Origin of the sequence: [Flexibacter] sp. ATCC 35103 (assembly GCF_001975985.1) — a bacterium.
In the GTDB taxonomy this organism is placed as follows: Bacteria; Bacteroidota; Bacteroidia; order Flavobacteriales; family Flavobacteriaceae; genus Flavobacterium.
This window is the reverse complement of the sequence record NZ_MTQF01000014.1, coordinates 30,103-80,652: the sequence shown is the minus strand read 5'-3', so window position 1 is coordinate 80,652 and position 50,550 is coordinate 30,103. Positions and strand designations below refer to the sequence as shown.

The following is a 50,550-nucleotide window of genomic DNA, read 5'->3' as shown; positions in this document are numbered from 1 at the left end:
TTTTACCGTTGTGACTTTAATAGTGGTTTCATGCGAAACTGCTATGCTATGAGGTATTAATCCAAATTTCTCTGGGCTATCCCTCTGTAAAAGGTAGATTGCATACGCGTTACGCACCCGTGCGCCGGTCTCAGGTTCCGAAGAACCCTACCCCTCGACTTGCATGTGTTAAGCCTGCCGCTAGCGTTCATCCTGAGCCAGGATCAAACTCTTCATCGTATATTGTTGATCTTAATCACTCAAGATCGTATTGTTATTCGAATCAGTCTCTATCGGTTCTTTTAAATCTCTCGATTATCTTACTCTTTATTCTTTTGTTTTAACATCTCTGCTAAAACGGCTGTCAATTCAATATGTCTACGAACGTGTTTCAATTTTGTTTCGCTTGTGTTGCAAAGCGGGTGCAAAAGTACAACCTTTATTGAGATCTGCAAGGATTTTCAAAGAGTTTATTCCATCTTTTTCGAAACTTTTTCTTAACTTTCTGATAACAGCAATTTTAGACTTCAATATAAAAATACAAAATATAATATTTTTCTTATTTTACTGTATTTTCAACAAAATAAGCATTCCAAAAAAACTGCTTTTTATGAAATTCATAAATATAATTACCCTGTTGTCAAGAAAAATAGTGCTTTTAGAAAAAGTAAAAAGTCAACAATCATAAGATATCCCAAGATTAGGTTCTAATGTATTAAACAAAACACCTTTCCATTAATTTATTGCACAAATCCGTTATCGTATTCTTTATTATATATATGTTTAAAAATTAGTACACATTACTTCCTGAAATTGTAAGCATATGCTCTGTCTGTATTGAAGGACAACAATGACCGTCATTTTCTGCGTACTCTAATTTTTCAACATAAATCTTACCGTTACTGATTTTGTCAAATTGAAACAAATTATCAGGTTCATATCCAGCAATGACCTTCACATCATATCCATTATTTTGATAGAGTGTTAAACCCTGCCCAACAAGCGCATTTCCTCCACCGCTTGGAGAAAGAGAAAAGTATATTACAACATCTTCAATGCCATCACCCGTAAAGTCTCCTGTATATGATTCCTGAATATCAAGTGTTGCATCGTGCGATTTTAAAATTTTAGGTAAATAATTTTCGAATTGCTTTTCTGCAAGTCTTACTGCATCATTGGTTGATATTTTATGTCTACTAATTTGCATTTCTTTTATAGACAATTCCTTCTCTTTAAGTTCTAATTCTTTCTCTTTAAGTTCTAGTTCTTTTTCGCTTTTTGAATTATTGCAACTTATTAAATTAAAAGATATAAGTATTACAACTACTATTTTGATATTTATGTTCATTTTTGATTTGTTGTTTGTTTTTAAAATAATGTTTCTTCTTTCTAGTACCTTCTGGCTTGATAACGATATTTTTTACTAAAAAAGTTAAATTAAGTCATTTTCACTACCTTATTTTTAAAATTTAAAAACTGAAAAGTAACTATTTATTAGCAAAGTATCCCAGTATAAATACCTGTTTTTATTTAGAAAAAAGAAAATCTCATTTTATAATTTAATAGGTTGAATAAAACAAATTAAAGAAACATTAAACATTCACTTCAATAAAAAAAAATATCATAAAAGCTCCAAGAAAAAATAATAGCAATTCGTTAGCAATAAATACATTTTGTTAATAATACGTTAACATTGCAGCTTTTAATTGTTATAATTTTGCCAAAAACTAAACTGTAACAAAAGACAAAAAATGAAAAAAATTATTTTTATTTTGATTATTTTTCTATCAGCCCTAGGTCATGCTCAGGTAACGAGCTCAGCTATGTCAGGGAATGTTAGATCAAACAAGGGAGAAGCTCTTCCTGGGGCAACTGTTGAAATTGTTCACAAGCCAACCGGAACAAAGTATTTTTCTACAACTGATTTTGATGGTGGATATGCTGCACAAGGATTAAGACCTGGAGGTCCTTACACTATTAAAGTAACCTATATTGGCTACAAAACAACAGAAATAACTGATATTAATATTGGTTTAGGTAATAACGTTACTGTAAATGTTAAAATAGACGAAGAACAAAATGCTCTTCAAGAAGTTGTAGTTTCAACTAAATCAAAAGGAAATTTTAATAAAGGAAGAACTGGTGCTTCGCAACAGTTTTCAAATAGAGAAATTGTTGCAGTTCCAGTATTAGGGGCTCGTTCCATTAACTCTGTTACAAAATATAATGCCAATGCCGGAGCAAACGGAACTTTTGGTGGTCAGGATTCAAGATTAAACAACTTTACAATTGATGGTTCTGTATTCAACAACGGATTTGGTCTGGGATCAGATTCACAAGCTGGAGGTAGAACTGGGTCTACTGCAATTTCATTAGATGCAATCGAACAATTACAGGTAAATATTGCTCCTTATGATATTCGTCAATCCGGATTTTTAGGTTCAGGTATCAACGCTGTAACAAGAAGTGGAACAAATGAATTTGAAGGATCTGTTTATACTTCTACAAGAAGCAATAAAAAAGATTTTATTGGTACACATGCCGGTGATGTAACAATCAAACCAGGTAAATTTGAAGAAAAGATATTAGGAGCCCGATTTGGAGCACCAATTATCAAGGATAAATTATTCTTCTTTGGAAACTTTGAAACTATTGACAATACAAGCCCTGCTACGAACTTTACTTCTACAGGTTCTCCAAATCCAAGTGGTCAGAATTCTCTTCCGACATACACAGAAATGCAGACTCTTTCTAACTTCATGCAGGAGAAATTTGGTTACACTACAGGTCCATGGGAAAACTATGATTCATCAAAAGAATCAAAAAAATTCTTGACCAGAATTGACTGGAATATCAACGACAACCATAAGCTTACAGCTCGTTATGTATATCACGATTCCTCTTCTGATCAGTTAACTTCTAACTCTAACTCATTAGGTTTTGGTAACAGAACAAATAGCGGATTAGCAATGTCTTTTCAAAATAGTGGATATACTATTTTAGATAACACAAGATCTATCGTATTAGAATTGAACAGTAAATTAAGCAATTCATGGTACAATAACTTTATTGGAGGTTATGACAAACAAATTGAAGACAGAGGTTTAATTGGTGGCGGTTTATTCCCTACAATTGATATCAAACAAGGTGCTGCTACTTATATTTCTGTTGGTTTAGATCCTTTTACTCAAGGAAACAAACTTTCTTACTCAACACTTCACTTTACAGATAATTTAACGAAAACTATCGGAAAACACTCTTTAGTATTTGGTGCAAACTTTGAATATTTCAAATCTAGCAACTTATTCTTCTCAGGTTCAAACGGGGTTTACGTTTTTAACTCTTTAGCTGATTTTTATACTGCTGCAAATCAATCTTTAGCAAATGGTGGTGCTCCATCAAGTGTAACTCTTACTTCTCCTGCTCGTTTCCAGTACAAATATTCGGCTTTACCGGGAGGTGCTGAACCAATGCAAATACTAAAATCTAACAAATTAGATTTGTATGCTCAGGATGAAATGAAATTAAGCGACAAATTTAAATTAACTGTTGGTTTAAGAGCTTCAAGAGTTTGGTATGCTGATACAGCATTAGAAAACCCTACAGTTACAGCTATGACTTTTGCTAATGGCGAAAAATTCAACACTGGTACAATGCCGGATGCAGCAATCTTATTCGAACCAAGAGTTGGTTTCAACCTTGACTTAAACGGAGATGCATCAACAATTGTTCGTGGAGGTTCAGGAATATTTACTGGTAGATCTCCAGGTGTATATTTATCAAATCAAATTGGAAACAACGGTGTTCTTACAGGTGTTGTAGATGTTAGTGGTGCTGCTTTAGTGGCAGGAGGATATGGTTTTACAGCAAATCCGTCAAAATACTTTACTCCGGCTACACCAACAGCTCCGTCAACTTTTGACTTGTCATTTAATGAGAAAAAATTCAAATCTCCTCAGGTTTGGAAAACTACAATGGCAGTAGATCAAAAACTTCCTTTTGGATTTACATTTACAGCTGAAGGAATACTTCAGAAGAATATCAATGCTATCAATTATTACAATGCTAACTTTGATGGTCCTGTTGGAACATTTAGTGGTACTGACAGCAGACCAAGATATTCACGTAATGATAACGGAACACGTGTAAATGATAACGTTTCAAATGGTATCGTTTTAGCAAATACTGATGACGGATATTTTTATTCTACAACTTTTAAATTAGAATATCCTTACCAAAAAGGTCTTTGGGGATCATTCGCCTATACACACTCTAACGCTACAGACTTAATGTCTCCAGGATCAGTTGCTTCAGGTTCATGGACAAGTGCAAGATCTGTAAACGGAAATAACAACCTTGAAGTTTCTAATTCAAATAACAATACACCAAATCGTTTGGTTGGAGTTATCGGGTACAGAATTGAATATGGTAAAACTCTTGGAGGTGCAACTTCTATCAACTTAGGTTATATTGGTGAACAAGCCAGCCCATTTACTTACGCATATAGTGGAGATATGAATGGAGACAGAGTTAATGGTAATGATTTACTATATGTACCAAACAGCGCTTCAGAACTTCGTTTTGCTCCTCTTTCAGTAACAAGTTCTCCTATAGGTGGTCCTGTTACTACAAAAATTTATACAGAAGATGAACAAAGAGCCGCATTTGATGCTTATATTAATCAGGACAAATACCTTCGTACAAGAAGAGGACAATACGTTCAGAGAAATGAGTCTACTTTACCAATGTTACACAGATTAGATTTATCTGTTACTCAGGATATATACATCAAAATTAAAGGTAAAAAGAACAGCTTCCAATTTAGAGCTGATATTCTTAACTTTACAAACATGATCAATAAAGATTGGGGAATTTCACAAAGAGCTACAAATCCAAACGTTTTAGCTTTCTCTTCTGCAACAACGGGTAACGTGCCAATTTATACAATTGCTACACAAACAGATCCGGATGGAACAAGATATTTAATTAAAAATACTTACCAAAAAAATTCATCAACATCTGATGTTTGGCAAGCGCAATTTACACTTAGATACACATTTGGTAATTAATATTTAGGTTATAAGTAATACAAAAGATAAATATAAAAACGGCATTGACTTTTAGTTTAATGCCGTTTTTTTGTAATATATATTCTTCTGGTACTTCGATTAGTCTAAACTAAATCACGTTCAATAATAAACTAAACATCATAAAAAAAGCGACCCCTTGAGGCCGCTTTGAATGTTTTCACAACGGAATAATCCTTATTGTGAATTGCTTCAAAATTGTAATGCAATAATACAATAAAATCGACTAATTAACCATGATATTACGTAAATCAATAATCATCTTTTACTTATTGAGAAGTTAATTTTTAATGATGAAAAAAATATTAGGATTAGACTTAGGAACAACTTCTATCGGCTGGGCATATATACATGAAGCAGAAAATAATGATGAGATATCATCAATAATAAATTCAGGTGTTCGTATTATACCGCTTACTAGTGATGAAGAAGCTGACTTTAAAAAAGGAAATACTATTTCTATAAATGCTGATAGAACAGTAAAACGCGCAGCAAGACGAAGCCTGCAGCGTTTTAAACAAAGAAGAGATGCATTATTAGAGACTTTCAATAAAATAAATTTTATTTATAATGATTTTGTTTATGCTGAGACAGGAAAATCAAATACTTTCTCCTCATATCAATTAAGGGCAAAAGCAGCAGTCGAACAAGTCTCTAAAGATGAACTAGTTCAGGTTTTGTTGATGCTTAATAAAAAAAGAGGTTATAAAAGTAGTCGAAAAGCTAAGACTACAGAAGAAGGAGATTCAATAGATGGAATGAAAATAGCGAAAGAAATTTTTGAAAATAACCTTACTCCTGGTCAATGGATTTTTAATTCATTATCAAAAGGAAGTAAATTTATTCCTGATTTTTATCGCTCAGATTTACAAAAGGAATTAGAAAAAATCATTCATTTTCAGCATCAATTTCATTCGGAACATATAAATAAAAAACTTCTGGAAGATATTAGGGGAAAATCAAAAATGCAGACTTCTCAACATCTTTCAAAAACATTAAAAATTGAACTTTCAGAAAATAAAGGCAATAGAGAGGAAACCAAATTACAAAATTACAAATGGAGAAATGAGGCTTTGACCAAGGCACTCGATTTAAAAATTCTGGCAATTATCATTACTGAAATCAATAATCAAATTAATCAGTCCAGCAGCTATCTTGGCGCTATTAGTGACAGAAGCAAAGAATTGTATTTCAATCAGCAAACTGTTGGGCAATTTCAATATAAGCAACTTGAAAAAAATTCACATTCCAAACTTAAAAATCAAGTGTTCTATCGTCAGGATTATTTAGATGAATTTGAAAAAATTTGGGAAACACAAACTCAATTTCATCCAGAATTAAATAACAAATTAAAAATAGAAGTTCGGGACATCACAATTTTCTATCAACGAAAATTAAGATCTCAAAAACATTTAGTAAGTTTTTGCGAATTTGAAAAAGGACATAAAGCGATTCCAAAATCATCTCCTTTATTTCAGGAATTTAGAATTTGGCAGAACTTAAATAATATTGTTGTTAAAAATGAAACTACAAAGGAAGCTTTTCTTTTAGATGAAGACTTAAAAAAAATCATTGCTCAGCAACTATTATTCAAAGAGAGCATGACTGAATCACAAATATTATCTTTTTGTGAGCTAAAAAAGGAAAAACATACTGTTAATTTAAAAAAAATTGAAGGAAACAGAACTCATATAGCGATTTATAAAGCGTTTGAAAAAATTCTAATTCTCGAAGGTTATGATGAATTAGACTTTTCGAGATTAGAAGTATCTGAAATAAATAAAATCATTAAAACTGCATTTTCTAATTTAGAAATAAATACTGATATTCTTGATTTTGACACAACTATTCAAGGGAATGATTTCGACAAACAGCCCTACTACCAGTTTTGGCATTTACTATATGCTGCAGAAGATGATTATTTTTTAAAAAAAAGCCTGATGAATAAGTTTGGCTTTAAAGAAAATCACACTCCATTTCTCTTAAATATAAAGCTACAAGCAGATTATGGTAATTTGAGCGCTAAAGCTGTTAAAAAAATCTTACCTCATTTAATTGACGGACATATTTATGACAAAGCATGCATGTTATCCGGATATAATCATTCAACATCTTTAACAAAAGAACAGAATAATGATAGAATTCTAAAAGACACATTGGAATTGCTTAAAAAAAATAGTCTAAGAAACCCTGTAGTAGAAAAGATACTTAACCAAATGATTAACCTCATTAATGCTATTTTAAAGGATCATACATTAGGAAAACCTGATGAAATTCGTATAGAAATAGCTCGTGAGTTGAAAAACAATAATGAACAACGAAGCGAAATAACAAAAGCTATCAATAAGGATACTTTAGAACATGAGCAAGTCAGGAAGTTATTATATAACGATTTTGGAATTCATCGGGTAACCAGAAATGACATTACACGTTATAAGCTTTGGAAAGAGTGTGATGGAATTTCATTATATACAGGGAAAACAATAGAACCATCAAAATTATTTACAAAAGATTATGATATCGAACATATCATTCCAAAATCACGTTTATTTGACAATAGTTTTTCGAACAAAACTATTTGCGAACGTCAATTAAATATTGATAAAAGCAATAAAACAGCCTACTCTTTTTTAAAGGAAAAATTATCTGATGAAGAATTTGATCAATTCGAAAAAAGAGTACAGAATTTATTTGGAAAAATCACCAAAACAAAACAGAGCAAACTCTTAATTGCAGATAATGAAATTCCTGAGGGTTTTATAGAGCGCCAATTAAGAGAGACACAATATATAGCCAAAAAAGTCAAGGAAATCTTATTGGAAATTGCCAGAAATGTAACCTTAACTACTGAAAGTGTAACTGATAAACTTCGCAAAGACTGGGAATTGATTGATGTTATGAAAGAACTCAATTGGAAAAAATACAATCAATTGGGTTTGACTAATATTGAAAAAGGTAATAGCGGAGAACGCTTGTACAGGATTAAAGATTGGACAAAACGAAATGACCATCGTCATCACGCTATGGATGCTATAATAGTTGCTTTTTCTAATCCCGCATATATTAAATACTTAAACAATTTAAATGCAAAAACGCAAGGTGATAAAAAAGCAGATTCTATTTTTAAAATTGAAACAAAATATTTAAGAAGGGATAAAAATAATAAACTTCGATTTATAGAACCAATACCTAATTTTAGGGAAGAAACAAAAAAACAACTCGAAAGCATATTGATTTCCTACAAATCAAAAAATAAAGTAGTAACCAAAAATAAAAATATCACTAAAAAAAGTGGTGGAACAAATAAGAAAATTCAACTCACCCCACGCGGACAATTGCACAAAGAAACCGTTTATGGTAAGGTGCAGCAATATGTTACAAAAGAGGAAAAAGTAGGTATTAATTTTACAGTTGAATTAATTAATAGGGTTACGAAAAAACAATATAGAGAAGCTTTATTAGATCGTTTGGCAGAAAATGAAAATGATCCTAAAAAAGCTTTTTCAAGAGAAAATTCAATCTCCAAAAATCCAATATATACAGACTCCCAAAAAACTATTGAATTACCTGAAAAGCTAAAATTAGTCTGGCTCGAACCAGATTATACTATCCGAAAAGATGTTAATCCGGATTTAAAAATTGATAAAGTCATAGATATTGGTTTAAGATCAATACTTCAAAGTCGTTTGAAAGAATTTGGTGGAGATTCTAAAAAAGCTTTTATCAATTTAGATGAAAGTCCAATTTGGCAAAATAAAGAAAAAAGAATTCCAATAAAAAAAGTGACTATTAGAGGCATAAGCAATGCTCAGGCTTTACATACAAAGAAAGATAATTTGGGTACTGAAATTTTAGATGATAAAGGGAACCCGATTCCGGTCGATTTTGTAAGTACAGGAAATAATCATCATGTTGCTATTTACAGAGATACACAAGGAAATTTACAAGAAAAAACTGTTTCTTTTTATGAAGCTGTTATCCAAAATAATTTAGGATTGTCAACTATTGATAAAGAATTTAAAAAAACGGAAGGCTGGGAATTTGTATTCTCATTGAAACATAATGAATATTTTATATTTCCTTCTGATGGATTTAATCCACAGGAAATTGATCTTTTAAATAAAAGGAATTATTCTTTGATTAGTCCACATCTATTCAGAGTACAAAAATTGGGTACAAAAGATTATAATTTCAGGCATCATCTGGAAACTCAATTATTAGACAATAGTGAATTAAATAACATCTCTTACAAAAGGATTAGAAGTCCAAAAGAATTATCAAACATTGTCAAAGTCAGAATTAATCATTTAGGTCAAATTGTGCAAATAGGAGAATATTAATTAGGATAAAAAGAATACTCTTCTTCGGTAATCCATATTATTTAGTACTAAAAATGAGCCTGGAAATCACAGAGGAACAATTTGGAATGATGGAACTATTTTATGAAAAAAAACTGTTTAAACAAAAACATTAAATAGCTGTATTGCAATCCTTATACAGATTTCTTTTAAAACATATAATTACCACGACATCAAATATTGACTCGATACGTGGAATTATAAGTAAAAAATACAATTTTGAAAGCAATTCACAACTTGTTCATGATTTTACTTCCTTTAATCTCATTGAGAATTTGATTGAACAAATATTACAATTTGATAAAAACTAAACATCATCAAATTATTAATATATAATTATCTTTTATTAGAAAAAAATCTTCAAGACACAATAAATCAAGACTTTAAAAACACAAGGCAATAAATATTCTTATTTTTGGAGCTTCAGGCAGCTGCGTAACCACAACTGGAAAAATCTTAGAAAAACGAGATAATAACCACTATTGCTTTTGAAAATAAAGATAATCAGTACTACCGCTTACATCGCGTAATCGAATTTGAGAATTATTAAACTCAAATAATTTCCAGTTGCGATTTAATTTACTCAACGGTTCTGCAGTAAATTCTATTTTTACTTCTCTAACACCATTAATTACTGTACTTCCCCATTGACCTGTTTGTGAAGTTGCGCCTTTTGTTGCTACTAATGATTTATCACTTTTAAATACAAATGAATATCCACTATACGAAGATGTTTTCTCTGAATCATCAAAAAAATAAGGAATCTCCCAAGAACCATTTATTATTGCTTGAGTAAAATCGAGTGTTGCAATGTTATTTTCAGGACAATAATCGATAGCATATTTAATTGCATTTTCAAACTCCAGATTATTAGTAATCAATTTTGTCTGGTTATTATAATCTGATATCGAAATAGGATATTTTAACGAAATATATTCACTCGCATTTAAATTTTTTATAAAATTAAAAAATGCCTGATCGCTTATTATCGATTGAGAAATTGCCATTTGATTGGCGCTGTTATAACTATTAATCGTTATTGGATAATTAATTTTCAGACCATTTATTTTGGATAAAAGATCCGGATAAAGATTCCAATAAGCAATTAAAGAATCAAAATCTGCCTGGTCCGGAATCACTTTTTGAATGTAATTATAATATACCATCGTAACCGGAAAATCGATATTTACAATATCATCATCATAAGTATTTGCATTGATATTATCTAATACTTTTTGATAGTCGGCGCTGCTGTTAATTGCAATTTTTTTGCTGTTTACAGTAACTGTATAAGGTGGTTTTATAGTACAATAACTAGAGCCGTCGATTATATTATCCTGCACGGTCTGAACCATAGCAACCCTTTGCAAGTAAGTAGTAAGAGGCGAAACATTAGTAATTGTTCCTTGTGCATTATTACTTTGCTCATCCATTTCACTTTGACAAGACAGTAAGAGCAGAAGAACTGCCAGTGATAAATATTTTTTCAAAGGGAACATATTTATATTTTTACAAAGGTAATAATTTTAAAGAAACTGTTTTTTAATAAATTCGATATCAAAGGTTTTCTATCTCTTGATCTGTGCTAAATTATCAAAAGCAAGTACCATTTTATTCTTATATAAAACAATCAGCTTTCCTTTTACCCTACTTAAATTAAAATAAATACTTTTACATCGTACAAATTGAAAACCAAATGCCACTTAAAAACCAATCCAATACTTGTGATGAAATAATTTTTTCGTCTTTCTTCAAAAGTCATGTAAAAGCGCTTCGGAATTTTCTTTTTTACAAATTTGGCAATATCGACCAGGCAGAAGATGTTGCGCAGGAAGCTTTTGTAAAACTTTGGCAAAACTGCGCGGCTGTACCAATAGAAAAAGCAAAATCATATATTTATACTGTGGCCAATAACAGCAGTCTTAACGAAATTGCACACCAAAAGGTGGTTTTGAGATATGAAAAAAACTTTACAGGTTTAGATAAAACAAATGAAAATCCTGAATATCTCCTGGAAGAAAAACAATTTCAGGTTAAACTTTTGAAAGCCATTGAAAACCTTAACGAAAAACAGCGTGTTGCTTTTTTAATGCACAGAATTGACGGAAAAAAATACAGCGAAATTGCCCTGGAGCTAAACATTAGTGTAAAAGCAGTCGAAAAACGCATTCATATCGCTTTGTTATGCTTACGCAAAGAAATTGATTTATAAAAGTAGGGTAAAATAAGTTCCAATTGTTTTAATATATAATACTAGTATAATGAAAAAAAATCGATTATTAGCAAAATGGCTCAACGACGATTTATCTCCGGATGAATTGGCTGAATTTGAGGCAAGCGCCGATTTTGAAAAATACCAAAAGATAAAAAATTACACCAATCATTTAGAAATAGATGACCTGGATGAAAATGCTATGCTATCTACTATTTTGAGTCAGAAAAAAACACCTGTAAAAGTGGTTCCTTTATACAAAAAATGGATGTTTAGGGCAGCCGCAGTATTTTTGTTAGCTTTTGGAATCACCTTTACAATGAAACTTTTTGTAGCAGAAACGCAGTCGGCAGATTTTGGAGAAAAAACTACTTTTTCGCTGCCTGATAATTCTGAAGTAGTATTAAACTCCGGTTCTGAAATCAATTACAAAAAATGGAATTGGGAAAATAACAGGAATCTTGAACTCGAAGGTGAAGCTTATTTTAGAGTTGCAAAAGGACGACGATTTGAGGTCCGCACCAATCTTGGAAAAGTTACGGTTTTAGGAACTCAATTTAACGTTAAAGCCCGAAAAAAGAGGTTTGATGTAGTATGTTATGAAGGTCGTGTTAAGGTAAATTATGCCAATACTCAAATTTTATTAACGCACGGACAAAGCGTTAGTTTTGAAAACGGAAAACAAGTTAACAGAAACGTAAATTCATTAAAACCAGAATGGATCGAGAATCAAATATGTTTTAACAAAGAAAATATCAGAACCATTTTAGACGAGGTAGAAAGACAGTATAATGTTGAGATAGAATTGAATACAAAAGATACAATCTCATTGTTTACAGGAAAATTACCTGCTAAAGATTTAGATACAGCTTTGCAAATCATTAGTACAACGTATCATTTAGAGGCTAAAAAAGTCTCGAAAAATAAAATAATTTTTGACGAAAAATAAATGCTCCTCCCCAGACAATTTCATTTTTTGTTTTTTCTCTTTTTTCTTATCCTGAAGCTAAATGCTCAGGACAAGGAAAAAGTTATGCCTTTTAAAAAAATTATAATTGCTATTGAAGAGCAGCATAACGTTAGTTTTAATTATACTGAAGACAATGTTGCCGGTCTGAAAATAAATCCACCCGCAAAATCACTTTCGCTAGACGAAAAACTTGAATATCTGGAAAAAAAAACCAATTTATCTTTTGAAAATATCGGAAACAAATTCATCAATATTTATAAAAAAGAAAATCCCCTTCCTGCAATATGTGGATATGTTTTTTCCAGCACAGATAAAAAACCCATTGAAAATGCCAATATTACTTTAAGCAATCAAAATCAGCTTACAACTGATTCAAACGGTTATTTTGAGTTTAAAAAAGAAAATACAACTACTTTTTTAATCAGCCACGTTGGATACACATCCAAAAAAATTACGCCGGCTAATATCGATTCTAAAAATTGTCTCCAGATAGTATTAGAACCTAAAATTACAGAACTTCAGGAAATTAAAGCGAGTGCTATTTTGGCTTCGGGAATTTCAAAAAACACAGATGGATCTCTTGAAATTAAACCCAAAAAATTTGGTATTCTTCCGGGACTTATTGAGCCTGATGCTTTACAGACCATGCAGCAAATTCCGGGTGTAAACAGTTTAGATGAAAGTGTTTCGAGCATCAATGTTCGCGGTGGCACGCACGATCAGAATTTGTTTTTATGGAATGGGATACGAATGTTTCAAACAGGGCACTTTTTTGGTTTAATATCGGTCTTTAATCCAAATTTAGCACACACCATTTCTATTTATAAAAACGGAAGTTCAGCATTTTATGGAGAAAGCGTATCGAGTGTAGTAGCCATTTCGTCTACACCGGAAACTTCAGAAAAAAACTCTTATAGTGCAGGAATAAATATGATTAATGCTGATGTTTATGGAAAATATAATCTTTCGAAGAAAAGTTATATAGAAATTTCGGCACGAAAATCTATTACTGATTTTTTAGAAACCCCCACATACAAAGAATATTTCGACAAAGTATTTCAAAATACTACTATCACTGACTTTTCGCAAACCCAAAATGTAGATTATAGAAGTGATAAAAAATTTGGTTTTTATGATGCAACGTTAAAATACGCTCAAAAAATAGGAAACAAGGATCAAATAGTACTTGATTTAATAACTATTAAAGATAATCTTGAAGTTTTTCAAAGCGCAACGGCGTATACCATAATAAGATCTGAAAATAATGTTTTACGTCAGCAAAACTATGGAGGAAATTTGTCCTGGAAGAGAAACTGGAATCCTTATAATACTACTAAAGTTAATATCTATAACTCGTCTTATGAGCTTCTGGCCAATCAAAAAAACACCTATGAAAACCAATTGGTCATTCAGGAAAATACGGTCGATAACAATGGTTTTAATTTAGAAAACAATCACGTGATTAACTCTAAGTTTAGCTTTAATGATGGATATCAATATAATGAAATGGGTATTACTAATTTAGAGCTAGTACAAAATCCTGATTTCTATCGTAAGGCTAAAGACGTATTAAGAACCCATGCTTTAATTCTGGAAGGAAAATACAACGATACACTTTCCATAACATACTTTAAAGTTGGAACCCGAATTAATTATATAGAAAAGTTTAAAAAATTTATTGTAGAACCCCGAATTCAATTCAATCATGGAATCAGCAAAAGCTTAAGTTTAGAATTACTTGGCGAGCTAAAAAGTCAAAATTCACAACAAATCATTGATTTACAAAAGGATTATTTTGGTATTGAAAAAAGACGCTGGATTATTTCAGATAACAGTACAATTCCTATACAAAGAAGCAAACAATTATCTTTAAACCTATTCTATAAAAAAAATGACTGGCTTCTCGATATTGAAAATTTCTATAAAAAAGTAACCGGAATTACCACTTCGAGTCAGGGTTTTCAAAATCAGTTAGAGTTTGTTAAAACAACTGGCGATTATGAAATTTGGGGCGCTGAAATGCTTGTTCAAAAAAAAATGAATCACTTTCTAACCTGGTTAAGTTATACTTATAACCATAATAATTATCATTTTCCTAATTACGAATTTCCGGTTTTCCCCAACAACTTTGAGTTGATGCATAGTGTTTCATGGGCAGGAATTTATGAGAAAAATAATTTTAAAATCGCTTTGGGAACAAAATGGACTTCCGGTCGTCCAAAAACTTCTCCAGACATCTCTCAAATTGACCTTAATAATCCTGTATTGGTTTACAATAAACCGAACAGTAATAATTTACATGTTTTTTCGCAGGTCAATATTTCCTCAACTTATAAATGGGAAACCGAAAATGGAATTCAGTACAAATTAGGAATCTCCATTTTAAATATCCTAAACAGAAAAAATGAGATCAGTGAACATTATAGAGTAAGTACTATAACCAATTCTATTGAAGAAGTAGAAACATTTGCTCTGCAAAGAACTCCAAATATGAGCTTTAGAGTTTCATTCTAAGGCTATTTTACAAGGATTCTCAAAATCCTTTATTCCTTCTTTTTATTTCTTTAACAAAAATATCAATTCTTTGGTAGGGTAATCTGCTACAAGGCTGTTTTATTATTGAATCCATCAAAACAATAAAAATGGCTCTCTTCAAAAAATTGATACTTTATTCTTATGATAGTTCGTAACCTGACAGGAAATGAAATCTTCATTAAAAACAGATACAGCTTCTTGATATCGAATCAAACAATAAAATACTTTACGTTTTCTGTAAAGTATATTTTTTCCCTTTCTATAAAATTAATCTAATCAAAAAGACAATGAAATTAAAACAAATTAAATTCGTTTTGGCTGCTCTTACAGCAACTACATTTTTCGCTGGTTGCAGTAGTGATAACAGCAATGATAATGGTACTCCTACTACACCAGAATTAAAAACAGAAGTTAATCTTTCTACTAGTGCAACATTAGGCTCTTATCTAACAGATAAAAGTGGAAGATCTTTATATGTTTTCGCAACAGATGCAAACGGACAAGTTTCATGTACAGGCGGATGTGAAGCTTTATGGCCTGCTTTTGTAGTAGATAATTTAACTGCTGATAAATTAGGTTCAGGATTAACACTCACAGATTTTGGTACAGTAACCACTGCGTCCGGCAAGAAACAAGTAACCTATAAAGGCTGGCCATTGTATTATTATGCACCGGTTTCCGGAGACGACGGATATGGTAATGGCGGCAAAAATGTACCTGAAGCTGCCGGTAAAACAACAGGAGACGGAGTTGGAGGCACTTGGTTTATTGCCAAGCCAGATTATTCGGTTATGCTTGTTAGAAGCCAACTTTTAGGACATGACGGTAAAAATTACAAATCAGATTATACCGTTGGTGATGGTTTAACCACTTATTTCACTGACGCTAAAGGGCTGACATTGTATACTTTTAAGAATGATAATTTCAATAAAAACAATTTCACAAAAGCAGATTTTTCAAACAATGCCGTTTGGCCAATATATGAAACAGACAAAATTGTGGTTCCTTCTATTCTTGATAAATCTAAGTTTGCTGTAATTACCGTATTTGGTAAATCTCAATTAACTTACAATGGCTGGCCTTTGTATTATTTTGGACAAGATGCAAGCGTAAGAGGTTCAAATAAAGGAATTAGTTTTCCTGCTCCGGCTGTTTGGCCAGTACCTGTAAAAGACTCCCCAATTGCAATCTAAAAGGAAACTATTCAAATCAAATTGATTTATGTGTTTGCATAACACACTCTTTTTCAAATTAGTCCAATATGCTGTTGGGCTAATTTGATTTTTTTTTACAAAATAACATTTTTTGGTAGGGTAATTTTCATTAAAGCTGTTTTACTATTGAACCTTACCAAAAGAATAAATATGAAAAGAAAAAAAATAGCAATTGCAATTGCAGCCTTATTGATAGTGGCTTTGGGGGGCATTTATTTTTATTACGGCTTTCTCTTTAAAGAAGCGCGTAATATAGAATCAGAAATGCCGGATTTCAATATCTCAGCAACAAAACTACTTGAAGATTATAACGCTGATCCCAAAAAAGCCGACGCATTATACCTCAACAAAACTATTGAAATAACAGGTACAGTCACAAAAGAAACTGATTCTGTAGTTATTCTTGAAAACACTGTTTTTTGTCTGTTTACTCAAAAAGTCAAATCAAAACTCATCCATAATAAAATAAAAGTTAAAGGCAAATGCATTGGTTACGACGAACTGTTTCAAGAAGTTAAAATAGACCAATGCACCATTAATAAATAAAAACTCCAATAATCGATTTATGAAAAAATTTCTAGTTACAATTTGCCTTTTTTTAATTACGATGGCATATTCGCAAGATGATTTACTACAAAGTCTTGATTCTACTCAGGTACAAGACAGTTATTCGACAGCAACTTTTAAAGCTTTACAGCTGGTAACCTTACAGACCACAAAAATGCCTGCAAAAAAAGAATTCTATTTTGTGGTTTCGCACCGTTTTGGTACTGTAAAAGATGGTTTTGACAGTTTTTTTGGTCTTGATAACGCCACTACAAAACTAGGCGGAATTTACGGAGTTACAGATTGGTTATCAGTTAGTTTGTCCAGACATACGCTCAATAAAATGTATGAAACCGGATTAAAATACCGATTGGCAAGACAAAACGATCATTTTCCTGTTGACATTGTTGGTTACAGCGTTGCGGATATTAATACGTTTTTAGAAAAAGACCAATATCCGGGATTAGAATTCAAACATCGCATGACTTATGTACAACAGTTACTGATATCCAGAAAAGTTGGTCAAAAATTATCTTTAGAACTTGTTCCCTCATTTATTCACAAAAACCTTTACAATCCTGATATAGAAAGAGATAATCAGTTTTCTTTTGGAGGTGGCGGACGTTATAAAATCACCAAACGATTGTCTGTGAATTTAGAATACATGCACAATTTTGATAAACCGGAGTTTTACAAAAATCCATTATCTGTTGGTCTTGATGTAGAAACCGGCGGACATGTATTTCAGCTAATCTTTACCAATTCACAATCCATGAGTGAGAGCGGATATCTTACCAATGCTTCCGGAGATTGGGGCAAAGGAGATTTCTTTTTCGGATTTAACCTATACCGAGTATTTTAATAATTACAAATAACCAAATTATGAAAAAAGCAATAGCATTTACAATTTTACTGGCTGTACTTACGAGCTGTAGTGATTCTGATACTTATCAGGATATCGAAACACCGCCAGAAACAGGAAATCCTCCAACAGATCCCACAACTCCCACTGCCATTACTTACAGTAAAAATGTGAAATCAATTATTGATGCCAATTGTATAAGTTGTCATCAAAGTGGAAGATCTGCAGCTTTTAGACCCTTAACAACTTTTGCCGAAGTTAAAGTAGCTGTCGAAAATGCTGGTTTATTAAACCGAATTCAGTTGCAAAACGGACAGCAGGGTATTATGCCTCAAGGTGGAAGAATGTCTCAGGCAAATATTGATTTAATTGTAAAATGGAATACTGACGGACTTAAAGAAAATTAATTATTATGAAAAAACCATTCATTAATTTATTCGTTCTACTATTTATTATGGTTGTGAATACAGATGGATTTGCACAAAAACTGATCACAAAAACAGGTACTATAAAATTTCAGGCTTCAATGCCAAATTATGAAGAAGTTGCAGCAGAAAATAAGAGTGTATCTGCCGTTTTAGAACAGTCAACCGGAGATTTTGCGGCATTAGTTCTTATAAAGGGTTTTCGGTTTAAGGTTGCTTTAATGGAAGAACATTTTAATGAAAATTATATGGAATCCGAAAAGTTCTCTAAAGCAACTTTAAAAGGTAAAATAGACGATTTTGATATTTCTAAAATTACAAACACCGCTAAAAATTTTACTTTAAAAGGAGATCTTACTATTCACGGACAAACAAAACCTGTTAACGTAATTATCAAAATTTCTAAAGCTGCTAACGGAGTAAATGCTGTTGGTTCATTTGAAGTAAAACCGGAAGATTTTGATATCGAGATACCAAGCCTTGTCAGAAAAAAAATTGCTGACAAGATTAAAATTAATTACAATTTTTTATTGACTAAATGATCTTTCTAATAAGATCAAATATTTAGATAATTATTTTATTCCTGCCCAAATAGTATCTAATTATTGCTCTTTTTATTTAGAAGATTATTAAACATACCAAATGTTATGAGGTCAGTTTTGTGTAAACTGGCCTCTTTTTTTAACTCTAAACTAAATTTAAAATGATTTGCAAAAATTATGTTGTTTCCGGCGAAGATGTTAATGACGGTATGGTTATGCAAGATAGCGCATACATATCCTATACACTTCGATTATTATATCATTTCTTATTTCATAACGGATTTTCAAGAGAAAAACTTAATAATCTGCATCTGGAATTACAAGAGGGAAATCATGCATTAGTTTACTTCAAAAATCTCATGTTTACCGAATCTTTTTTTGTTGAGATGAAACATTGTTTAATCAATGACAAAATCAATATAAAAAGTTGTTTTTTCAACTCAAAAAATGAATGTTGCGCAGAAGTTACCAAAGAACTAGAATGGTTTGATTCTATTCGCAAAGAAGTTATCATAACTCCTAAACAAATTGCAAAGCATTTTAATATTGGTACCAGGCAGAAATTCCAGTTTCCTGTTACTTTCAACTCATTAAACAGAACATAAATCCTTAACAATAAAGCAATTAAATAGATCCTGTTTTATTTTTAAAAAAAGTCACTTTTGAGGTAACAAATACTATAGCAATGCATCAAAAGGTAAACTTTAAAAAATTAATTCTCGTTGATGCTTTACCGGCAAGTGCCTCTTTAATGATTTCTAACTATAAAGGAGATATTATTGCTTATGATAATCCTCAAAGCAAAATGATGCTATCTGTGGATCAAAAAACTTTTAATCCAATGAATTTCAACTATTTCAATTCGAAATTGGAATGGCTACTTTTTTTCAGGCCTTTTCAGATATAATTATCTTTTGCAGGGATTTAAAAAGCTTTCTAAAGTCTGCACGCTTCTTTAAAAACTGTACTTTCTTGAAATTGGTCATCGCTTCCTGCAGCATAAGTCCTGAATTTCGACAGTAAAGTACAACGGGAATTTCTTTTAGGCCTTTAATATCCCGAAGTAATTTAAGAAACATAGTTCCATCAAGATGTAGCATGTTATAATCCAGGAAAATTATATCAGGTGATAATTTTGAATCCTGAAGCTTTTTTAGGGCTTTAAGGGGACTACCTTCTACTGATGATATGATTTGATTATTAATCGCATTCAGGACTAATACAAATGTCTCTGCATCATCATTTATATCGTTGACTAGTAATATATTTTTGTATTTCATTCTCAACTAAATTTTTAGCGAAAAGCCTTAATTTAAGGCCGTTATTGTCTCTAAATTCAGTACAATCTTATAACAAAATAAAACTATATCAAATAGCCATAACTCTAATTTGTAATAACTCTGAAAAACTTTGTAATAACTTAGTGTGACAAGAAGCGCTCTGGCTATAAATACTTTATAAAGTTTACCACAAAAATTAACTTCAAAAAAACGGATAATCAGTATAACCTCTTGCTTCTCCGCCACCAAATAAAGTATGATTATCTGAAATCTTGTTTAAGCTAAAATTTTGCTTTACTCTGGCTGGATAATCAGGATTGGTTAAAAAATTTCTTCCAAAGCCTATTAAATCAACTAGATTATCTTCAAGTAAATTTTCACCTTCATCAGGAGTTTTGTTACCTGTCGCAATAATGGTATTTTTAAATATATCCCTAAGTTTAATTCTAAAATCAATCGGAATTTGAGGTGCGTCATCCCAATCTGCCTCACAAAGATGTATATAAGCCACATCGATTTTGCTTAGCTCAGCTGCAGCAAGCATTATAGTTTCTAAAATTTCAGGATCATTCATATCCTTAAAGCTTATAAAAGGCGAAAGTCTTACTCCTGTTTTTTCTTTTCCTATTGCGTTGGCAACTGCAGCTGAGATTTCAATCAGCAGGCGAATTCTATTTTCTATTGTGCCTCCGTACTCATCTGTTCTTTTATTACTGTTGCTTCTTAAAAACTGATCGATTAGATAACCGTTTGCACCATGAATTTCGACACCATCAAAACCAGCTTCAAGAGCATTTTTTGCACCTTGAATAAACTGTTGAATTACAGTATCAATGTCAGTTTTGGTCATTTCTCTGGGTTCGTCTACCGGAACAAAAGTTGCGTCTCCGTTTGGGGCACCGTCAAAAATATATACACTTGTATTTTGTGCCGTTAATGCCGAAGGGGCCAAAGGCTGCAAGCCGTTTACTTTTGAACTGCTTACTCTGCCCACATGCCACAATTGAAGAAATATCCTGCTTCCGTTTTTATGAACAGCATCTGTAGTTAATTTCCAGCCTTCAATTTGTTCTGCACTGTAAATTCCAGGTGTTCTGGCATACCCTTTCCCTTGTTGAGAAATCTGGGCTGCTTCAGTAATTATAATACCAGCCGAACTTCTTTGTGCATAATATTCTGCCATTAAAGCGTTTGGTATATCGCCGGGCTGCGAAGCTCTTGAACGGGTCATTGGAGCCATTAAAAAACGGTTTTCTAATTCAATTCCGTTTAATTTATATTGTTGAAATAATTTCTGATACTTCATTTTAATTACGATTTTAATATAGTAATACTTTAATTTGTTTTAAAATCAATAGTTGACCGTTTTGGATCATTCTCGTATAATGCTTTTATCCTCATAAGCCATTTGGGCAATCTCGTCTTTTCGTCTAAAACTAACTCCTTTATGACGTTGTATGTAAGTGAGTATTTCTGTTGTTGCTGCAACCATTTGCGGTGTGCCTCCTATTCGATCGTGAAAACTTATTGACATTTGTCTGCGCTTTTTTTCTGATTCTTTATAAAGCTGGTCGAACTCCATTATAACCTGACGGACAAATTGGTCTGCACTAAAATTCTTTCCCTCAATCAATACAATATCGTTACAGCGAATCGTGTATGGAACCACAGCAAAATCATTTCCTTTTACTTTTATTAAAAACGGTTCATCGCGGCTTAAGTCATCAATATGATATTTAAAACCCAGTTCCTGCAAAATTTCCAGTGTATTAGTGCCACGTCTGAGCCAATTGGCATTATACCCAACAGGTTCAAACCCGGTTACTTTTTTAATAGCATCGGCACCATCTTTTATAAACTTTTTTTCTGTTTCATATGGCATCGAATATTCCGTTGCCCAATCCATTCCGTGAGCGGCAGCTTCATGTCCTCTTGCTACAATCTCTTTGGCAAGTTCCGGATTTTTTAATACTGCAGAACCCACCATATGTGAGGTCACTTTGATCCCAAATTTATCCCAGTTGTCCAGCATTCTGGGAATTCCTTCCTTATATCCATACTGATACCACGATTCACCGGGAAGATCAATAAATCCTTTCTGCATGTTTTGCGGAAACGGGCTCTCAGCATTTACAGGCTGCCCTCCTGCCTCAAACTGCATCGAAACTGATACAACCAAACGAGATCCGTCAGCCCAATTTGTAGCCGAAGATTCTTTGGTAATTGATTTTTCTGTTTTGAGATCGCTTGCAGATAATGTGTTTACAGGCAATAAGCCAGCAAGGCCTGCCAGACCTGCCTGCTTGATAAATGTTCTTCTGTCGTTCATCTTATTACTATTTTACTTCAACGCTTTTTCAATAATCAATGTTTCTTCGTACAATGAAAATTTCGAAACCAGATTATTTTCTACTGTAATATGAATTGCCAGAGGCATCTTAAAATGTTTACCTGTTTTCTTTACTGTTCTTTCTATAGTACCAAATACAGCTACTTCATTTCCTTGCAGTAAAAAGGACTGAGCCTCCAGTTTTTCGCTTCCATCAATGAAATAACTAAAAAGCGTTTTGAATAACTCTGCAATTTCTGCACGCTTAGAACGATGTCCTGTCCAGGGCATGTATTTAGATTCAAAAATATACCAGTCAACATTTTCTGCAACCATTGAGGCGATCTTGTCCGGATTTTTTGCTCCAACATATTCAAAGAATTTATCGACAGTTTGTTTTGTCTGGAGTTCTTTTTCAGAATATTCTTGTGCCTGTATTGAAAAACCAAGTAACAGCATTACTGTTATTAATTTTATTTTTGATAACGTTATAAGTCTTTTCATAATAATCAATTTTAATTGTGATTAGCGCCTAAAAATGGAGCTGCATGGTAACTCCGGTAAAGAATATATTTTTACCAGTACCGGATGCTTTGATATAATCTTCTGCTTTAAACCAGGTTGCTTCAAGTCTGAAATAAAGATATTGATTGGGTTCCCAAACGATTTCGCTTTCGAGCTGATTTCCTATTTTCTTTTCTGTTGTAGTATCTCCGGGATAAATTAATGTTGTGTTGGGAGCATAAATTCCGTCGTAGCCGCTGTATCTCCAAAACATATCATAATCAATAATCCAATCTACATTTTTGGCAATTTCAAAATTCAGGGAAGGATGAAAATCAATCAAATTGGAAGGGCCAATTACCGATGCCAGTCCAAAATAGGCTCCTCTGGGGAAAAGCGGATTGAAAGTCTGCAGACTTGAATCGCCTTCTTTTTTATCTCCGCTGATTACTTCTGTTTTAAAACCAATTTCCGGACGAAACTTTACCTCATTAAAACGATATCCTGCATTAATAGAAGCCGTCCAGGCATTAATACTTTTTTCTGCTACATCACCAAATTGAAAAATAGCTTCACCGTCATAACGCCAATTCTTCGTTTTTCCCCAAATACGGGTTCCTATTGAATGTCGTTTTTCTTTTCCTGCTGCATCATTAAAAGCAGCATTTGCTCTTTGATAGCCCAAATAATAAACATCGATATTTTTGACGATTGGTATTTTATTAAAGACAAAATAACTTCCCCACAGTTGTCTGTCTTTATTCGAATCATCGTCAAAAATACCATCGTGTGCCACTACATAATGAGTGTAAAATAAATCTGCCGTGAAATTTTCTCTGCCTATGATCGCTTTTACCCCATCAAAAGACTGTCTGTTATTAGGTCCTTCCCTAACGGCAACCAAACGTTGTGATCCGTAAGTGAGTTCCTGCCTTCCTGCTCTTAAAATAAGTCTCTTATTTGCTTCGTTTATAATATTAAAATCGGCGAAAGCCTGATGCACTTCAAGCGGATTTTGCTCTACGGGATTCGGATCAATTCTTCCGTCTGCCGTACTGCTTTGCACCTGAACAAAAGTCCTGAAGTATTTTCCGGCATGAAAATCGGCGTGAAACAAATATCTGCCTAAAACATACCCATCGTTATCCTGTGGCCCATCGCCCCAATTTTCATTTTTAGCATAGAAGTACTGAAACCGTATATCGCCCCCAAAACTGATATAGGTCTTTTTAGAAGAAGAAACAGGCAGGAATTTCACTGTTTTATACCAATCATTACTTACTGTATCATCCGCAAGAAAACTATAATTTTCATCAAACCGAAGTGATTTAAAATCAGGATAGCGCTGTGCAAATCCTGATATTGAAATCAATAAAACCAGTAATAATATCTTGTTTTTCATAAATAAAATTTTAAACATTACCAGCTTGTTTACTGTTATTTAGCTGCGTTTTGTTTGATATCCTTGTAGGCATTCGGAATATTGAAATTAAAATGCAGCCAGTTAAAAAGTTCATACCCTTTATCGAATTCCTTCATCGTTACCGTTGCTTTGGTTTCGTCTAAAGTGAGTCCTTTTTTTACGGCATTTTCAACATTAGTCTGTAAAGCGCTTACATAATCGATTGTATATTTGATTCCCGCTTTATTGGTAATACGTCCGTGTCCGGGAACCACAATATCCTTATCAGAAATCATATTATAAATTTTGTTCAGGTTTTGAACCGGTTCTAAAAAATACCCGTCAAAAAGCCACGGAATAGCCGGACTTTCGGCAATAAAAGGATTTCCTGCCCATAATACATTACCCGAAGCTGATTTGAGATATACAAAAAGATCTGCCGGAGACTGTGCCGTTCCCACATTGATGATTTCTACAATTTTGCCGCCGCCTAAATCTAGTTTCAAACTTTGATTTACAGCAATCGTAAGATCAGCGGGACGATACACACTTTGTTCTATCCCGCGGTCTTTTCCAAAAAGCATGATCATAAATTGTTTGATTCCCTCGTAATTCTTCGCAAGGTTTTCTTTGCAGAATTCATTTTGTATTAAAATAGTTTCTTTTGGAAGCAGATAATTTCCAAAACAGTGATCTCCGTGATCACTTGTATTTACAGCATAAACAATAGGTTTTTGAGTAACAGAACGAATTAATTTATACAATTGGTCATACAACCTTTTGCTTAACATAGTTTCGATTAACAAAACTCCTTTCTCGCCCACAATAAATCCCGCAGAAGTAGCCTGCGGAATTCCTTTTGTAGTTTCAGTTTCGGTTGTTGATGGTGATACGGCATACACATTTTCAGCTATTTTATGAAGCTGTAATGTTACTTTATTGGCATCCCAAATAGGTACTTCGGGCGGCATTGGCATTTGTGCATACGTATTTTGTGTCGAAAAAAAAGCGACTGCAAAAAGTATAGCTACTAAAATGGATTTATAATTTTTCATCGTTTAATATTTATAATGTTTTAAAAATTTGCCCACGGATTGAACGGATGAAACAGATTTTTGCAGATGAACTATAAAAAAATCAGTATCAATCTGCTTAAATCCGCATCATCTGCGTGCAATTCTCATTTCATTTATCGTGTTATTATCGCTGATAACCTCCAAAGTATTTTACAGGAGACCAATCCGGAATTACGGCAGGAATCTGCGGATTTAATTCTTTATATTCTGCAGAAGCGTAAACAATTTTGCCATTAACAACTGTGAGTACCGATTCGATTTTACGAACATCATCCGGTTTAACCGAAAAATAATCATCTGATAAAATCGCCATATCCGCATACATGCCTTTTGTTAATTTTCCTTTGTCTTTTTCTTCACCAGAAAACCATGCACTTCCTGAAGTGTATAATTGTAAAGCAGTGAATTTATCCAAAGTCTGATCTTTAGGCCAGAACTGCATACCGCCAATTGTTTTTCCTGTAAGGAGCCAATGCAGTGACATCCAAGGATTGAATGTTGAAATTCTGGTTGCATCTGTTCCTGCTCCAACCGGAATGCCTAATTCCAGCATTTTTTTAATTGGAGGAAGCTGTGTTTTTGGAGCTCCGTACAATTTATTATACAATTCTCCCTGATAATACATTCTAAACTGCACTGCAATACCGCCGCCTAATTTTTTGACACGATCCAGTTCTGATGGTGTAATGGTTTCTGCATGATCAAAGAACCAGCGTAATCCGTTGAACGGAATTTCCTTATTTACTTTTTCAAAAACATTCAGCATTCTGTCGATAGATTCTCCGTAAGTTGCATGAAGTCTGAAAGGCCATTTGTTTTTAGCTAATAATCGAATAATGGGTTCCAGATCTTTTTCCATTTCATCAGATAATACGATTCTGGGTTCGAGAAAATTTTCGAAATCAGCTGCCGAAGCCACAATGTTTTCTCCGGCACCTTCTTCGACATAACCATTTGCCACAATCAGATTGTCATTTTTATTGATTTGAGTTTCTGCAACCCATTTCTCATAATCCTGCAGCTCTCTGCCTTTTTGCTGTGCAAATAAATAATAGGAAATTCTAAGACTCAGTTTATTTTCTTTTGCCAGTTCAAGTGAAGTAACGTAGTCAGCCGGAAAGTTTTGACTTCCGCCGGCAGCATCAATTATACTTGTAAGTCCAAAGCGGTTGAGTTCGTGATTATACTGGATCGAACTATTCAAACGCTCTTCAGGTGATAGTTTTGTTGTAAGTCCCAAAGTCATATAAATCGCTTTTGGCGTTTCCTTCGCATACATTAAACCTGTTAAATTTCCTTTAGCATCCTGTTCCAGAACACTTCCTTCATATTTAGTATCTTTTGTATATCCCAGAACTTCGATTCCTTTTTTGTTTAGGAAAGCTTTTCCGTACAAATAGGTAATAAATACTGGTTTATCAGGAACAGCAGCATTTATTTCATCAATTGTTGGCTGTCTTTTTTCTTCAAACTGAAATTCGTTCCAGCCGCCAATTACTTTGATCCAAACACCATCCGGAGTTCTTGCTGCTTGTTCTTTCAGCATTTCCATAGCTCGTTTTAAGGTTTTTACACCATCCCAGCGCAACTCAGAGTTGTAGTTTAGACCTTCCCGAATAACGTGCATATGACTGTCGTTAAGTCCCGGAATTACTGTTTTTCCTTTGGCATCGATTACTTTTGTTTCTGCCGATTTATAGGCTGAGAGTATCGCTTTCTCTGTTCCGGTATCCAGAATAATTCCGTTTTTCATTGCAATTGCCTGAACAAATTCTCCTTGTTTCTGCATTGTTGCAATTTTTCCGTTGTAAATAATCAGATCTGCTTTTTGCTGGGCCTGAGATAGAAGCCCAACAAAAAGTGATACTGATAACAATAGTTTTTTCATGATTTTAGTTATTTAGCCAGAAAAAAGGCAAGTAAATCTTTTTGTACCTGCGCTGTATTTTCCTGAACAAGCCAGTGACCGGAACCGGCAATTTTAGATTCAGAAACATTTTCGGCCACTAATTTGGAGTGATCTTTAAGGAAAGCTGCTGCAAAATATTCTCCACCCATCGCCAATAATGGCATTTTAAGTTTTGTTTTTGCAAAAACCAAATTGTCTTTTCCGTCTTGTGGAAAAGCTCCAAACCATTTAAAACTTGATTTTGCAACATCTTTAACAGAATAGGCTCTGATAAATTCAGCCGTTTCCTCAGCTGTAAAAGGGTCTTTTACATGTCCTACAACTGGCCAAAAACTCGTTAAAAACTCTTTTTCTTTCCCGCTCACAATATCTCCGGAAGCTGGCCATGCAAAAAATCCAAACCACCATGCAGAAGCCGAAACTTGCGACCAAACAGGTTCTATACCAGGTAGCAAGGCATCCATTAAGGCTACTTTTTTAACTTCGCTTCCGTATTGTGCCGCATAAGCATAAGCCACCATAAGACCTATATCGTGTCCTGCCAGATTGATATTATTATAACCTAGTTTTTTTACCAGTTCGTGAATATCTGATGCCATTGTTTTTTTGTCGTAACCCCCTTCTGGTTTATCCGATTCGCCAACACCTCTTAAATCCGGAGCGATTACAGTAAAATGTTTAGATAGTTCCGGCAATAAACGATTCCACATATACCAGTTTTGACCAAATCCGTGTACTAAAACAAGCGGATCTCCTTTACCGCCTATAACATAGTGAATTTTGATTCCGTTTACCTCAGCAGTAGCATGTTTAAAATTGGCAGGCGGATTTGCAGGTTCAGCCTGAGCCGTTTCAGTCGATGCTGCAGATTTTGATTCTGTTACAGAAGTTTCTTCTGTTTTTTTATTACAGGAAATTAAAGTTAACAGCAAAATTACAAAGGTTAATAAATGGGCTGTGCAATTTTTAAAGTTTAAAATTGCGGCTTTTAATACATTCTTTTTCATGATTTTTAATTTAATTGGTTAATAAATAATTGGTTATTATAAATATTATACAGGCAGTTTTGCGATCCATTCTTGTATGTAGACCGCGATTTCCTGCCAGCCGGGCTGATTTAAAACAAAATGATTTCTTTCAGGAAAAACCTTAAAATCCGTAATCGAATTTTTATGAGTATATTTTTTGTAGTTGGAATAATTGAGTGATTCCGGAATCGTATGATCTGCCGAGCCCGCAATGATAAGCAATGGTTCATGCGGTGCCTGAAAATCTACTTTTGCAGCTGCTGTTATGGTATCGCGAACGATTAATTTAGATTCGGGAATAACAGAGTCGCAATAGGCTTTATCCTGCCACTCTTCGGGCATTCCGTTTGTAAACGCATACTGCCACTGACTAAAACTCATTAAGAAAGTTTTTTTTGCCGAGGTAAAAAAACCTAGCGGTCCCCATCCGGCTTTTAAAAATGAAAATTTAAAAGTCATGATTCCCTGAGGAGGAACCGAATGAATGGCAATTGCAGCCGAAGCCAAATTACGCTGCAGGAGAATCTGTGCCGTAAGTCCTCCAATAGAATGACCAATAATAATGGGCTTCTGGGGAAGATTTTTAGCAATGTCCTCAAAATATTCGATTAATTGAGTTAAACGCAGACTCGCAATTTGGGGATCCGGATGACGATCGCGTAAAACATTTGCCGGAGCATCTTTATACGGCCAGGCTGGAGCGAGGGTTTTAAAGCCTTTACTTTCAAAAAAGACTTTCCATTCATCCCAGCATCTATGGCTTACAAATGCACCTGTAATAAAAAGTATTGTAGTAGGGTGTTCAGTCTGCATAATACATGTTTTAATGTTTATGCCAAAGTCTAAACTAAAACCGAACCTTTTTTATAACTAACTGATTAATAATTAATTAACATCTAAAGTAAAATTTAGAAACAACTATATTTCGTTGTACAACGAAAACAAAGCAACTAAATATCGTTTGGTTTAATTAATAAAAGTCTTAAATCACTTTTCATAACAGGAAATAATAATTAACAATTAAAAATGACTTCTTTTTATGCCTAATTTCTGCATTCTTGAGGCTAATGTTGTGGGCGGCAAACCTAATATTTCTGATGCTCCGCCTGTTCCTCTAATTCTTCCGTTGCATTTCTCAAGAACATTTATAATATGTTCCCTTTCATTTTCCTGAATCGTTTTAAAATACCATTCATTTGACTTGTTGTTTATTTTGACTTCATCAAAAGCCGGAAGCGGAATATGTTCAATTGTGTCTGTTTTTGCTAAAAGAATACTTCTTTCAATAAGATTTTCAAGTTCCCTAATATTTCCGGGCCATTGGTATGCTAAAAGGCTTTTTAGGGCGTTTTCTGAAATTTCGGTCACATTTTTTCCCGTTTTAGAACTATATACAGCAATAAAATGACGGGCAAGCAGCCCTATATCTTCTTTACGTTCCCGCAATGGCGGCAGCTGAATAGGAAATACATTTAACCTGTAATACAAATCTAGCCTGAAACGGCCATCGGCAACTTCTTTTTCAAGGTTGCAATTGGTAGCTGCAATAATACGCACGTTTATTTTTATAGAAACATTTCCTCCAACACGTTCAATTTCTTTTTCCTGAATGGCACGCAATAGTTTGGCCTGCATTTCTAAAGGCATATCGCCAATTTCGTCCAGAAATAATGTCCCGTTGTCTGCTTGTTCAAACTTGCCTATTCGCCTTTCTGCGGCACCAGTAAAAGATCCTTTTTCATGTCCGAATAATTCAGATTCTATAAGGCTTGGCGGCAATGCAGAACAGTTAATTTTTACAAAAGGCTCGTTTTTTCTATTTGAAAGCTCACGGATACTATGCGCAATACTTTCTTTTCCGGTGCCGCTTTCTCCCGTAATTAAAACGGTTGTGTCTGCAGGAGCGACTTGCAAAATATAATCAAATATTTTTAACAGAGCCGGACTTTTTCCTACGATAGATTCAAAACCTGCAATTTTTATATTTTTCTTTGTATTGTGATTTACAGCTGAAGAATCTTTTTGGTTTGTTTTTTTATCATGACCAATTAAATTTTCAATTGCATAAATTAAAGGTTCCTGAAGTCTGTCACATAATCTTAAATGATTTTTATTGTAATTATTAGGCTGCCTGCTGAAAAATGACAAGTAGAGTCCGCCGTTTTCAGTAAGCGATAAAGGTGCCGGCAGCATAAGATTGGATTTCATATTCATTGAATTTGCAAACATCTTTTTTATGGGTGTTTTATCGCAAATTTTTATAAAGTCCTGATCATTATAGAAAGTTGCTTCTTTTTCGACTTTGCTTTTACTTCTTAATTCATTTATTTCAGATTCTTTTAAGGCGGTGATATTCTGCAATTCTTCAATTCCTATTCTTTGATATTCGTGTAGACCGGTTCTGGCATATCCTAAAACTTTGTTGGATAATTTATTGTCCATATAAAAAACAGCCATTACCAGATCAAAAGAAATAAGAGATTGTAAAGCGGTAATAATATTAAGCACCCTGTCATCCCATGTATCGCTTTTGGCTACGATTGTTTTTAATTCTTTTTGAAACAAAAGCTCTTTTCGAATAGAAGATTCAATTCCATGTTCCTGATGGTATTCCGCAATTTCTATTGTTATTAATAAATCTTTTTCTCTGAAAGGTTTTACCAGAAATCCATAAGGATGTGTCAATTTAGCTTTACTTAAAACTTCCTGATTCGAATTAGCAGAAAGATAAATAAAAGGAATATTGTCTTCTTTCAATATTTCGGCAAGATCAATACCGGTTTCTTTTCCTGAAAGAAAAATATCTAAAAGAACCAATTCCGGTTTTTCCTGAGCAATATAATATCTGGCATCTGATACAGATCGTGCCATTCCAACAATAGTATGTCCGGCTTTTTTCAGCATTAATCGCAAATGATTCGCCTCAACGAACTGATCTTCAACAATGAGAATTTTTAGTGGTTTAGCCATTTTAAAATCAAATTAATTAGAATTATTTTCATTAAAAATGAATTCCAAGGTTATTTTGGTTCCGTTTGAACTTGTAATTAAAAACTTTCCATCGATGTCCGCAGAAAGTCCATGCATTAACTTTATTCCTAATGAAGGATTGTTATAAGGGTCAAAATCAGGCGGAAGCCCAATACCATTATCCTGAATTATTAATGTATACTTGTTATTTTCTTCAGCTTTAAGTGCAATAGTAATAACTCCGTTTTTATGATCCGGGAAAGCATATTTTATGGCATTTGTAACTGCTTCGTTAAAAATAAGCCCAATTGGAATTGAATGTGACAAAGGAAGATTAAAACTGTCTATGTGTAAAATAATTCGGATTGTATTCCTGATTTCAAATGAATCTTTTAAATATTCCGTTAATTCGAAAATGTAAGATGGCATATCAATTATAGATAAACTCTCTGACTGATACAATTTTTGATGAATTAAAGACATGGCCTGAATCCTGTTCTGACTGTCATTAATGGCCTGAACAGCTTCTTCATTTGTTAAAAACTCTGTTTGACTTGCCAATAGCCCAACAACCATATGGAGGTTGTTTTTTATTCTATGATGAATTTCTCTAAGCAGCCATTCTTTTTCAACGACCATTTTTTGTAGTGCACTATTCTTTTTATTGATTTCATTTTGTTGTGTTTTAAGGATCTTGTTCGTTTTCTTCTTAAACATAAAACTTTTATAAAGTAATCCAAGTATGATAAGCAAAAGGAAAACAAAAATTATCATGGAATTGCGTAAAAACACCTCGTTTTTAAGTCTGCTTTGCTGCAATAAGGTTTTATTTTTAAGCTTGATAATATCCATGCTTTTCTTTTCTGTTTCATAAATAATATTCAGTCTGGAAGAAATAGGATAAATATCAGTTTCCTTAAGATTAGCAGCTTTATAGAAAAATATAGCTTTTTTTAGCGCATTTAAAGCGTTGTGAAAATCTGAGATTGAAAAATACAATTCGCTGATTTCTCTGTAGCAGTCACCGCTTCTTTGATTATTTTTAGACTTTTCAAATAGAGATGCGGCTTTAAAAATTGGAACCAATCTTTCTTCTATTGGTGCATCGGTACGCATTTTGGCTGACCAGAGCATTACCCATGCTTCTCCCAAATCATCTGTTTGATTTGTTTTACTTAATACTTCTATCGCTTTTCTGGCATTGGTTTCTATCATTGGGTTGTTGTTTCTCAACTCCTGAACCATAGAAAGTTGTAGATAACATTTACCGGAATAAATATTAGAATGAATGTTCTGGCTTATCCAAAGGGCTTGCTCAGCGTATTGAAATGCCTTTTCTAATGTTTTAGGATTGTTATAAGAAGCTTCATACCAATCACTTATTTTTAGTAAAATTTTGATTTTATTGATATTCCCTTGTAATCCGTTTAGCAGTCTTTCTGCTTTTCTTACCTGTTGTTCCGTATAAGGAGGTTCATTATCAAAATTATTTTCGAGATCCGGCAAATTTTTATCTGCCGTTTCAACTTGATTTTTGTTTTCAAAAAAAGGCAATGCGTTTATTTCTCCAAATGTAAACCATACAAGGAGAAGCAGAATTATTCTGTGTTTATTAGAGAGCATTTTCTTAAGGATTAAACTGGCTCTACGAAGGTATTGATAATTATGTATTGAAATTTAAAACATGCAAAAATTGACAGCCAACGAAATATCGTTGGCTGTCAATTTTTGAAATGTAATGTGCTTTTTGATCGTTATGTTTAATCTACTTATTGTGAGATAATTATTACTGAACCCGCAGCATTTTTTTGCCACAAAAAGCTAATATTATCAAGTTTCTTAGTTTTATGGCAAATCAGGACAGATCATATTTAAAAAGATAAAACATCAGTAAAATCAAGGGATTACAGAGGTTGTATTCGAATAGTATTAACTTTATAATTTTTTAATTAAACTTTGCCCTAAATTTTAAAGGTGTCTCGTTTGTCTTGTTTCTAAACAATTTACTAAAACTTTGAAGATGCTCAAAGCCTAATTCATAAGCAATTTCGGAAACGGATAAATCAGTATTGGAAAGCTTTTCTTTAGCTTTTTCGATCAATTTGTCGTGAATATGCTGTTGCGCATTTTGTCCTGTCAAAGTTCGCAGCATATCACTGAGATAACCCGAGGTTATAGCCAGACTATCAGCCAGATTTTGCACGGTTGGAATTCCCTGATGAGATTTCTCTTCCTCATCAAAATGATCATTCAATAACTGTTCAAATTTTTGCAGCAAAGTATTGTTTATTGTTTTACGAGTAATAAATTGACGTTTATAAAAACGCTGTGCGTAATTCAATAATAACTCAATTTGAGCTAAAACTACATCCTGACTCACCTCATCTATTCTATTTGTTAATTCCTCTTCGATGTTTCTTAAAAGACCTAAAATAATTTCTTTTTCCTTTTCAGACAAATGCAGGGCTTCATTAACCGAATACGAAAAGAATTCATATTTCTTGATTTTTGCAGCCAAAGGAGAATTCAACAAAAAGTCAGGATGTATTAAAATTGCTGCTTCTCTCCCACTGCATCCGGGTTCTCTGGATTCATTTTCATTTTGAGCCAAAATCTGATTAGGCGCCGCAAAAAAAAGACCTCCTTCATTATAGTCAAAATGGGTTTGTCCATAACGAAGTAAACCTCCTATATTAGGACGGAACGCTATTTTGTAATAACTTAAAACATGGCTTTCTGATGGAGGAACAAAAGCCAGCGTCGAATCTATACCATTGAGTACTGTAATCAAAGGATGTTGCGGCGGCGGTCCACCAAAAGCTTTTAAACCTTCTGCAAGGGATGCGAATTTACGTGGAGTGCTATTTTTTTTCGCCATGACATTTTATTTAATGTTACAAATTAAGAAAATAAAAAAGCAACAGAATCTATCTGTTGCCTAATTTTCATTTTATTTAACCTTGGGCAGCTACTGCGACATCTTGCCATTCTTCCCAGACTTTGATACGATCTGAATACGTCTGGCGAATCTCGTTCAGGTTATTACTGCCTAAAAACATTCTTAATGGTGGCTGTTCAGTATCTACTAACTGTAAAATAGCTTTGGCAGTGGCCTCTGGATTACCTCTTTCTAACTTGCCCATGTTTTCGAAAACCATATTTCTTAATGATTCGTATTGAGGAAAATTTTCTGAAAACCTGAGTGAATTTTCGCTTCCAAATTCTGTTGCGTAAGCTCCCGGCTCAATAATGGTAACGTTGATACCGAAAGATTTAACTTCAACAGCCAAACTTTCGTAAATGGCTTCAAATGCCCATTTAGAAGAGCAATAATATCCAATTAAAGGCACTACATAATGTCCTAAACTGCTTGAAGTTCCTAAAATATGTCCAAAACCCTGTTTACGCAAAATTGGCAAAACTGCCTGGATAACAGCAACCGGACCCAACACATTAGTTTCATACATAGCACGAATTTCATCTGCTTTGGCTTCTTCAATTGTTCCTACTAATGAATAACCTGCATTGTTGATTACAATATCCAGTCTCCCAAAATAGTCATATGCCGTTTTTACGGCGTTCTGAACCTGCTCATTTTTAGTAACATCTAAAGGTAAAATTAAAACATTGTCGCCATATTTATCTTTAAAATCTGAAATGCTGTCAACGTTTCTTGCAGTCGCGGCTACTTTATCACCTCGTTCCAGCGCCGCTTCTGTCCATAGTCTTCCAAAACCTCTGGAACTACCCGTTATAAACCATATCTTAGGTTTGTTTGTGCTTACATTTGTCATAATAATTATTTATTTGAATTAATATGACAAAATTGGTAAATACCTGTTTTAAAATTTTAGTCGTAATGTGGAATTTTGTAACCTAAACGAGGATTGAAGTTGGTGTTTCTTTTTGAACCTCCATTAAGTTAAAACTATTTAGTTATCTAATTTTATTAGGTTCGATTACAAACGCTGCTTGCCTCATTGCTTTTGAGCCTTTTTTCTCGCATATTCTTTCTCACTTATAACAGGAAATTCCTTCTTCATAGCACTAAATTGTCTATTGAAGCATCTTTTTTTATTTCTATTATAATCATACTGTAGATTTACCCCGAATCATAAGAAAATAGCTATCAAAGTTTATAATCAAATAAGCTAAATGATAAGCATAAGAGGTCCATAATTATAGATAATAAAAGTAAAAAACAGAATAAATTACCTATTGCATTTTTTATCAATAATATGGAAGTGGAATCCTGAAGCTATTAAATTCGGTATTTCATCTTCTGATTACCTGATATTCAAGATATATGAAATTCGAGTACCCTCTTTTTACTTTCTTCTTTTTTAAATTAACAATAGATACTATATAAAAAATGCTGGAATTAATACTTAAAAAAAAAAAGATCAGATAAGTAGTGGCAATAACGATTTTATAAATCATGTTACTGTCATTATTGAGAAAAAAAAACGGATTCTTCATTTGGAGTACCGCAATTAGCAGAGGAACTGCAAATAAGTAAATTGAAACTTAACCGTAGATTATGCCAAATAGGTTATTCACCGGCGAAGCTCATTTTACATCATAGAATGGAATTGGCGAAACAAATGTTGAATTCAGATTTGTGCTCTATAGAAGAAATAGCATATCGATCCGGATTCAACGGAATCACTGGATTCAGTCGTAAATTTAAGCAAGAGTTTAGTAGTAGCCCATCTGAATATCGTAAAAAAGCATTAAGCGAAAAATTTGAAGCAAGGAGTTGGAAAATTCCCATGAATGAAAATTATTTTAATGATCTCATTGAACTTAAAAAAAAAATAAATGGTTGGCAAAAATGTTTGTTGTCATTGTTGACAATCTCGATAACGATTTGTTTTCTGTAGAAGAATTATCTCTGAAGTTATTTATGAGCTCATCAAATCTTAATCGAAAAGTACAGAAATTGTTTGGATTCTCTACTTTGAAACTAGTACGCGATTTAAGACTGCAACAAGCATCAGAATTGCTTAACATAAAAGACAAATCAGTAAATGAAGCAGCTGAAGGAGCAGGTTTTTATGATGCAGCTCATCTTTCGCGCTATTTCAAAGAAACTTTTGGATGTTCGCCCAATGATTACAGAGAGATAAATGTGGCATTTTCTTTTATAGAGAAATTAAAAGAAGAAGCAATGAAGCAAATTGATAAATAGTTGCACGTTTCATACAAAACGAATAGGAAATATCACTGTAATTTTGACTTATTAGAATTAATCAGGTGCACAGTGAGATTCTAAAAAAACAAATTCATGAACTGATTCTGCAGATTAGGAAATGAAAAAACCAAGAGTCATCTGAAAGTAAAATCTTAATCAAAAGTGTACATGAGATTTTTATCTCGAATAGCAAAAGAACAGTTTTATTGTTTAAGAAGGTAAAGACAGATTTCTCAGGTAAAACAAAACATATGTATATCAGTGGAGCAGAACCCACTTAAAAAAACGAAAGAGTAACCCTCATATCAACTAACAAATTTGAACAACCAACCAAATCATGCAAAATTTGCCCTTGTTTTTTTGACCATATGAATCTTCAGTATTCAAAAATCAAATATGCGTTTGATATAAAAAACAGCAACCAACAATATGCATAATTATGGAATGTTCAAAACTAAAAACATTAAATCATGGATAAAATTAAATTAAATTTCATTAACAGATCTGGAGATACAAATAACAGTAGTGTAGTAATTTTTCAGCAAAATGTGGCTGAGAGTTTTGGAGAAATTGCAGTGGCATGGAAAGTAATTGCAAATTGTGGAAGACTGGATAACCACCCTTTTGTTTACCCATTAAATTTTAAAGTTTCAGCGAGTGATTCTTACGGAAATTACACCCCACAAATTGATGCATTTGATGGTCAGGCTTTTGATATGATAAAAAGCACTTCCGGAGATATTCTCCAACTATCTACAACTCCTTCAACAAGTCCTACTGAAGTTGAAATAAGAAATAATCTTGGTACGGGTGCCATCAATGCTAATTGCTATAAAGATGGTAATTTACTCGCTACAAAAACAGGTTTAGCCCCTAGCCAAAAAGCCGTTTTTGAGTTTCATCCTCGTATTTATATCGGAGTTATTTCTCAGGTTGAGGAAGGAACAGTAATGAATTCTGCCATTATTTCTCAATTTAATTCAGAAATTAATTTGTTTGGTATTTCCAGTGCTGATATTGTAATGACAGGAGGCGGACCAGGTAAAGGTTCTACTGCATTCAATTTTACCTTAGAAAATATCAATAAATAATACCTTTTTGAAAAAAAGAAACGCAGTAAGAATTTATTACTGTGTTTCTTCTTATTCAAAATCTCAAATTTAGAAATCTGCTATTAGATCTATATAAAAAATGAAACGTTATGAATGAATTAGACAAAAAATCCTGGTATTCTGGAGACTGGACGCCAATAAATAATCTACAGGTTCCTTATAATGGATTGATAATTTCTGCCACGCCCAATTATGGTCCCTCTACAAGCCCGCCAGCTCCTCAAAAACTGGCAGCTATTTTGATCGATGTGGTCGATTATACTTATGACCCAAATGGTGTTTCCAGCCAATTGACACTTACAAAAGGAGGCTGGAACGATATCCCCATTCCTGAAGATACCAGTGTATCACCTCCGCAGCCCAATTTCAAATTCACAGTTTCGGGTACCGGCAATTCAGACTATGGACAAATACAGCTAACGACTACCTCTCAGGGAATTTATTTAAATATTCAGTTTTGTTATGGTCCAGTAAATAAAAAGAGAGAAGAATTGGGATTTATCATGAAATTTTCAGAGACTTATACACCAGGTGATGATACTGTGACTATTGAAGTAGAGTGTTAATTTAATAAATATGGTCATGTTTACAGATATTTATTTTACAAATTTAGGCCCCCCTTTATCAGATACCGGTATTTGCTTTTTACAAAATACCTCGAAAGCAATTTCATCAGAAACTCCGTTTAAGATCATTAATGGCTGTCAGTATGGTTGGAACCATAAGTTCTCTATACCGTGGGATCTTCATTTTCGTTTAATAAAATCATCAGGAAACAGCTCAGAATCACATTCGTTATGGAGTATATCTACTCAGCAGAAGAAAAAAAACCTGATTAGTAAAGAGGGGATTGTAACGGTAATGCAGGAGTATCAAAACGGTAAACAAGTCTTTGATTTTGAACAAACCAAAGGCAATGCATATTCCGGAGTACAGCTCTATCGGGGATCCCTGCTGGTAGCCACAAAGTCCTTTATACAAAATCATGCCCAAATTGATCTGGATACGACTATTTTTTTTGTCGAAAACAGACTTTCGGATCAACAAAATAATGCTCAGGAAAACAATGCTAATTCGGTACTAAGTTTTGACTTTACCGGACTTAAGGCCGTACATCTGTTTTTGGTTCATACCAAAGAAAAAAGAGAACTGACCATTCGTAAAACAGAGCATTGGTAAGCCTTTGCAGATCATACATTCAACATTTAATTGTTGTAATAAGCACAAATTATTAATAAAACTAAAAAAAATATTATGCAATGTTATATCATTTTATATTCAAGAGAAGGGTACTTTTTGATTTTTGAAAAAAGAGAAGAAGCTTTCTTTTTTCATGGTTCTAACGGAAGAACATCTAAAATTTTTCCACCAAATGGAGTCCCAATTACAAATGGTGCAGGTCTGTTTGCTTTTCCTGGAGGCGCGCTTGACCCTGGCGAAGAACCATTCAAAGGTTGTTTGAGAGAATTTAGGGAAGAGTGCGGTAATGCCATTAGTTTTGGTTATGTACCTGCCAACCAGCCTCAGTCTTTATTATATCTAGACAATTTAACAATCGATACTGCCAGGTATAATATTCTATACAACCAGCTTAATACTGTTGGGAGTAATTATACGACTTTGTATTTGGAATTTTCTAATGATGATCTGAGACAAATTCAGGATCTTATTTCAACAACCAATTTTGAAGCAGCAAAAATGGCTCGTTTAGGTATTCATAATAACCAAATACGAGACTATGATTCTATTTTTCGAGACTATCCTTTTTGTCCGTTAGATGATGAACTGGGTCAAGTGCAGCTTTGGCAGGTAAAAAGAGAAATTAATGAAATTAGAGATCTTAGAACTAACAGGGCAACAGATTGGTATTACAACATGATTGTGTTTTTAGCCAATCAAATACTGCAGCTCAATATTAATTATTAATCCTAAATATAGTTTGCAATTATTTTTTAGACAATCTGAAACTAAAAATCAGAAGATAAAATTATCATTTTTACGCAAACATGAAAAAATAAAATAACCGGGAAGCCAAAAACGGGAAAGAGTCGGCAAAAAATAAAAAATTAATAATATGGCAATTTTATCAATTACTCAAAAAGTTACTTTACAAAATTTAGGTCCGCTTACCCGTGACGGATACCCAACAGGTCCAGGTTATATAAGTGGCGATAATGATGGTTTGTATAATGCAGCCTGCTGGAGTTGGGCACTTACAGGCAGATTTCTTTCAGTTGCTAATCACAATTCGGCACCTTATATCTACGAAAATCTTTTTAAATGGGGTAACGGAATAGCTAAACCACCTACTAGTGTAAACAGAGACACTAACAGTTTGGCCAATCAATTATCAGTTAGTAATCCAATTACGATCCCGATACTTTTGAATGTATTAGATGAGAATTTAGCCAATGCGACCAAAGGTGATAAGATGAGCCAAAATGCAGTTCGTATTGCACTTTTAAGAATTAGTGCCATTGCCAATGGTTTTACACTGGGCAATCTTAGTGTGACTAATCTTGTTGTAAATGGTAGTGATGTGTCAGATCCTATTTTAGGTGATTATGCGCTACACCTGCGCAGTACTAGCTGGTATGGCTGGGATCATTGGGGCATTAGTATACTATTACCTAATGGCACTCGTAGTTTCGTGCAAAAAGTAAACGGAAGTAATCCTAGTAAAGTTCCATACAAAGATGGTCACGTTTTTAGAAACGGCATTGCAATGTGGGATGAGGGTATGCCACTAACCTCTATTGCTATCACGGAGCTATTACAGGAACAGGTTAATATTATTGTAGCAAGCTAAATCAAAGCCAATTAAAGTATATCTTTAGTTGGCTTTAGTAAAAGCTAAATATAAAAATTTTATTCTAATTCAATAAACAATCTATAAAATGCAGATAATAGAAAAAAATTGGGAGGATAAAATCTTTCCGGATATAAAAGATGGTCTCGTTATTGTGTTTAAAATACCTGTCTCGGCAGATAAGAAAGACTCAGGGCAAATAGTTGCTGAAATGTTTTGGAAAAATGCACCAGGTGATAGTTATTCTATACCTGCTTTGGTTTTTTCTTCTAAAAGCAATATTTATTACACCTTTAAGAATGGCATTACCATTATAGGCATGTTACAGTGGGAAAAAATCAATAATCCCAATATTATTGATACAGACGGTATATGGAGTAATTTTAAATATTATAAAAAAGATCTTCAAACTTACATCTGGCATACCGAAGGGTTCCTGATTAGTTTTAATCCAAGAAAAAAGCCTGAAGATATAATACCAATACCTGTTCCTATAGAAATTATTGAGGAAGAGGAGCCTATTGATCCCAATATTATTTTAAAACCCGCAAACGGAGCAAATTTATACAGTGATTTGTTTCCGTATATTTATATTTCAGGCTGGCCAAAAATCTCCGAAACGGATAAAAAAGACAACTTTTTTGGTTATACCAGTACAAGTACCAGCCCGCCAATGAACACTTTTTATGACCAGTTAAAAGCTTTAAAAGCAAACGGAAACAGAACGGGTATGCAAAATGAAGCAATTGCTTTTCTGGAAGAAAAACCACCATATCAACACCAGTTTGTGATTGCGGTAAAAAAATTGCCAGGATATATTGGTTCATTTACAGCATTATACAATTATATTGAAACAACAAAATCGAGCGATAATATGGTGGTTGTGGTTTGCAGTTTCTTAAAAACCGATGTAACTTCTGTATTAAATTATCTCAATTCAACTGCCTACAATGAATCTAAAGAACGTCTTTGGAATTCATATTTTGCATTATTAATTGAAATGGGTTATAGAAGCAGCGATTTAGAAGCAATCATAAAAAATCTTACTATTTGTAACTATTTAGAAACCATTTTTAATCATCTAAATGCTAAAAAGACGGCTACTATTTTGCAGAGTGAAGCTTTGTATAATTTGTTTCATGCTACAATACTTTTAGACAAGGCTATTTTTCCGCTGCCCCCATATACTTCATCACCGCCACAACCTTCACCTGTTCCTTTTTTACCATATGCAATAGGAAATTTGCAATTGGTAAAGTACAAATTGCTGCGTTATGAAATAGGAGAATTAGCTCATATAACAAGTGTAATGCCCGGTGAAAAAAGAAAAGTGGTGAACCGAAAACTAGATCGTATAACCGATAAAGAACAAATTACAAGCTATAACGAAAGTACTTCTGACAATACAACAACTGAAAAGAGCCATGATTTTAGCAAAGAATTATGGAAAGCGATTGCTGAAACTACTCAGACCAGTAATTATCCTGATCCGGGTTTGGTATCGACTTACGGGCCACCCACAAACATTACAATAATGGGTTCTTATACTAAAGCCCAAACTACCCAGACGCCTGAAAAAAAGCAAATTACTTTATATGCCAAAAAAGTACTTAACCTGACCACACAACGCATTTCTGAAAAAATAAACAAAGTACGCTCACACACCCAATTAAAAGAACTAGAAGATACTGCCACAAGTATTTTAGACAACTCAAACAGTAAAGATCCAGCTTATGGCATGTACAGTTGGTTAAACAAAGTCTATAAAGCTAAGGTTGTTAATTACGGCAACAGGATGCTTTTTACTTTTTTGATTCCTAATCCTGCGGCAAATTATATTTCACAGGTAAAAGTTATCGAAGGCAATAATCTAACAGAACCACTTTCGCCGGCACAATTAAATATAAAAACCTATCAGGATATTACATCGGATAATTATTTGGCACTGTGCCAGTATTATCAATTAAAAACATTCCCTCTTGCCCCAAATGCACAGCTTGTTATTTCGGATATTATGCAACTTGGCGAAAGCAAATTAGTAGGTATTCCAAAAGGATATGAAGCTTCACAAGCTACGATTAGTTATGCCTTTGGCGAAGGTAATGATACGGCCATAGTGAATGGCTTTATTGGCAAAATCAATTTTAGTTTTGACCAGTCTAAAGGAAATACAGGCACACAATGTTTTGATATGAATAAGGAACAGAATACTGTTGCTGTGGGAATTGTTTCCAGTAATGTTATTACGATGTCACCTCCTTCGTCAGCAGTAGACTTTCAATTATCTGTTGAAATAATTAGTTTGCTAAATGCTGAAAACGTGCTTAGTTGGCAAATTTCAATTTACCAGCTCATAAGTACAGCTTATAGGGAGCAATATGAAATTTACAATCAAAAAAGCAATGTTTCAAATGGCAGAGACGAAAGGGTCAACCCATTGAAAGATTATCTGATTGTAAAACAAGAACTCGAAAAAGGAGTGCGTCAACAGCTGCAAAACCATATCATGAGTACTGTAGGATTGCCTTCTAATTATGAACAGGAAACCGCTTCTCCCGGAATAAACTATAACTATCCTAAAAATGCACAATACATTAACTCGTCTTTAGAATGGAACGAAATGACGTATACTTTTTTAGATGAATACGACAGCCAAAATGAATTGTTTGCAGTCTCCTCACTTTCACCGGATTATTTTTCCGGATTTCTAAAAGCCACTTATGCCAGAGTAACTATTCCGGTTACTCCTCAATATAATTATGGGTTTCTTTATTTTTTAAGTACTGGATTTGTTTGGACATCGGCAGATAATTTTGCGCCTTGTTTTGATGATTCTCAGACAGAAAACAATACAAGTACGGATCAGGCAACTATAGTTCAGGAGCTTAAAAATGTATTTAAACAACCTAATTTGCCAGAAAAAACGATAGATTCCTGGGAGGTTGTAATTCCTACTTCCATGCAAATGTTACAAAAATATAATTCATTAAAAATTCAAAACTATGAGTAATCCTAATTTCAATCTTATTTCTGTTAGTGCTCCAGTAGGATCTATTATTGCTTTTGCAGGAAAAATAGCAAAATATTCTAATTCAGACTCAAACACAAATGAGCCGTTTACTACACAACCTATCGAAGCTTTTGGGTGGATGGTGTGTGATGGATCAGCCCTTATTGCAAGTGAATATCCGGAATTATACGCCACTCTGGGAGATTTGTATGGTACTTCAGGGTCAGGAAACAGCATTACATTTAATTTGCCTGATTTAAGAGGACAATTTCTTAGAGGCATTGGCGAAGATAGTGCCAGTACCGAAAATAGAACAACAGCACCAAATGGTCAGGCAAATGGCGTAGGTTCTACCCAAACAGATGCTTTACAAACCCATGTACATACTTACAATGAGCCTGCAGGTGCAGGGCCAGGAAATTCCGGAGCTGCTTTTGCAGCAATAAAACCAGATGTACCTACAAGTACTCCTACTAACGAATCATCCCAGCCTACAGTAAAAGTGAGCCAGTTGGAAACCCGCCCAACCAATGTATTTGTAAATTATTTGATAAAATATACCTATAAATTACCAGGAGGTTTTACCGGCCCAAACCTACAATCTGAATCTTAACCAATAACCAAATCAAAATAACAAACCCTCAGATGAAGCCTATAAAAAACGTATACATGTGTTTGGTGCATGAAAATCAAGATTGTATTATCGATTTGGTACGTAACCTACACTATTTAGATCCGGCTTCCCGAATCATCCTCTATAATGGAGGAACCAATACAGCGCTATTTGATAATTTCCCTTTTAAGCAATATAATGCAATCATTTATCCAAACCCAAAAACTTTAAAATGGGGCTGGCTTCATGATTTCGCCATTGATTGTATGGAATATGCCATTATCAATCTGGATTTTGATTTAATAACTGTTGTAGATTCAGACCAATTGTTATCTGGAAAAAATTATTCAGCCTATGTAGCAGATACTTTTCATAATAACCCAAATCTTGGTATGTTGGGGCAAGTTGCCACGCGTATTGATGCAGATACTAAAATAGATCCTGCAATTACAGCTTATGCCGAAAAAGATTTATGGATACCATTATTAGAAAAACTCCCAAATGGTAAAGAAGCTTTTTTGCATTGGACATTTTGGCCCTCAACTGCTTTTACTTATGCTGCGGCTGTCGATTTGGTTCGGCTATTTAGAACCAATTTAGAGCTGCAATTCATTTTAGAAAAAACGAAAATATGGGCAAGCGAAGAAATTCTGTTGCCTACATTAACCATTGCATTGGGTTACACTATAGTCGAAAATCCTTGTGTTTATGATTTTGTAAAATATCGTGCCTCTTACACAACCCATGATATTAAGCAGGCTATTGAAAACGAAAATGCTTTTTGGATTCATCCCATCGAGCGAAAAATTAATAATACAAATCGAATTTATGTTCGAAATGCTTTTAACGATTATATTAAGGATTCCTTTTCCGTATCTTCAATTCATTTAGAATCTTTAATTAATAAAATTAAAAAAAGAGTAAATACTATCGAAGGATGGCTGTATGAAGATGAAATAGAGTTATTAGCCACTATTTGTTATACAAAAGCTCAAACAAAAAAAGCTCCTGTATTAGTAGAAATAGGAAGTTATTGCGGCAAAGCGACTGTGGTAATGGCGCTTGCTGCAAAAGAAATCAACAATAAAACGAAAGTATTTGCCATAGATGATTTTAGCGGTAGATTGGGTGCAGAAGATACCCGAATCGATTTTTATGCGCCTAGTCTTGAAAAATTTGAGCATACCCTGCAGCAAACCGAAACAATTGATGACGTTACTATTATAAAAAATATACCTTCCTTAATTGATTTTAAAGAAGAAATTGATGTGCTTTTAGTAGATGGTTTACACGATTATGCCAATGTTGCGAGGGATTTTTATAATTATGAAAAGCATTTAAAACCGGATAGTATTTTATTGTTTCATGATTATGACACAGCATTTCCCGGGGTAACTCATTTTGTAAACGAATTACTTTATAGTTCAAATTATCAAATTTTAGGTAAAAGAGATAGTTTGGTTGCATTAAAAAAAATAGAAACACAATCTAAACAAACATCAGAATCAAGTATTAAAATTGCGGCAAATAACGAAGAGATCATAGATAAAAAAGAACCAATGGTTTCGTGTATCATGCCCACTTATAATAGATCTGAGTTTATAACGAATGCCATTAATCAGTTTTTGCATCAGGATTATCAAAACAAAGAGTTGATTATTATAGACGACAGCCAGATGTCAATTGATAATTTAGTACCGGAGTCAAATCTAATCAAGTATATTTATTTAAATGAAAAACTCAATTTGGGAAGCAAACGCAATATGGCTTGCAAAATAGCAAAAGGCGAAATTATTGTTCATCTGGATGACGACGATTATTATGCTCCGGATTGGCTGCAAAAACAAATAACATTTTTGATAGAAAAAAAATTAGACATTACCGGACTTGCCGCTCCTGTTTTTCATAAAAAAGATGAAGATAGTTTTTGGCAATACACATATCCTGAAAAAGATAAACCCTGGGTATATGGGGCTACTTTATGTTATACGAAACAATTTTGGCAGGCTAATCCTTTTCCTGCAAGCAATTGTGGAGAAGACAATGCTTTTGTATGGAATGAGAATGTAAAAAACATACTTGCAAATGATGCCATTACATCATATTTAGGCCAAATTCATACTAAAAATACAAGTCCAAAACAAATAAGACATGAACGCTGGAAAAAATTAGAAAATAATAAATTAGTCCAGAATATTTTAGATTCAATCAAAGATTATAAAATAATACAATAAATCTGTAAAATATCCCTGACTGCTCTATGAGTTACATTTTTTAAAGAAGCCAATGAATCTGGACCAATGTTTGTTGAAATATTTTGGAAAATACACTAGATGGTAATTACCTTTTCATTCTACGGTTTTTCTAAAGTATTGTTTATTACACTTTTTTAATAATTATATTCTTTCAAATAAATTTTAGAATTCAAAAGATTAATAATCTCAATATTATTACACATGATATATCGTTTTCTCAAAATTTGAAATTCAGTAACAAGCGATAAAAACAAGTGCGTTAGAATGTAAAATTCATCGATTTTTTAATCCAAAAATCTGGTGTTATCTTAATAAATTACATATTACCATAAATCATAATTTGCTTTTCATAATTTATGGTAATATGCAATTAATAAATTATAATCTTTTTATTTCCTGGTCATTACCAAATTTTCTTTCTTTAGACCCCATTTTATTATTTCCGAAACTATAAGATAATGAAAATTTAAAATATCTTGTATATCCGTAGTAATTTTGTTCTTGCCTGATATTGTTTATATTGGCTACTCTGTAACTTGCCGAATTATTAAAAACATCATAAAAACCAGCTGTGAAATTTAGATTGTTTTCAAGTACTGAATATTTCATTATTAAATCAAGACTGCTTGATCCTGAAACTTTATACAAACTTTCTGCAAATGGAGAGTTATACCAAAAACCTACCTGACCTTTTAAACTTTTTGATTTATTTAATATAAAAGTATTATCGGTTCTTACGTTAAAACTAAACTGATCAACATTGTTAATTGTAGTAATATTTTTTTTAGCTTCTGATGAAACATAATAGTAATCAACATTATTGGATGTTTCCCACCACGGAAATATTTTTGTCGTATAGGATTGGCTAATTCCATAAGTAGATTGATTAAAAAAGTTATCCATCTTTAAAACCGTTTCATTTGTTTCTTCATTTCCATTCAACATAAAATCAAATCCGTTTGACTGGTATGAATAAAAAACATTGGTTACAAAATCGTTTTTATAAGTATGCGAAAACTCTAAATTATGGTTTATAGAAGGTGCCAGAAATGGATTTCCTATTGAATACATAAACGAATTGGTATAAAAACGAAATGGCGTAAGGACAAGAAATCCCGGTCTTTTGATTCTTTTTCCGTAATTAAAAGAAAACGTATTGTTGTCATTTTTTTCGTAAGATAAATAAAACGAGGGGAAAAAATTCAAATAATCTCTGTTGATTTCTGTAAACGGATTTACTGATTGCGTATCAATATGTGTGTTTTCTAAACGCAGTCCTACTTGTAATTCAATCTTTTTACCAATTTTTTTCAGACCTTCGACATACATAGCTTCGATGTTTTCCTTGTAATTAAATTGATTTGTATTTTCAGGAACAATTACGGGACTACCACTCATATTGTCAAAAAACTGTGTTGAACTATTGTTTTTAGTAATTCCAATTTTTCCACCATACGTTAATTCAATAAGTTTTGTAGGATGAAATACATCAACTTTTGCGCTGTAATTTTCAACATCTAAAATCGTTTTATTAGTTGCCAGTAAATCCTTGTTTATAAAATTCATATCAGCATCGAGTCGGTCTGTATCAAAATCATGCCTTTGATCTGAGCCATAGAAAAAATAATCCAAATCAACGTCGATTTTTCGCCCTAAAGTATCTAAAACACTAGTAAAATGCGTGTTAAATGTATTTGTAGGGGCTTCAAAATGTGAGTTTGAATTGTTTTTCAGGATATAATTTTGGCTGTTTTCAATTATATAAGAGTTTCCGTTTATATTCTTTTTTGCATCAGTTGTATTATTATAATACTGCACACCAATAGTTGTGTTTTTGCTAATTGAATAATCAAATTCAAATCTTCCTGTGTACAAATTTCTATGACGTTTTGTTTGTTGATATGTTCTCCACTCTCCTTCTTCGAAACCGGAAAAGATATCTTCTTTAAAAATCATGTTCTCCTCATTATAATCAAGATTCAATAAAAATCTTATTTTATCTTTTTTATACGTAAAATTATTTCTAAGGTTACCACTTGCTAATTGCCTTTGAGCATAAGAACCTACTATTGTATTTTTCCATGCATCCTGAGCTTGTTTTTTGGTTACAAAATTAATAATCCCGGAATTTCCTGATGCATCATATCGTGCTGAAGGATTTGTGATCACCTCAATTTTTTTTATTTCCTCTCCGGAAAGCGTTTTAATATACGATGCAAGTTCTTCTCCGGTTAACTTGATAACTCTCTCGTTAACCATTACCAATACTTCGCTTTTTCCTACCAGGCTAATAATTCCGTTCTGAATTTTTACTCCCGGTACCAAACGAAGCGTTTCAAGTCCGTCACTGCCTGTAGCAGCAATACTGTTTTCTACATTAAAAATTAATCGGTCTACTTTTCTTTCAATTAATTTTTTTTCTGATTTCACTGTTACATTATCAAGCGCTATCTTCTCTTCACTAAGAACAATTACACCTAAATCCGTATCACCTTGCAGGACAATTTCTTTTTTCCACTCTTCAAAACCTGCAAAAGTAACTGTTATAATACCTTGTGTGATGGAAGTTTTAATTAAAAAACTTCCATCACTATTGCTTACTGTACTAGTTACTAATTTGTTATCCGTGCTTGTCAAAACAACATTGGCAAAAGGAATTACCTGATTGCTGTCTGATACTTTTCCTTTAATGGTATATTGGGAAAAACTCAGAAAAGGCACGAAAAACAAAATAAAAAAAGACTTTTTAATCTTCGATGTTTCTATAAATATATCTTTCATAGTAGTAAGCCTAAATTGCTTTTTTATAAAAATATTTGGCGATGGAAATATCAAAAATTGCCATCCCCATAGGATTAAACATAATTACTTCATCTTCTTTGAATTTAGAAAGCGCGTTTTGCGTAAAAACATCGATTAAATTCAGTGTATTCTCTTTGTTTAAATTGTATTTTTTATGCATTATTTCGATATCAGTATTTTCACGGCAGATTTCTTCCCAATTATCGACAACCATATAATTGATATGATTGATTACTTCGGGTTGATAATCTCTAAGAGAAATATTTAAATGAAGACTTCCTTTTTTAGGCACCAAATCAATATATCTGTCACTGGAAACTGTTGCTGTTATAAAAATATCAGCCGTTTCGAAGGTATCTTGCCAGGAATTTGCAATAATAACTTTTGAAGCAATCGAAGCCGGAATTTTTTCCTCATCGACTTTATTGATATCATACAAAAACACGGTTTCAATCTGATCTGAGAATAATGCATCAATCATTTCTAAGTGACGTTGTCCTATCGGACCAAAACCAACAATTCCAATTTTAAGCTTCCCACCTTTACTTACTTCCAGAAACTTCCTAATCATAGTACCGCTCACGGCTGCCGTTCTGACTTCGCTGATTAAAGTAGAATTAATGATACAAACCGGTTCTCCTGTATTAGAATTATTTAAAATAGTTACTGAATTTGCTCTTGCAATTCCCTTGTTAATGTTTTTTGGAAAGCTCGCAATCCATTTTATTCCTGCCATATCAATATCACCACCAACAAAAGCAGGCATAGCAATAATTCTATTAGCCGGATCACCAAATCGTAAATAAGGTTTTATAGGTTGCGAAAAATCATTGTTTGATAAAATATGAACTGTTTCCTCTATTGTATCAAGAAGTTCATTCCATTGTCTAGGAATTCTTAAAACATCTGCTTTGTCTAAAAAAATCATAATTATTTTTTATTGGTTTATTATTGGTTTTCTATTTCTGTTATTATTATAAAATTCTTTTCGAATTTTTATTTTATTATCGTAAAGTTTACTTTCGTTACTTTTTACTTTTTTGCTGCCGTAATCCTAATCACAACAGGATCTTCAGTTACATGTACTTCAAGAGGCAGAAATAATCTGCGTAACACCAAATCTTTCCATTCCGAAGAACCAGTTTTTTTATCATTTTTTTCTTTATTAATTTATACTTTACTTCTGTTTCTGCTTTCACACCTTATTACTCTAAAATGTCTTTTCTATCTTTAGATTGTTGAACTTACTTGTATTCATATTCATGTTCAATATTTACTGTTTTTCTGTTATTATTTGTAATATTCACCAATATGCCTGCTAATTCTTCCGGGGCATCACGAAGCAAATAATGCCCATGGTCCTTTATAATGCTCATATCGACAGTTTCGGCAAAAAGATGCCACCTTTTATGTTTTCTCTTGTAGCCTTTTGTGATCGGGTCAATGCTGCCTGTTATAAAATGAAGCGGCATCCTGAATTTATCAAATCTGTTTCTTTTCTTGGTGGCTTCCAGGTAATGGTTGAAA

Annotated in this window: 40 protein-coding genes and 1 rRNA gene; 22 read left to right on the top strand and 19 right to left on the bottom strand. The window is 33.2% G+C overall.

Annotated elements, in window-relative coordinates; translation table 11 throughout:
* Together BXU01_RS22185 and BXU01_RS22180 are read right to left on the bottom strand one after the other, a co-directional pair.
* Nucleotides 1-219: ribosomal RNA gene (locus BXU01_RS22185) — 16S ribosomal RNA — on the bottom strand; the annotation flags it as partial.
* A gap of 550 nt (nt 220-769) precedes the next feature.
* Complete coding sequence (locus BXU01_RS22180; protein ID WP_083695734.1) at nt 770-1,327, bottom strand: hypothetical protein; 558 nt, start codon at nt 1,325-1,327, stop codon at nt 770-772.
* Between the two features lie 403 nt (nt 1,328-1,730).
* On the opposite strand from BXU01_RS22180, the gene BXU01_RS22175 reads away from it, so the two are divergent.
* Nucleotides 1,731-5,048, top strand: coding sequence for a TonB-dependent receptor (locus BXU01_RS22175; protein WP_083695732.1), 3,318 nt, complete (start codon nt 1,731-1,733; stop codon nt 5,046-5,048).
* A 311-nt stretch (nt 5,049-5,359) separates the two neighbouring features.
* On the top strand, nt 5,360-9,406 hold the full coding sequence (cas9, locus tag BXU01_RS22170; RefSeq protein ID WP_083695730.1) for a type II CRISPR RNA-guided endonuclease Cas9: 4,047 nt from the start codon (nt 5,360-5,362) through the stop codon (nt 9,404-9,406).
* Between the two features lie 497 nt (nt 9,407-9,903).
* Here cas9 and BXU01_RS22165 read toward each other — a convergent pair whose 3' ends face one another.
* A complete protein-coding gene (locus BXU01_RS22165) occupies nt 9,904-10,923 on the bottom strand; it encodes a hypothetical protein (RefSeq protein ID WP_083695728.1) in 1,020 nt (339 codons plus the stop codon).
* A 197-nt stretch (nt 10,924-11,120) separates the two neighbouring features.
* On the opposite strand from BXU01_RS22165, the gene BXU01_RS22160 reads away from it, so the two are divergent.
* From BXU01_RS22160 to BXU01_RS23775, 10 genes are all read left to right on the top strand, one after another.
* Nucleotides 11,121-11,636, top strand: coding sequence for an RNA polymerase sigma factor (locus BXU01_RS22160; RefSeq protein WP_083695726.1), 516 nt, complete (start codon nt 11,121-11,123; stop codon nt 11,634-11,636).
* Nucleotides 11,637-11,685: 49 nt separating this feature from the next.
* Nucleotides 11,686-12,585, top strand: coding sequence for a FecR family protein (locus tag BXU01_RS22155; RefSeq protein WP_083695724.1), 900 nt, complete (start codon nt 11,686-11,688; stop codon nt 12,583-12,585).
* An 84-nt stretch (nt 12,586-12,669) separates the two neighbouring features.
* The gene (locus tag BXU01_RS22150) at nt 12,670-15,120 is read left to right on the top strand and encodes a TonB-dependent receptor (RefSeq protein WP_255373825.1); all 2,451 of its coding nucleotides are present in this window, start codon (nt 12,670-12,672) and stop codon (nt 15,118-15,120) included.
* Between the two features lie 308 nt (nt 15,121-15,428).
* Nucleotides 15,429-16,334, top strand: coding sequence for a hypothetical protein (locus BXU01_RS22145; RefSeq protein WP_083695719.1), 906 nt, complete (start codon nt 15,429-15,431; stop codon nt 16,332-16,334).
* A 171-nt stretch (nt 16,335-16,505) separates the two neighbouring features.
* Entirely contained in the window at nt 16,506-16,901 is a 396-nt protein-coding gene (locus BXU01_RS22140; protein ID WP_083695736.1) for a hypothetical protein, read from the top strand.
* Between the two features lie 19 nt (nt 16,902-16,920).
* Complete coding sequence (locus BXU01_RS22135; RefSeq protein WP_083695717.1) at nt 16,921-17,763, top strand: DUF5777 family beta-barrel protein; 843 nt, start codon at nt 16,921-16,923, stop codon at nt 17,761-17,763.
* A gap of 20 nt (nt 17,764-17,783) precedes the next feature.
* Nucleotides 17,784-18,170: a hypothetical protein gene (locus BXU01_RS22130; protein ID WP_083695714.1), complete on the top strand. Its 387-nt coding sequence runs from the start codon at nt 17,784-17,786 to the stop codon at nt 18,168-18,170.
* 5 nt (nt 18,171-18,175) lie between these two features.
* Nucleotides 18,176-18,730 (top strand): YceI family protein, encoded by a 555-nt coding sequence (locus tag BXU01_RS22125; protein ID WP_083695712.1) that lies wholly within the window; start codon nt 18,176-18,178, stop codon nt 18,728-18,730.
* Between the two features lie 161 nt (nt 18,731-18,891).
* The gene (locus BXU01_RS22120; RefSeq protein WP_083695710.1) at nt 18,892-19,335 is read left to right on the top strand and encodes a hypothetical protein; all 444 of its coding nucleotides are present in this window, start codon (nt 18,892-18,894) and stop codon (nt 19,333-19,335) included.
* Nucleotides 19,336-19,415: 80 nt separating this feature from the next.
* Nucleotides 19,416-19,637, top strand: a complete 222-nt coding sequence (locus tag BXU01_RS23775) for a hypothetical protein (protein WP_083695707.1) — start codon at nt 19,416-19,418, stop codon at nt 19,635-19,637.
* On the opposite strand, the gene BXU01_RS22110 is transcribed toward BXU01_RS23775, so the two are convergent.
* From BXU01_RS22110 to BXU01_RS22050, 13 genes are all read right to left on the bottom strand, one after another.
* On the bottom strand, nt 19,618-20,010 hold the full coding sequence (locus BXU01_RS22110; protein WP_083695705.1) for a response regulator: 393 nt from the start codon (nt 20,008-20,010) through the stop codon (nt 19,618-19,620). The genes BXU01_RS23775 and BXU01_RS22110 overlap by 20 nt on opposite strands.
* A gap of 202 nt (nt 20,011-20,212) precedes the next feature.
* Nucleotides 20,213-21,316: an alkene reductase gene (locus BXU01_RS22105; RefSeq protein WP_083695703.1), complete on the bottom strand. Its 1,104-nt coding sequence runs from the start codon at nt 21,314-21,316 to the stop codon at nt 20,213-20,215.
* A gap of 66 nt (nt 21,317-21,382) precedes the next feature.
* A complete protein-coding gene (locus tag BXU01_RS22100) occupies nt 21,383-22,339 on the bottom strand; it encodes a polysaccharide deacetylase family protein (protein ID WP_083695701.1) in 957 nt (318 codons plus the stop codon).
* A gap of 12 nt (nt 22,340-22,351) precedes the next feature.
* The gene (locus BXU01_RS22095; RefSeq protein ID WP_083695698.1) at nt 22,352-22,843 is read right to left on the bottom strand and encodes a nuclear transport factor 2 family protein; all 492 of its coding nucleotides are present in this window, start codon (nt 22,841-22,843) and stop codon (nt 22,352-22,354) included.
* Between the two features lie 28 nt (nt 22,844-22,871).
* Nucleotides 22,872-24,245 carry an alginate export family protein gene (locus BXU01_RS22090; RefSeq protein WP_083695695.1) on the bottom strand — a complete coding sequence of 458 codons (1,374 nt, stop codon included), beginning with the start codon at nt 24,243-24,245 and terminating at the stop codon, nt 22,872-22,874.
* Between the two features lie 35 nt (nt 24,246-24,280).
* Nucleotides 24,281-25,300 (bottom strand): MBL fold metallo-hydrolase, encoded by a 1,020-nt coding sequence (locus tag BXU01_RS22085; RefSeq protein ID WP_083695693.1) that lies wholly within the window; start codon nt 25,298-25,300, stop codon nt 24,281-24,283.
* Between the two features lie 145 nt (nt 25,301-25,445).
* Entirely contained in the window at nt 25,446-27,209 is a 1,764-nt protein-coding gene (locus BXU01_RS22080) for an amidohydrolase (protein WP_083695691.1), read from the bottom strand.
* Between the two features lie 8 nt (nt 27,210-27,217).
* Nucleotides 27,218-28,237 carry an alpha/beta fold hydrolase gene (locus tag BXU01_RS22075; protein WP_083695689.1) on the bottom strand — a complete coding sequence of 340 codons (1,020 nt, stop codon included), beginning with the start codon at nt 28,235-28,237 and terminating at the stop codon, nt 27,218-27,220.
* Between the two features lie 45 nt (nt 28,238-28,282).
* Entirely contained in the window at nt 28,283-29,071 is a 789-nt protein-coding gene (locus tag BXU01_RS22070; RefSeq protein WP_083695687.1) for an alpha/beta hydrolase, read from the bottom strand.
* A gap of 207 nt (nt 29,072-29,278) precedes the next feature.
* Nucleotides 29,279-31,228 carry a sigma 54-interacting response regulator gene (locus BXU01_RS22065; RefSeq protein WP_083695684.1) on the bottom strand — a complete coding sequence of 650 codons (1,950 nt, stop codon included), beginning with the start codon at nt 31,226-31,228 and terminating at the stop codon, nt 29,279-29,281.
* Nucleotides 31,229-31,240: 12 nt separating this feature from the next.
* Nucleotides 31,241-32,851 (bottom strand): sensor histidine kinase, encoded by a 1,611-nt coding sequence (locus BXU01_RS22060; protein ID WP_083695682.1) that lies wholly within the window; start codon nt 32,849-32,851, stop codon nt 31,241-31,243.
* A 322-nt stretch (nt 32,852-33,173) separates the two neighbouring features.
* Entirely contained in the window at nt 33,174-34,106 is a 933-nt protein-coding gene (locus tag BXU01_RS22055; RefSeq protein WP_083695679.1) for an AraC family transcriptional regulator, read from the bottom strand.
* A gap of 76 nt (nt 34,107-34,182) precedes the next feature.
* On the bottom strand, nt 34,183-35,022 hold the full coding sequence (locus BXU01_RS22050) for an SDR family NAD(P)-dependent oxidoreductase (RefSeq protein WP_083695677.1): 840 nt from the start codon (nt 35,020-35,022) through the stop codon (nt 34,183-34,185).
* A gap of 726 nt (nt 35,023-35,748) precedes the next feature.
* On the opposite strand from BXU01_RS22050, the gene BXU01_RS24005 reads away from it, so the two are divergent.
* From BXU01_RS24005 to BXU01_RS22000, 10 genes are all read left to right on the top strand, one after another.
* A complete protein-coding gene (locus tag BXU01_RS24005; protein WP_165689826.1) occupies nt 35,749-36,111 on the top strand; it encodes a helix-turn-helix domain-containing protein in 363 nt (120 codons plus the stop codon).
* Nucleotides 36,063-36,419 carry an AraC family transcriptional regulator gene (locus tag BXU01_RS23535; protein ID WP_123774151.1) on the top strand — a complete coding sequence of 119 codons (357 nt, stop codon included), beginning with the start codon at nt 36,063-36,065 and terminating at the stop codon, nt 36,417-36,419. The genes BXU01_RS24005 and BXU01_RS23535 overlap by 49 nt, the downstream gene beginning before the upstream one ends.
* A gap of 473 nt (nt 36,420-36,892) precedes the next feature.
* The gene (locus BXU01_RS22035; RefSeq protein WP_083695672.1) at nt 36,893-37,513 is read left to right on the top strand and encodes a hypothetical protein; all 621 of its coding nucleotides are present in this window, start codon (nt 36,893-36,895) and stop codon (nt 37,511-37,513) included.
* A gap of 110 nt (nt 37,514-37,623) precedes the next feature.
* Nucleotides 37,624-38,100: a hypothetical protein gene (locus BXU01_RS22030; RefSeq protein ID WP_083695669.1), complete on the top strand. Its 477-nt coding sequence runs from the start codon at nt 37,624-37,626 to the stop codon at nt 38,098-38,100.
* A 16-nt stretch (nt 38,101-38,116) separates the two neighbouring features.
* A complete protein-coding gene (locus BXU01_RS22025) occupies nt 38,117-38,713 on the top strand; it encodes a hypothetical protein (RefSeq protein ID WP_083695667.1) in 597 nt (198 codons plus the stop codon).
* Nucleotides 38,714-38,788: 75 nt separating this feature from the next.
* A complete protein-coding gene (locus BXU01_RS22020; protein WP_123774149.1) occupies nt 38,789-39,460 on the top strand; it encodes an NUDIX domain-containing protein in 672 nt (223 codons plus the stop codon).
* Nucleotides 39,461-39,608: 148 nt separating this feature from the next.
* Nucleotides 39,609-40,343 (top strand): hypothetical protein, encoded by a 735-nt coding sequence (locus BXU01_RS22015; protein ID WP_083695662.1) that lies wholly within the window; start codon nt 39,609-39,611, stop codon nt 40,341-40,343.
* An 88-nt stretch (nt 40,344-40,431) separates the two neighbouring features.
* On the top strand, nt 40,432-43,353 hold the full coding sequence (locus BXU01_RS22010) for a hypothetical protein (RefSeq protein ID WP_083695660.1): 2,922 nt from the start codon (nt 40,432-40,434) through the stop codon (nt 43,351-43,353).
* The gene (locus BXU01_RS22005) at nt 43,346-43,966 is read left to right on the top strand and encodes a tail fiber protein (protein WP_083695657.1); all 621 of its coding nucleotides are present in this window, start codon (nt 43,346-43,348) and stop codon (nt 43,964-43,966) included. Before BXU01_RS22010 ends, BXU01_RS22005 begins: the two co-directional genes overlap by 8 nt.
* 32 nt (nt 43,967-43,998) lie before the next feature.
* Nucleotides 43,999-46,200, top strand: a complete 2,202-nt coding sequence (locus BXU01_RS22000) for a glycosyltransferase (RefSeq protein ID WP_083695655.1) — start codon at nt 43,999-44,001, stop codon at nt 46,198-46,200.
* A gap of 399 nt (nt 46,201-46,599) precedes the next feature.
* Here the strand turns inward: BXU01_RS22000 and BXU01_RS21995 are convergent, their stop codons facing one another.
* The 3 genes from BXU01_RS21995 to BXU01_RS23720 form a co-directional block, all read right to left on the bottom strand.
* Nucleotides 46,600-49,002, bottom strand: coding sequence for a TonB-dependent receptor domain-containing protein (locus BXU01_RS21995; protein ID WP_083695653.1), 2,403 nt, complete (start codon nt 49,000-49,002; stop codon nt 46,600-46,602).
* Between the two features lie 10 nt (nt 49,003-49,012).
* Nucleotides 49,013-49,951 carry a 2,3-diaminopropionate biosynthesis protein SbnB gene (locus BXU01_RS21990; protein ID WP_083695651.1) on the bottom strand — a complete coding sequence of 313 codons (939 nt, stop codon included), beginning with the start codon at nt 49,949-49,951 and terminating at the stop codon, nt 49,013-49,015.
* 316 nt (nt 49,952-50,267) lie between these two features.
* Nucleotides 50,268-50,550: alpha/beta hydrolase (locus tag BXU01_RS23720; RefSeq protein ID WP_165689824.1), on the bottom strand; the 283-nt coding region annotated here is incomplete at its 5' end.

Bases quoted from the DNA above. Each gene is read 5' to 3' on its own strand.
- BXU01_RS22180 (WP_083695734.1), bottom strand. From the start codon at position 1,327: ATGAACATAAATATCAAAATAGTAGTTGTAATACTTATATCTTTTAAT.
- BXU01_RS22175 (WP_083695732.1), top strand. From the start codon at position 1,731: ATGAAAAAAATTATTTTTATTTTGATTATTTTTCTATCAGCCCTAGGT.
- cas9 (WP_083695730.1), top strand. From the start codon at position 5,360: ATGAAAAAAATATTAGGATTAGACTTAGGAACAACTTCTATCGGCTGG.
- BXU01_RS22165 (WP_083695728.1), bottom strand. From the start codon at position 10,923: ATGTTCCCTTTGAAAAAATATTTATCACTGGCAGTTCTTCTGCTCTTA.
- BXU01_RS22160 (WP_083695726.1), top strand. From the start codon at position 11,121: ATGCCACTTAAAAACCAATCCAATACTTGTGATGAAATAATTTTTTCG.
- BXU01_RS22155 (WP_083695724.1), top strand. From the start codon at position 11,686: ATGAAAAAAAATCGATTATTAGCAAAATGGCTCAACGACGATTTATCT.
- BXU01_RS22150 (WP_255373825.1), top strand. From the start codon at position 12,670: ATGCCTTTTAAAAAAATTATAATTGCTATTGAAGAGCAGCATAACGTT.
- BXU01_RS22145 (WP_083695719.1), top strand. From the start codon at position 15,429: ATGAAATTAAAACAAATTAAATTCGTTTTGGCTGCTCTTACAGCAACT.
- BXU01_RS22140 (WP_083695736.1), top strand. From the start codon at position 16,506: ATGAAAAGAAAAAAAATAGCAATTGCAATTGCAGCCTTATTGATAGTG.
- BXU01_RS22135 (WP_083695717.1), top strand. From the start codon at position 16,921: ATGAAAAAATTTCTAGTTACAATTTGCCTTTTTTTAATTACGATGGCA.
- BXU01_RS22130 (WP_083695714.1), top strand. From the start codon at position 17,784: ATGAAAAAAGCAATAGCATTTACAATTTTACTGGCTGTACTTACGAGC.
- BXU01_RS22125 (WP_083695712.1), top strand. From the start codon at position 18,176: ATGAAAAAACCATTCATTAATTTATTCGTTCTACTATTTATTATGGTT.
- BXU01_RS22120 (WP_083695710.1), top strand. From the start codon at position 18,892: ATGATTTGCAAAAATTATGTTGTTTCCGGCGAAGATGTTAATGACGGT.
- BXU01_RS23775 (WP_083695707.1), top strand. From the start codon at position 19,416: ATGCATCAAAAGGTAAACTTTAAAAAATTAATTCTCGTTGATGCTTTA.
- BXU01_RS22110 (WP_083695705.1), bottom strand. From the start codon at position 20,010: ATGAAATACAAAAATATATTACTAGTCAACGATATAAATGATGATGCA.
- BXU01_RS22105 (WP_083695703.1), bottom strand. From the start codon at position 21,316: ATGAAGTATCAGAAATTATTTCAACAATATAAATTAAACGGAATTGAA.
- BXU01_RS22100 (WP_083695701.1), bottom strand. From the start codon at position 22,339: ATGAACGACAGAAGAACATTTATCAAGCAGGCAGGTCTGGCAGGCCTT.
- BXU01_RS22095 (WP_083695698.1), bottom strand. From the start codon at position 22,843: ATGAAAAGACTTATAACGTTATCAAAAATAAAATTAATAACAGTAATG.
- BXU01_RS22090 (WP_083695695.1), bottom strand. From the start codon at position 24,245: ATGAAAAACAAGATATTATTACTGGTTTTATTGATTTCAATATCAGGA.
- BXU01_RS22085 (WP_083695693.1), bottom strand. From the start codon at position 25,300: ATGAAAAATTATAAATCCATTTTAGTAGCTATACTTTTTGCAGTCGCT.
- BXU01_RS22080 (WP_083695691.1), bottom strand. From the start codon at position 27,209: ATGAAAAAACTATTGTTATCAGTATCACTTTTTGTTGGGCTTCTATCT.
- BXU01_RS22075 (WP_083695689.1), bottom strand. From the start codon at position 28,237: ATGAAAAAGAATGTATTAAAAGCCGCAATTTTAAACTTTAAAAATTGC.
- BXU01_RS22070 (WP_083695687.1), bottom strand. From the start codon at position 29,071: ATGCAGACTGAACACCCTACTACAATACTTTTTATTACAGGTGCATTT.
- BXU01_RS22065 (WP_083695684.1), bottom strand. From the start codon at position 31,228: ATGGCTAAACCACTAAAAATTCTCATTGTTGAAGATCAGTTCGTTGAG.
- BXU01_RS22060 (WP_083695682.1), bottom strand. From the start codon at position 32,851: ATGCTCTCTAATAAACACAGAATAATTCTGCTTCTCCTTGTATGGTTT.
- BXU01_RS22055 (WP_083695679.1), bottom strand. From the start codon at position 34,106: ATGGCGAAAAAAAATAGCACTCCACGTAAATTCGCATCCCTTGCAGAA.
- BXU01_RS22050 (WP_083695677.1), bottom strand. From the start codon at position 35,022: ATGACAAATGTAAGCACAAACAAACCTAAGATATGGTTTATAACGGGT.
- BXU01_RS23535 (WP_123774151.1), top strand. From the start codon at position 36,063: ATGTTTGTTGTCATTGTTGACAATCTCGATAACGATTTGTTTTCTGTA.
- BXU01_RS22035 (WP_083695672.1), top strand. From the start codon at position 36,893: ATGGATAAAATTAAATTAAATTTCATTAACAGATCTGGAGATACAAAT.
- BXU01_RS22030 (WP_083695669.1), top strand. From the start codon at position 37,624: ATGAATGAATTAGACAAAAAATCCTGGTATTCTGGAGACTGGACGCCA.
- BXU01_RS22025 (WP_083695667.1), top strand. From the start codon at position 38,117: ATGTTTACAGATATTTATTTTACAAATTTAGGCCCCCCTTTATCAGAT.
- BXU01_RS22020 (WP_123774149.1), top strand. From the start codon at position 38,789: ATGCAATGTTATATCATTTTATATTCAAGAGAAGGGTACTTTTTGATT.
- BXU01_RS22015 (WP_083695662.1), top strand. From the start codon at position 39,609: ATGGCAATTTTATCAATTACTCAAAAAGTTACTTTACAAAATTTAGGT.
- BXU01_RS22010 (WP_083695660.1), top strand. From the start codon at position 40,432: ATGCAGATAATAGAAAAAAATTGGGAGGATAAAATCTTTCCGGATATA.
- BXU01_RS22005 (WP_083695657.1), top strand. From the start codon at position 43,346: ATGAGTAATCCTAATTTCAATCTTATTTCTGTTAGTGCTCCAGTAGGA.
- BXU01_RS22000 (WP_083695655.1), top strand. From the start codon at position 43,999: ATGAAGCCTATAAAAAACGTATACATGTGTTTGGTGCATGAAAATCAA.
- BXU01_RS21995 (WP_083695653.1), bottom strand. From the start codon at position 49,002: ATGAAAGATATATTTATAGAAACATCGAAGATTAAAAAGTCTTTTTTT.
- BXU01_RS21990 (WP_083695651.1), bottom strand. From the start codon at position 49,951: ATGATTTTTTTAGACAAAGCAGATGTTTTAAGAATTCCTAGACAATGG.